The 55741-nt window shown below is 70.9% G+C and carries 57 protein-coding genes and 4 pseudogenes (2 of these 61 only partly in view); 38 read left to right on the top strand and 23 right to left on the bottom strand.

Translation table 11 applies throughout. The annotated features are described in order from the left end of the window. From ACIRJP_RS11925 to ACIRJP_RS11945, 5 genes and pseudogenes are all read left to right on the top strand, one after another. Window positions 1-133: the final stretch of a Gfo/Idh/MocA family protein gene (locus ACIRJP_RS11925; RefSeq protein WP_404171553.1), read on the top strand. Its footprint begins 728 nt before the window's first position; only the last 133 of its 861 coding nucleotides appear in the window; the start codon falls outside the window, past its left edge; it ends in the stop codon at window positions 131-133. 69 nt (window positions 134-202) lie between these two features. Then, window positions 203-665, top strand: a pseudogene (locus tag ACIRJP_RS11930) (MFS transporter); the annotation flags it as partial. Window positions 666-792: 127 nt separating this feature from the next. Beyond that, complete coding sequence (locus ACIRJP_RS11935) at window positions 793-1473, top strand: 4'-phosphopantetheinyl transferase (protein WP_404171556.1); 681 nt, start codon at window positions 793-795, stop codon at window positions 1471-1473. An 11-nt stretch (window positions 1474-1484) separates the two neighbouring features. Next, window positions 1485-2627 (top strand): P1 family peptidase, encoded by a 1143-nt coding sequence (locus tag ACIRJP_RS11940; RefSeq protein ID WP_404171559.1) that lies wholly within the window; start codon window positions 1485-1487, stop codon window positions 2625-2627. Window positions 2628-2706: 79 nt separating this feature from the next. Next, the gene (locus ACIRJP_RS11945; protein WP_404171562.1) at window positions 2707-3258 is read left to right on the top strand and encodes a hypothetical protein; all 552 of its coding nucleotides are present in this window, start codon (window positions 2707-2709) and stop codon (window positions 3256-3258) included. A gap of 61 nt (window positions 3259-3319) precedes the next feature. Here the strand turns inward: ACIRJP_RS11945 and ACIRJP_RS11950 are convergent, their stop codons facing one another. Then, window positions 3320-4114 (bottom strand): acyl-CoA thioester hydrolase/BAAT C-terminal domain-containing protein, encoded by a 795-nt coding sequence (locus tag ACIRJP_RS11950; protein ID WP_404171565.1) that lies wholly within the window; start codon window positions 4112-4114, stop codon window positions 3320-3322. 196 nt (window positions 4115-4310) lie between these two features. Further along, window positions 4311-5195 (bottom strand): SIS domain-containing protein, encoded by an 885-nt coding sequence (locus ACIRJP_RS11955; protein WP_266729173.1) that lies wholly within the window; start codon window positions 5193-5195, stop codon window positions 4311-4313. Window positions 5196-5379: 184 nt separating this feature from the next. On the opposite strand from ACIRJP_RS11955, the gene ACIRJP_RS11960 reads away from it, so the two are divergent. From ACIRJP_RS11960 to ACIRJP_RS12005, 10 genes are all read left to right on the top strand, one after another. Then, window positions 5380-6180 (top strand): DeoR/GlpR family DNA-binding transcription regulator, encoded by an 801-nt coding sequence (locus ACIRJP_RS11960; RefSeq protein WP_404171569.1) that lies wholly within the window; start codon window positions 5380-5382, stop codon window positions 6178-6180. A 255-nt stretch (window positions 6181-6435) separates the two neighbouring features. Beyond that, window positions 6436-7608 (top strand): Gfo/Idh/MocA family protein, encoded by a 1173-nt coding sequence (locus ACIRJP_RS11965; protein ID WP_404171572.1) that lies wholly within the window; start codon window positions 6436-6438, stop codon window positions 7606-7608. Between the two features lie 371 nt (window positions 7609-7979). Then, complete coding sequence (locus ACIRJP_RS11970; protein WP_404171575.1) at window positions 7980-8981, top strand: MBL fold metallo-hydrolase; 1002 nt, start codon at window positions 7980-7982, stop codon at window positions 8979-8981. 71 nt (window positions 8982-9052) lie between these two features. Further along, on the top strand, window positions 9053-10423 hold the full coding sequence (locus tag ACIRJP_RS11975; protein ID WP_404171578.1) for an ATP-binding protein: 1371 nt from the start codon (window positions 9053-9055) through the stop codon (window positions 10421-10423). Continuing rightward, window positions 10420-10845, top strand: coding sequence for a roadblock/LC7 domain-containing protein (locus ACIRJP_RS11980; protein ID WP_266729168.1), 426 nt, complete (start codon window positions 10420-10422; stop codon window positions 10843-10845). Before ACIRJP_RS11975 ends, ACIRJP_RS11980 begins: the two co-directional genes overlap by 4 nt. Further along, on the top strand, window positions 10842-11195 hold the full coding sequence (locus ACIRJP_RS11985) for a DUF742 domain-containing protein (protein ID WP_404171581.1): 354 nt from the start codon (window positions 10842-10844) through the stop codon (window positions 11193-11195). The genes ACIRJP_RS11980 and ACIRJP_RS11985 overlap by 4 nt, the downstream gene beginning before the upstream one ends. Continuing rightward, complete coding sequence (locus ACIRJP_RS11990; protein ID WP_404171584.1) at window positions 11173-11787, top strand: GTP-binding protein; 615 nt, start codon at window positions 11173-11175, stop codon at window positions 11785-11787. The genes ACIRJP_RS11985 and ACIRJP_RS11990 overlap by 23 nt, the downstream gene beginning before the upstream one ends. After that, window positions 11784-13058, top strand: a complete 1275-nt coding sequence (locus tag ACIRJP_RS11995; protein WP_404171587.1) for a cytochrome P450 — start codon at window positions 11784-11786, stop codon at window positions 13056-13058. Before ACIRJP_RS11990 ends, ACIRJP_RS11995 begins: the two co-directional genes overlap by 4 nt. 104 nt (window positions 13059-13162) lie before the next feature. After that, window positions 13163-13561 carry a cell division protein SepF gene (locus tag ACIRJP_RS12000; protein WP_266729164.1) on the top strand — a complete coding sequence of 133 codons (399 nt, stop codon included), beginning with the start codon at window positions 13163-13165 and terminating at the stop codon, window positions 13559-13561. Window positions 13562-13750: 189 nt separating this feature from the next. After that, on the top strand, window positions 13751-14962 hold the full coding sequence (locus ACIRJP_RS12005; protein WP_404171590.1) for an ATP-binding protein: 1212 nt from the start codon (window positions 13751-13753) through the stop codon (window positions 14960-14962). Window positions 14963-16311: 1349 nt separating this feature from the next. Here the strand turns inward: ACIRJP_RS12005 and ACIRJP_RS12010 are convergent. Further along, on the bottom strand, window positions 16312-16614 hold the full coding sequence (locus ACIRJP_RS12010; protein WP_404171593.1) for a hypothetical protein: 303 nt from the start codon (window positions 16612-16614) through the stop codon (window positions 16312-16314). A 419-nt stretch (window positions 16615-17033) separates the two neighbouring features. Here ACIRJP_RS12010 and ACIRJP_RS12015 point away from each other — a divergent pair, with 419 nt between their 5' ends. The 9 genes from ACIRJP_RS12015 (at window position 17034) to ACIRJP_RS12055 (ending at window position 28455) form a co-directional block, all read left to right on the top strand. Then, the gene (locus ACIRJP_RS12015; protein ID WP_404171596.1) at window positions 17034-17423 is read left to right on the top strand and encodes a nucleotide pyrophosphohydrolase; all 390 of its coding nucleotides are present in this window, start codon (window positions 17034-17036) and stop codon (window positions 17421-17423) included. A gap of 122 nt (window positions 17424-17545) precedes the next feature. Beyond that, a complete protein-coding gene (locus tag ACIRJP_RS12020) occupies window positions 17546-18166 on the top strand; it encodes a DUF6099 family protein (RefSeq protein ID WP_404171599.1) in 621 nt (206 codons plus the stop codon). A 58-nt stretch (window positions 18167-18224) separates the two neighbouring features. Then, window positions 18225-19148, top strand: coding sequence for an LLM class F420-dependent oxidoreductase (locus tag ACIRJP_RS12025; RefSeq protein ID WP_404171602.1), 924 nt, complete (start codon window positions 18225-18227; stop codon window positions 19146-19148). 23 nt (window positions 19149-19171) lie between these two features. Further along, window positions 19172-20098, top strand: a complete 927-nt coding sequence (gene mmuM, locus ACIRJP_RS12030; protein WP_404171605.1) for a homocysteine S-methyltransferase — start codon at window positions 19172-19174, stop codon at window positions 20096-20098. A gap of 133 nt (window positions 20099-20231) precedes the next feature. Continuing rightward, window positions 20232-21731, top strand: a complete 1500-nt coding sequence (locus ACIRJP_RS12035; protein ID WP_404171608.1) for a 3' terminal RNA ribose 2'-O-methyltransferase Hen1 — start codon at window positions 20232-20234, stop codon at window positions 21729-21731. Next, window positions 21728-24292: a polynucleotide kinase-phosphatase gene (locus ACIRJP_RS12040; RefSeq protein ID WP_404171611.1), complete on the top strand. Its 2565-nt coding sequence runs from the start codon at window positions 21728-21730 to the stop codon at window positions 24290-24292. Before ACIRJP_RS12035 ends, ACIRJP_RS12040 begins: the two co-directional genes overlap by 4 nt. Before the next feature lie 158 nt (window positions 24293-24450). Next, on the top strand, window positions 24451-25683 hold the full coding sequence (locus ACIRJP_RS12045; RefSeq protein ID WP_404171614.1) for an arginine deiminase: 1233 nt from the start codon (window positions 24451-24453) through the stop codon (window positions 25681-25683). A gap of 113 nt (window positions 25684-25796) precedes the next feature. Next, the gene (gene argF / locus ACIRJP_RS12050; protein WP_404171617.1) at window positions 25797-26813 is read left to right on the top strand and encodes an ornithine carbamoyltransferase; all 1017 of its coding nucleotides are present in this window, start codon (window positions 25797-25799) and stop codon (window positions 26811-26813) included. A 199-nt stretch (window positions 26814-27012) separates the two neighbouring features. After that, entirely contained in the window at window positions 27013-28455 is a 1443-nt protein-coding gene (locus tag ACIRJP_RS12055) for an amino acid permease (protein WP_376307770.1), read from the top strand. A gap of 10 nt (window positions 28456-28465) precedes the next feature. Here the strand turns inward: ACIRJP_RS12055 and ACIRJP_RS12060 are convergent, their stop codons facing one another. After that, window positions 28466-28897 (bottom strand): ATP-binding protein, encoded by a 432-nt coding sequence (locus tag ACIRJP_RS12060; protein WP_404171620.1) that lies wholly within the window; start codon window positions 28895-28897, stop codon window positions 28466-28468. Window positions 28898-29141: 244 nt separating this feature from the next. On the opposite strand from ACIRJP_RS12060, the gene ACIRJP_RS12065 reads away from it, so the two are divergent. Both ACIRJP_RS12065 and ACIRJP_RS12070 read left to right on the top strand, forming a co-directional pair. Next, complete coding sequence (locus tag ACIRJP_RS12065; protein ID WP_404171623.1) at window positions 29142-29969, top strand: enoyl-CoA hydratase family protein; 828 nt, start codon at window positions 29142-29144, stop codon at window positions 29967-29969. Between the two features lie 4 nt (window positions 29970-29973). Continuing rightward, complete coding sequence (locus ACIRJP_RS12070; protein WP_404171626.1) at window positions 29974-32286, top strand: bifunctional salicylyl-CoA 5-hydroxylase/oxidoreductase; 2313 nt, start codon at window positions 29974-29976, stop codon at window positions 32284-32286. Here ACIRJP_RS12070 and ACIRJP_RS12075 read toward each other — a convergent pair. The 3 genes and pseudogenes from ACIRJP_RS12075 to ACIRJP_RS12085 form a co-directional block, all read right to left on the bottom strand. Then, window positions 32273-32705, bottom strand: a pseudogene (locus ACIRJP_RS12075) (hypothetical protein). The gene ACIRJP_RS12070 and the pseudogene ACIRJP_RS12075 sit on opposite strands and share 14 nt — an antisense overlap. Continuing rightward, on the bottom strand, window positions 32702-33523 hold the full coding sequence (locus tag ACIRJP_RS12080) for a GNAT family N-acetyltransferase (RefSeq protein WP_404171629.1): 822 nt from the start codon (window positions 33521-33523) through the stop codon (window positions 32702-32704). Before ACIRJP_RS12080 ends, ACIRJP_RS12075 begins: the two are co-directional and overlap by 4 nt. A 72-nt stretch (window positions 33524-33595) precedes the next feature. After that, window positions 33596-35197: an AMP-binding protein gene (locus tag ACIRJP_RS12085; RefSeq protein ID WP_404171632.1), complete on the bottom strand. Its 1602-nt coding sequence runs from the start codon at window positions 35195-35197 to the stop codon at window positions 33596-33598. 220 nt (window positions 35198-35417) lie between these two features. Here ACIRJP_RS12085 and ACIRJP_RS12090 point away from each other — a divergent pair, with 220 nt between their 5' ends. Together ACIRJP_RS12090 and ACIRJP_RS12095 are read left to right on the top strand one after the other, a co-directional pair. After that, window positions 35418-36545: an acyl-CoA dehydrogenase family protein gene (locus ACIRJP_RS12090; protein WP_404171635.1), complete on the top strand. Its 1128-nt coding sequence runs from the start codon at window positions 35418-35420 to the stop codon at window positions 36543-36545. Further along, a complete protein-coding gene (locus ACIRJP_RS12095) occupies window positions 36542-36943 on the top strand; it encodes a RidA family protein (RefSeq protein WP_404171638.1) in 402 nt (133 codons plus the stop codon). The genes ACIRJP_RS12090 and ACIRJP_RS12095 overlap by 4 nt, the downstream gene beginning before the upstream one ends. Window positions 36944-37007: 64 nt before the next feature. Here the strand turns inward: ACIRJP_RS12095 and ACIRJP_RS12100 are convergent, their stop codons facing one another. From ACIRJP_RS12100 to ACIRJP_RS12120, 5 genes are all read right to left on the bottom strand, one after another. Beyond that, entirely contained in the window at window positions 37008-38141 is a 1134-nt protein-coding gene (locus ACIRJP_RS12100; RefSeq protein ID WP_404171641.1) for an FAD-dependent monooxygenase, read from the bottom strand. A 104-nt stretch (window positions 38142-38245) separates the two neighbouring features. Then, window positions 38246-38815 (bottom strand): GTP-binding protein, encoded by a 570-nt coding sequence (locus tag ACIRJP_RS12105; protein WP_404171644.1) that lies wholly within the window; start codon window positions 38813-38815, stop codon window positions 38246-38248. A 6-nt stretch (window positions 38816-38821) separates the two neighbouring features. Further along, entirely contained in the window at window positions 38822-39226 is a 405-nt protein-coding gene (locus tag ACIRJP_RS12110; RefSeq protein WP_404171648.1) for a DUF742 domain-containing protein, read from the bottom strand. Continuing rightward, the gene (locus tag ACIRJP_RS12115; protein WP_404171651.1) at window positions 39223-39660 is read right to left on the bottom strand and encodes a roadblock/LC7 domain-containing protein; all 438 of its coding nucleotides are present in this window, start codon (window positions 39658-39660) and stop codon (window positions 39223-39225) included. The genes ACIRJP_RS12110 and ACIRJP_RS12115 overlap by 4 nt, the downstream gene beginning before the upstream one ends. Continuing rightward, window positions 39657-42590 (bottom strand): nitrate- and nitrite sensing domain-containing protein, encoded by a 2934-nt coding sequence (locus tag ACIRJP_RS12120; protein WP_404171654.1) that lies wholly within the window; start codon window positions 42588-42590, stop codon window positions 39657-39659. The genes ACIRJP_RS12115 and ACIRJP_RS12120 overlap by 4 nt, the downstream gene beginning before the upstream one ends. Before the next feature lie 237 nt (window positions 42591-42827). Between ACIRJP_RS12120 and ACIRJP_RS12125 the strand changes: the two genes are divergently transcribed. The 4 genes and pseudogenes from ACIRJP_RS12125 to mnhG all read left to right on the top strand — a co-directional run bounded on the left by ACIRJP_RS12125 (window position 42828) and on the right by mnhG (window position 45013). After that, window positions 42828-42983 (top strand): CDGSH iron-sulfur domain-containing protein, encoded by a 156-nt coding sequence (locus tag ACIRJP_RS12125; RefSeq protein ID WP_404171730.1) that lies wholly within the window; start codon window positions 42828-42830, stop codon window positions 42981-42983. Window positions 42984-43127: 144 nt separating this feature from the next. Further along, a pseudogene (locus tag ACIRJP_RS12130) lies at window positions 43128-44228 on the top strand (proton-conducting transporter membrane subunit); the annotation flags it as partial. A gap of 96 nt (window positions 44229-44324) precedes the next feature. After that, complete coding sequence (locus ACIRJP_RS12135; RefSeq protein ID WP_404171733.1) at window positions 44325-44663, top strand: monovalent cation/H+ antiporter complex subunit F; 339 nt, start codon at window positions 44325-44327, stop codon at window positions 44661-44663. Next, window positions 44660-45013: a monovalent cation/H(+) antiporter subunit G gene (gene mnhG / locus ACIRJP_RS12140; RefSeq protein ID WP_404171657.1), complete on the top strand. Its 354-nt coding sequence runs from the start codon at window positions 44660-44662 to the stop codon at window positions 45011-45013. Before ACIRJP_RS12135 ends, mnhG begins: the two co-directional genes overlap by 4 nt. A gap of 93 nt (window positions 45014-45106) precedes the next feature. Here mnhG and ACIRJP_RS12145 read toward each other — a convergent pair whose 3' ends face one another. Continuing rightward, the gene (locus ACIRJP_RS12145; RefSeq protein ID WP_404171660.1) at window positions 45107-45454 is read right to left on the bottom strand and encodes a hypothetical protein; all 348 of its coding nucleotides are present in this window, start codon (window positions 45452-45454) and stop codon (window positions 45107-45109) included. 113 nt (window positions 45455-45567) lie between these two features. Here ACIRJP_RS12145 and ACIRJP_RS12150 point away from each other — a divergent pair, with 113 nt between their 5' ends. Further along, complete coding sequence (locus ACIRJP_RS12150; RefSeq protein ID WP_404171663.1) at window positions 45568-46392, top strand: hypothetical protein; 825 nt, start codon at window positions 45568-45570, stop codon at window positions 46390-46392. A gap of 47 nt (window positions 46393-46439) precedes the next feature. Here ACIRJP_RS12150 and ACIRJP_RS12155 read toward each other — a convergent pair whose 3' ends face one another. Then, window positions 46440-47210, bottom strand: coding sequence for an AraC family transcriptional regulator (locus ACIRJP_RS12155; RefSeq protein ID WP_404171666.1), 771 nt, complete (start codon window positions 47208-47210; stop codon window positions 46440-46442). Between the two features lie 101 nt (window positions 47211-47311). Between ACIRJP_RS12155 and ACIRJP_RS12160 the strand changes: the two genes are divergently transcribed. After that, the gene (locus ACIRJP_RS12160; protein WP_404171669.1) at window positions 47312-48124 is read left to right on the top strand and encodes a sulfite exporter TauE/SafE family protein; all 813 of its coding nucleotides are present in this window, start codon (window positions 47312-47314) and stop codon (window positions 48122-48124) included. A gap of 307 nt (window positions 48125-48431) precedes the next feature. Here the strand turns inward: ACIRJP_RS12160 and ACIRJP_RS12165 are convergent, their stop codons facing one another. Beyond that, window positions 48432-49007: an NADPH-dependent FMN reductase gene (locus ACIRJP_RS12165; RefSeq protein WP_404171672.1), complete on the bottom strand. Its 576-nt coding sequence runs from the start codon at window positions 49005-49007 to the stop codon at window positions 48432-48434. 392 nt (window positions 49008-49399) lie between these two features. Next, window positions 49400-49741 (bottom strand): hypothetical protein, encoded by a 342-nt coding sequence (locus ACIRJP_RS12170; protein WP_404171675.1) that lies wholly within the window; start codon window positions 49739-49741, stop codon window positions 49400-49402. A gap of 93 nt (window positions 49742-49834) precedes the next feature. Between ACIRJP_RS12170 and ACIRJP_RS12175 the strand changes: the two genes are divergently transcribed. Then, window positions 49835-50134 (top strand): hypothetical protein, encoded by a 300-nt coding sequence (locus ACIRJP_RS12175; RefSeq protein WP_404171678.1) that lies wholly within the window; start codon window positions 49835-49837, stop codon window positions 50132-50134. Window positions 50135-50316: 182 nt separating this feature from the next. Here the strand turns inward: ACIRJP_RS12175 and ACIRJP_RS12180 are convergent, their stop codons facing one another. The 5 genes from ACIRJP_RS12180 to ACIRJP_RS12200 all read right to left on the bottom strand — a co-directional run bounded on the left by ACIRJP_RS12180 (window position 50317) and on the right by ACIRJP_RS12200 (window position 53425). Then, a complete protein-coding gene (locus ACIRJP_RS12180; RefSeq protein ID WP_404171681.1) occupies window positions 50317-50550 on the bottom strand; it encodes a hypothetical protein in 234 nt (77 codons plus the stop codon). Beyond that, window positions 50534-50791: a hypothetical protein gene (locus ACIRJP_RS12185; protein ID WP_404171683.1), complete on the bottom strand. Its 258-nt coding sequence runs from the start codon at window positions 50789-50791 to the stop codon at window positions 50534-50536. The genes ACIRJP_RS12180 and ACIRJP_RS12185 overlap by 17 nt, the downstream gene beginning before the upstream one ends. Further along, on the bottom strand, window positions 50779-51063 hold the full coding sequence (locus ACIRJP_RS12190; protein WP_404171686.1) for a hypothetical protein: 285 nt from the start codon (window positions 51061-51063) through the stop codon (window positions 50779-50781). The genes ACIRJP_RS12185 and ACIRJP_RS12190 overlap by 13 nt, the downstream gene beginning before the upstream one ends. 8 nt (window positions 51064-51071) lie before the next feature. Then, window positions 51072-51353 carry a methyltransferase gene (locus ACIRJP_RS12195; RefSeq protein ID WP_404171689.1) on the bottom strand — a complete coding sequence of 94 codons (282 nt, stop codon included), beginning with the start codon at window positions 51351-51353 and terminating at the stop codon, window positions 51072-51074. Window positions 51354-51769: 416 nt separating this feature from the next. Then, window positions 51770-53425, bottom strand: a complete 1656-nt coding sequence (locus ACIRJP_RS12200) for an MFS transporter (RefSeq protein ID WP_404171692.1) — start codon at window positions 53423-53425, stop codon at window positions 51770-51772. A gap of 161 nt (window positions 53426-53586) precedes the next feature. Between ACIRJP_RS12200 and ACIRJP_RS12205 the strand changes: the two genes are divergently transcribed. Next, window positions 53587-54606, top strand: coding sequence for a helix-turn-helix transcriptional regulator (locus tag ACIRJP_RS12205; protein WP_404171695.1), 1020 nt, complete (start codon window positions 53587-53589; stop codon window positions 54604-54606). Here ACIRJP_RS12205 and ACIRJP_RS12210 read toward each other — a convergent pair. Then, a complete protein-coding gene (locus ACIRJP_RS12210) occupies window positions 54581-54853 on the bottom strand; it encodes a hypothetical protein (protein ID WP_404171736.1) in 273 nt (90 codons plus the stop codon). The genes ACIRJP_RS12205 and ACIRJP_RS12210 overlap by 26 nt on opposite strands. Window positions 54854-54885: 32 nt before the next feature. Then, window positions 54886-55125 (bottom strand): annotated as a pseudogene (locus tag ACIRJP_RS12215) (NAD-dependent epimerase/dehydratase family protein); the annotation flags it as partial. Between the two features lie 20 nt (window positions 55126-55145). Here ACIRJP_RS12215 and ACIRJP_RS12220 point away from each other — a divergent pair. Next, on the top strand, window positions 55146-55331 hold the full coding sequence (locus ACIRJP_RS12220) for a hypothetical protein (RefSeq protein WP_404171697.1): 186 nt from the start codon (window positions 55146-55148) through the stop codon (window positions 55329-55331). 336 nt (window positions 55332-55667) lie between these two features. Continuing rightward, a protein-coding gene (locus ACIRJP_RS12225; protein ID WP_404171700.1) for a hypothetical protein crosses the window boundary here: on the top strand, window positions 55668-55741 show its 5' portion. 427 nt of this gene lie beyond the right edge of the window; only the first 74 of its 501 coding nucleotides appear in the window; it begins with the start codon at window positions 55668-55670; its stop codon lies beyond the right edge, outside the window.

Consider the following 55741-nt stretch of genomic DNA (forward strand, 5'->3'; position numbering starts at 1 on the left):
CGGCCTTCACGTGTTCCTGGAGATGGCGCGCACCGGCACGCCGCCGATCGCCTACGGGGACCTGCTGCGCCCCATCGAGGTCCTGGAGCCGGTCGCAACCGCCGTGCGCGAGGCGTCCGCCACCGCCCGCTGAGCCGCGCGCGCCATGGCGCCCGGCCCCGGGGGCGCTGCGCCGCGATGCCCGCCGGGTTACCGGCAGGGGAAGCGGCGTCGCAGGCTGAGCATGCCGGCTCGCGTGACGGTATGGATGGGCTGCGCGATGGTGTTCGGCACGGTCACCGAAGGCGCCATGAACGACTGGTCCGCGCTCTACATGAAGGACGTGGTCGACGCTGCGTCGGAACTGGCGCCCATGGGCATCGCGGTGGTCTCGGTCATGATGGTGCTGGCCCGCGTCTTCGCCGACGGCTGGCGCAGCCGCTGGGGCGACGGGCGCATCGTCCGCGTCGGCGGCGTGGTGGCCGGTGCCGGGCTGGCACTCGCCCTGCTGGCCGGCGGTGTCGTGCCGACGCTGACCGGCTTCGCCTGCGTCGCCCTGGGTGTCGCGGCCGTGAGGGGGCATGGGCGCCGTCGCCGCCTCGGCGATCCTGGTGTCCCTGTGTGCCACACAGATCCGCTGGCCGAAGCTCGCCGACTCCCGGGCCGTCCCGGCTCCCGAGTCCTGAGTCCTGAGTTCCGGGCCATGAGTTCCGGGCCATGAGGTCATGTGCCCAGGGCTCCGTGGCCACCGGGCGGTTGGGCGAGCTCCGCGCACCAGGCAGGATGGTGCTGTCCAGCCGGTAAGAGGAGATCATGATCGAGAAAATTCTGCCGTCCCGGGTAGCCGTGGCAGAGGCGTTCTCCGACCTGCCCGATGCCGCACTCCTGCCCGGAGAGGAGCAGCTGACCCGCGGATTCGTGGCGAAGCGCCTCGGGGAGTTCGTCACGACGCGTCACTGCGCCCGCCGCGCCCTCGGATCGCTGGGCATCGCCCCCGTCCCCATCCTCAAGGGCGAGCGCGGTGCACCGCTCTGGCCGCAGAACACGGTCGGGAGCCTGACCCACTGCACCGGCTACCGGGCTGCCGCCGTGGCCCACCGGACGGACCTGCTCACCGTCGGCATCGATGCCGAGGGCGACGCGCCGCTGCCCGGCGACGTGCACAGCAGCATCGCGCTGGTGACGGAGCAGCGGCGCGAGCGCGAACTGCGCCTGGAGCAACCGGGGATCAACTGGGACCGTCTGCTGTTCAGCGCGAAGGAGGCCGTGTACAAGGCCTGGTTCCCGCTCACCCACCGCTGGCTGGGCTTCGAGGAGGCCGACATCGAGCTCCGCCTCGACGGCAGCTTCACGGCCGAACTGCTGGTCTCCGACCTGGAACCGGCGGCCGGGACGGGAGTGAGGGCGGTCCCCGACCGTTTCAGCGGCCGCTGGCTGGCCGAGGGCGGGCTACTGCTCACCGCGATCGTTGTCGGGAACCACCCCGCACCGTAACCTCTGTCCGCATGAGCGGAGATCACCCGGGTGAAGAGCGCAGGCGCGCACGTGGGTTGGGCATTCCCCTGACCGGTGAGCCCGGGAGGTGGAACGCGATCACGGATGTGCCGGGCGTCGAGGTCGGATACGTCACCCTCGTCGACGGCGACGACGTACGCACCGGAGTGACCGCGCTGCTGCCGCGCGGCCGGGAGGGTGTGGGCACCCCCTGCGCGGCCGGCTGGCACTCGTTCAACGGCAATGGTGAGATGACCGGCACCGCGTGGATCGAGGAGACCGGCTCGCTGGCCGTTCCGGTGGTCATCACCAATACGTACGCGGTCGGCCCGGTGCACCGGGGAGTGGTCGAGTGGGTGCGCGCCAACTGTGTGGGCATGGCGCCGGAGTGGCTGCTGCCGGTCGTCACGGAGACCTGGGACGGCCACCTCAACGACATCCACGGCTCGGCCGTGGAGTCCCGTCACGCGGGGGAGGCGATCGGGGCGGCGGCGTCGGGCCCGGTCGAGGAAGGATGCGTCGGCGGCGGCACGGGCATGCGCTGCTACGGCTTCAAAGGCGGCTCGGGGACCGCGTCACGTGTGGTGGAGTACGGCGAGGACCGGTACACCGTCGGAGCCTTCGTCCAGGCCAACTTCGGCGCCCGGCGCGAACTGGTGGTGGCCGGTGTGCCGGTGGGGCGCGAGCTGACCGACCCTGTCGGGGCGACGGCCCCCGAGGCGGCGCCCGACGGGGAGCGCCCGGTGCCGCCCGGCGCGGGCTCGGTGATCGTGGTCGTGGCGACCGACGCCCCGCTGCTGCCGGGTCAGTGCAAGGCGCTGGCCCGCCGGGTGACGCTCGGCCTGGCCCGTACCGGCACTACCGGCAGTCACTTCTCCGGGGACCTGTTCCTGGCTTTCTCCACGGCCAACCCGTCCGCGTTGACCAGTACGTTTCCCGAGGACGACGGCAGCGCGCCGTACGAGTCGATGCGGTTCGTGCCCTGGGGCCGGATGGACCCCTTCTACTGCGCGGTGGTCGAGTCGGTGGAGGAGGCGGTGCTCAATGTGCTCACCGGCGCGCACCCGATGACCGGCCGGGCCGGCCACCACGTCCCGGCCCTCCCGCTGGACCGGGTGAGCGGACTCCTGGCGGCGCGAGGAGCGGTTCCGTAGCCCGTCACCGGGGCGGTTCACAGGTGTTTCGGGGCGGGTTCGTTGGCCCGGTACAGGTTCGTCGGCCATACTGCCCGCCGTGGAGCAGCGCATAGATCCGAACACTCAGCCCGGATACGCCGCAGGGACAGACCCGGCGTTCATCCCCGGTCTCACGGCCCCCGTCAAGGCCGGCAAACCGGACACGAGCCTGGAGCAGCCAGACTTGGAGCAGACAGAACCGGAACAGGCGGAGCAGGAACAGCCGGAGCGGGAAGCGGCGCAGGAGGGAGCGGCCGACGCCGCCGCCCCCGACGACGGCGACGAGGCGGAGGCCGTGTCCGATGCGGCCGACGACAAGGAGGCGGCGGACGGCCCCTCCTTCGAGGTGAGCGACCGTCGCGGCTCGATCACCGCGGACCGTGCGGGAGTCCGGTTCCGGCTGGATGACCAGGAAGCCGATTTCCGGTGGGACGAGATCGGCGCCGTCGAGGTGAAGCTGCCCCGGTTCGGCCGCCGGTTCACCGTCACGGTCCACATGTCGACCCGCCGGTGGTTCAACGCCGAGGTCGAGGCGCCGGCCAGGAGCAGCCTCAAGGAGTGGGCGGCGGAACTCGACGAGGTTCTGGACGCCTACTTCGAGGAGTCCTGACCCGAGGGCCGTGTGGGCGAGGCCGGCGGCCCCGTCCCGCCCGCCGGCCTCCGCACGGTCCTCAGGCCGGGCCGTGCGTGCCGCGCAGCGCGTCGAGGATGTGCGGCCAGGCGGCCGACCCGAGCGCCGCGTCCGCCGCGGCCGATCCTCCGTACCGGAACTGCGCGGAGGCGGGCGCCGGGCCCTCGCCGGGCAGCCGCGGACGGTGTCCCGCGTCGGGGCTGCCGACGACCCGTACGGGCAGGCCGGCCGCTCTGCGGCGGTCGGCCAGCTCCTCGGCGCAGGGCAGCGAGGGCCACATCTCGTCGTCGCCGCCCGCGACCAGGACGAGCTCGGCGCCGGACCTCTCCACCGGGATCCTCGCCGCGTCGACCCGGTCGGCGAACGTGCGCCGGCTCTGCTCGTACCAGCCGCGAACGGCGACCGGACCGCCCTCGGGCCGTGCGGGCGCGGGTGCCCAGGAGTCGTCGTAGGGGACGAACGGCAGCGGCTCACCGCGCCAGGTCCAGGAGGACCGGCACGGCCGGTCCTGTCCATCGGTTCCGGGCCCGACGTTCGCCCAGGTGAGGGACGTCGGCGAGAGCGCCACCACGGCGTCCACGCCGGGCAGGAGCACCGACAGGTGCAGAGCGGCCTCCGCGCCCTTGGACGTACCGAGGACGCCTGTCCGCCGCGCGCCGCCCGCGCGCAGTACCTCGATCGCGGGCTCGAACGTCTCCAACGGGACCTCGCAGATGCCCGGAGGCTGTCCACAGCCGCCGAACCAGCGGATCGACAGGGCGGCCATGCCCTCCCGGGCCAGGAGCCGGCACCGCTCTTCCTCGATCCGCCCGCTGGACCCGGAGAGCACGAGCACCCCGACCTCCGGGTCGCCGTCCGGTCCGTGCTGCGGCCTGGCGAGGAACCCCTCGCGAACACCCCGGTGAAGGGCTTCGCGAGGGGTCCCGGTTCCGTGAGCAGCCCCGGGAGCAGCTCCGCGAGCGCCTTCGGCGGGATCGCCTTCGCAGGGACAGGGATCGCCGAAGGTGTGCTCGATGATGCGCACCGGCCGGTCAGGCGTCCGTGAGTACGACGGAGCGGGTCAGGTGGCGGGGGCTGTCCGGGTCCAGACCACGGGCGGTGGCACGGGCGATCGCCAGACGCTGCACGCGCACCAGGTCGGCCAGCGGGTCCAGGCCGCTCTCCACCCAGCGGGCGCCGGTCGCCAGCACCTGCTCCGCGAGCCCCTCGGGGGCGGTGCCGAACATCCAGGTCGCGGTGCCGGCGGTGGCGATGCTGATCGGGCCGTGGCGGTACTCCATCGCGGGGTACGACTCGGTCCAGGACAGCGACGCCTCCTTCATCTTCAGCGCCGCCTCGTTGGCGAGCCCCGCCGTCCAGCCGCGGCCGAGGAAGGTGAACTGGGTGCACTCCACCAGACCCTCGGGCAGCGGCTCGGCCAGCGCGGTCTCCGCGTCGCGCACCGCTTCCTCGGTGTGCAGACCGAGGTGGGCGCGGAGCAGGGTGAACGCGGTGGTCGCGAACCGGGTCTGCACGACGGACTGCTCGTCGGCGAATTCGAGCACGACGACATCGTCGGCCGCCGTCATGACCGGGGTGTTCGGGTCGGCGGTGATGGCCACGGTACGGGTGACACCACGGAGCCGGTCGAGCAGTTCCAGTACCTCGGTCGTGGTTCCCGAGCGGGTGAGGGCGACGACCCGGTCGTAGCCGCGGCCGAACGGGAACTCCGAGGCGGCGAAGGCGTCGGACTCGCCCTGACCGGACCCCTCACGGAGCGCGGCGTACGCCTGAGCCATGTAGAACGAGGTGCCGCAGCCGACGACCGCGATGCGCTCGCCGGTGGCGGGCAGTGCGGCCGACTGCGTCTCGGCCAGCTCGGCGGCGCGACGCCAGCATTCCGGCTGACTGGCTGTCTCGATCTCGACAAATGACACTTCTGCACTCCGTACTCGTAGTGGGATGCTCGTTTACGCACGTTATACGGGTTGTGCGAGCATTATCAAGCATCCTGCGTGCAGGAAGCTTGACTGGGCGGAGCCTTGTGCGACGCTTGCGCGTGTCCGGTGACCGTACCCAAGGGGATGGGTGCCCGAAGCCCGGCCTGTGAGGAGAGGTGCCTTGTCCAGGGATGCCCGGTGGAACGCGCTGCTGGAACTCGTCGGTAAGAACGGCCGGGTGGACGTCGAGGACGCCGCCACGACGCTGGACGTCTCGGCCGCGACCATCCGCCGCGACCTGGACCAGCTCGCCGAGCAGCAGCTGCTCACCCGTACCCGCGGCGGCGCGGTGGCGCACGGCGTCAGTTACGAACTGGCCCTGCGCTACAAGACCGGACGCCACGCCCCGGAAAAGCAGGCCATCGGCCGCGCGGTCTCCGAACTGGTGGCGGTGGGCGAGGTGGTGGGACTGACCGGCGGTACGACGCTGACCGAGGTCGCCCGTTCGTTGGCGGTGCGCTCCGACGTCGTCGGTGACGGCGCGTCGGCGATGGGCGGGCAGCCGACCCTGACCGTGGTCACCAACGCCCTCAACATCGCCAACGAGCTGGTGATCCGGCCGCAGATCAAGATCGTGGTGACCGGCGGAGTGGCCAGGCCTCAGTCGTACGAGCTGACGGGCCCGCTGGCCAGCGGGGTCCTGGGCGAGATCACGCTGGACGTCGCCGTGCTCGGCGTCAACGCGATCGACACCGAGCGCGGCGCGTACGTCCACCACGAAGGCGAGGCCAGTATCAACCGCCTGCTCGCCCAGCAGGCCCAGCGCGTGGTCGTGGCCGCCGACTCCTCGAAGATCGGCAAGCGGGCCTTCGCCCGGGTCTGCGGCCTGTCCCAGATCGACTTCCTGGTCACCGACGAGGGGATCACCCCCGAGGCGACCGCCCGCTTCACGGAGGCCGGGGTCACGGTCGTCGCGGTGTGAGCACCGGCCGCCCGACGGCGGGGAGTCGTCCCGGACGAGGGGCGGCGCCCCGCCGTTTCTGTGTGCCCGGTGGTTCTTTGCTTGTACCGAGGCGGATCGATGCCAAATGATGCTCGTTAAGTCGATGAAACGAGCAACTCTTGCCACTTGCGTGCGCTGTCGTGAACTATGTGTGTGTCGCCGTGCAGGAGCATCGGCCGCACCCATTCCCGTACGAACCCGCCCGCACCACCAGCACAACCAGAAGGGACCCCCGTGTCAGACCTGCGACTCGGCGTCATCGGGCTCGGCCTGCGCCGTTCCATCGCGACCTCCGCCCACCACCCCGGACAGGGCTCGGCGATCACCGCCGTCTGCGACCTCGACCCCGAGGTGCGGCGGCGCGAGGCCGAGCAGTTCGGTGCCGATGTCGCGGTCGAGGATTACAAGCAGCTCCTCGGCCGGGACGACCTCGACGCGATCATCGTCGCCACTCCCGACGACACCCACGAGACGATCGCCATCGACGCGCTGCGGGCCGGCAAGGCAGTCTTCGTCGAGAAGCCGCTCGGGATCACGGTCGAGAGCTGCGACAACATCCTGCGCGCCGCGTACGAGACCGGGACCCGGCTGTACGTCGGACACAACATGCGCCACATGGGCGTCGTGCGGCTGATGCGCGACATCATCGCCCGCGGCGACATCGGCGAGCCCAAGGCCGTCTGGGTGCGGCACTTCGTCGGGTACGGCGGTGACTACTACTTCAAGGACTGGCACGCCGACCGGGCCCGCACCACCGGACTGCTGCTCCAGAAGGCCGCGCACGACATCGACGTGCTGCACTGGCTGGCCGGCGGCTACACCCGCCGTGTCAACGCGCTCGGCGACCTCCTCGTCTATGGCGACCTGCCGCGCCGGGAGCCGGACACCCCGCGCCCGGCGAACTGGCTGCGCGAGTTCGACTGGCCGCCGACGGCCCGCAAGGACCTGCACCACATCGTGGACGTCGAGGACGTCTCGGTGATGAACATGCAGCTCGACAACGGCGTCGTGGCCGCCTATCAGCAGTGCCACTTCACCCCCGACTACTGGCGGAACTACACCGTCATCGGCACCGAGGGGCGCCTGGAGAACTTCGGTGACGGCCCCGGCGACGAGGTCAAGGTCTGGAACACCGGCCCCAGCGGATACCGGGCCGAGGCCGACATCACCTACCGGGTGCCGGAGGCCAACGGCTCCCACGGTGGCGGGGACAGCCGGATCATGGAGGAGTTCTGCCGGTTCGTGCGCGACGGGGGCGTCACCGACACCTCGCCGGTCGCCGCCCGGATGAGCGTCGCCGCCGGTGTGCTCGCGACCCGGTCCCTGCGCGAGGGCGGCACGCCGTTCGAGGTGCCGGCCCTCGACCCGGAGCTGATCGCCTACTTCGAGGGCGGACAGGTCAGGTAACGCACGATCGGTGCGACCGGTTCGCAGTCGCGGAGACCTTCGGGGACGGTGCCTTCCGGTGCCGTCCCCGAAGGTCTCGGTGAAGGTCTTGGTGAAGGTCGCCATGCGATTGTTTTCGGCCATGCTCGGTGGGTAATCGGCGCATTCCCGTTTGGTGGCCGCCCGGTGGGTGTTCGGCGGGACGCGTGGCATCGTGGGGTGAATTGGCGGCAATCGCCTGGAAGGTGACGGGTGGGGGCGGGGTGTGTCGGTCTCGCAGGGTTACCGCGGCTGCGTCATCCGGGATTGCGAGCGTCGATTTTGCGCCAATGGAACCCCGCGGTGGCCGAGTTCGAACGCGTGGCCGGATCTCGGTCGGCATAATCGCGTCCATGTCGATCACGGGTGGAGACGTCGTTGACCTGGGCAGGGGCCTGTACGCATGGCTCCCGCCGAAACGGGGCTGGGGGCTGGCCAACTGCGGTCTGCTCGTCTCGCCCCGGGGCGCGCTCTGGATCGACACCCCCTACGACGTCGTGCTCGCCGGTCAGTTCCTGGCCGAGTCCACGAAGCGGCTGCCGGCCGGAGTCCAGGTCGACCGGGTGATCGTCACCCACGCCAACGGGGACCACTTCTGGGGCGCGGGCGTACTCCCGGACGCGGAGATCATCGCGACCCGCGAGGCCCGCGAGCACATCCACTACGAACCCACGCCGCAGCAGCAGCACGCACTCGTCGCGGCCGGCGACCGGGCCACCCCGCTCGGCGGGTATCTCGCCCGTCACTTCGGCACCTTCGACTGGTCGCGGACCGAGCCGGTGGTTCCGACCACCTATTTCACCGGCGAGCTCGAACTGACGCTGGGGGAGTACCCGGTCCAGATCTCGGCGCTGCCGTCCGCGCACACCACCGGCGACCTGATGGTCCATCTGCCCGCGCAGGGTGCCGTGTTCACCGGGGACATCATCTTCTCCTCCACTCCGGAGCAGCCGGGCGACCACCCGGTGCACTGGGCGGGCCCGCTGAGCAATCTGATCTCGGCCTGCGAACGGGTGCTGGCCACCGGCGCCGAGACCGTCGTCCCGGGACACGGCCCGCTCCTCGACCGGGCCGGGGTACGCGATCACATCGTGTACCTGGAGTACGTGCGCGAGCGCGCCCACGCCTTCCACGCGGCCGGTATCCCCGCCGTCGAGGCCGCTCGCCGGGTCATCGCCGAGGCGCGCTACCCGGAGCTGGGGCTTCCCGAGCGGCTGGTGGTGACCCTCGGCAGCGAGTACCGGCAGCTCGACGGCTCCGAACTGCCCGGAGTGCTCCAGGTGATGACCGAGGTCGCCGTGGTCGCTCAGGAACTGGAGCAGCCGCATGCGCCGGCCGGGCCCGCGGAGCTGTAGAGGCGTTCCTGCCAGGAGGGCTACCCCTTTTCCCCGGACGACCTGTCCGACAACAGAAACGCGGTGACGGCATGGGATGGATAGTGGCGGTGATCGCCGTCGCCGCCGCCGTGGCGGCGATGGTCCACGCGGAGAACATGGCGCGGGCCCAACGCATCGCCGCGGCCCGCGCCGAGCTGGCCGAACGGCAGATGAAGGCCGCCGAGGCCCGTACCGCGGCCCTCACCGACGAGATCGGCCAGTTGGCCCGGGAACGGATACCCGTCGCCGCGCTCGCCCTCTCCCACCCCACCGCCCAGGTCCCCGGACTGCGGGAGGCGGCCGAGATCGACGGCGATGCCGCGCGGCTGCTCACCGAGGCGGTGCAGGCCGCGCGCACGGCCGTCCTGGAGGAGCGGGGCCGCGTCGACGCGGCCGCCCGCGCGGCGATGCGCGGCACCTCCGCCAAGATCCAGTCCCTGCTCAACCAGTCCCAGCAGCTGCTGCACGAGCTCCAGCACGAGTACGACGACCCGCGCATCCTGCAACTGGACTTCCGCAACGAACTTGCGCTGCGACGCACCCAGGCCACCGCGGTGCTCTGCGACGCCTGGCCCGGCCTCGCCCGCCAGAACTCTCCGCTCGTCGAGATCGTGCTCGGCGCCCAGTCCCGGGTGGCCGGTTACGAACGCGTCAAGGTCGCCAACCACCTGCGCGACGAACGGCTCGGCCTCGTCGCCCGTGCCGCCGAACCCCTCGCCATCGCCCTGGCCGAACTGCTGGCCAACGCCACCGCCTACTCGCACCCCGACACCGATGTCCAGGTCACCCTCCAGCAGAGCGGCGGCCGGGGCGCGTTCCTGATGGTCGACGACGCGGGCATCGGCATGGACGACGACGCGCTCGACCGGGCACGGGCCCTGGTGGCGGGCCCGCCGGAGATCCTGCTGACCGAGCTGGGCGATCCGCCGCAGACCGGCTTCGCCGTCGTCGGCCGGCTGGTGCTCCAGTACGGCTTCAACTGCCACATCGAGGAATCGCCGTTCGGCGGCATGCGCGCGATCCTGCGCGTCCCCGCCCATCTGCTGACCGTGCTGGAGGACGACCGCAGCCTCTCCGCCCTCGCCCCGAAGCCGGTGCGGACACCCGCCTCGCCCACCGTTCCCGAGCCGACCGAGCAGGAGACCGCACCCGTGCCGCAACCCGCCGGCGGACAGGCCCCCGCGCTGCCCAGCCGACGTCGTCGCGCACCACGCCCGGCCCCGGCCCCCCGGGCGCCCGCAGGCGCCGCCCCGGAGTGCGAACAGGTGCCCCGTACACCCGAGCAGGCCGGGGCTTCCTGGGCGGCACTCCAGCAGGGCACCCTCAACGGCAGGAGCGTCGCCGGGCCGCCATCCGCCCCGGCACCGGAAGACCACGACCACCCGGACGACCGGGACGAGCAAGGAGACGACCAGACGTGAGCGCCCCCACTTCCACCACCGGTGACCTCGCATGGGTACTGACCCCGCTGCTGGAGCTCCCCGGAGTCCAGCACGCCGTGGTCGCCACCGGAGACGGACTCGTCGAGGGCGCCTCACCCGGCCTGGACCGGGCCTCCGGCGAACGGGTCGCCGCCATGACCGCCACGCTGCACGCCGCGGCACGCGCCTTCACCACGGCCTTCACCGACGTCGAGGCACCGCGCCTGGCCCAGACGGTCGTCGAGTCCGACCAGGGCTTCGCCATTGTCGTACCGGCCGGGAACAACACCACACTCGCCCTGTTCGCGGAACCCGGAGCCAAGCTCGGCGACATCGCGTACCAGATGCAGGTGCAGGTCACCGCCCTGACCCGGGCGATGAACGCACCCGCCCGCCTGCCGGACACCGCCGCCCGGCCATGACCTCCGGCCCGGGGCGCCGTCTGATACCCGCCTATCTGGTCACCGGCGGCCGGACCCGGCCCGCCGGTCCCGCGCTCGACCGGCTCGACATACTCGTGCGCGCCGACACCGAGCTGCCCCCGGACACCGGCTCGGACCAGCGCCGACTCTGCGAGCTGCTCGAACCGGGGGCGCTCACCGTCGTCGAGTGCGCTGCCCACCTGGACCTGCCGGTCAGCGCCACCGTCTTCCTGGCCACGGACCTCGCGGCCGCCGGACAACTGCACACCCGACCGCCCGTCCCCAGCGCCGGGGAGATCGACCGGTCGCTCGTCGAGAGGCTGCTCGTTGGACTCCGCTCCCTCCACTGACCGCACCGGCATCGGCTATCTGCCGCCCGCCGCCCGGAACCTGATGAAGATCGTCGTCACGGGTCCGTTCGGCGTCGGCAAGACCACCCTGATCCGTACGCTGTCGGAGATCGCCACGCTCCACACCGAAGAGGCGATGACCCAGTCCAGCACCCGGCTCGACGACACCGCCGGGCTGCCGGACAAGACCACGACCACCGTCGCCGTCGACTTCGGCCGGCTGACCGTCCTGGACGACCTGGTGCTCTACATGTTCGGCACCCCCGGCCAGCAGCGGTTCCTGCCGCTCTGGGAGGACATCGCCCGCGGTGCGCTCGGCGCGGTCGTCCTGGTCGACACCCGCAGGCTCGCCGACTCCTTCGCGGTCATGGACATGGTCGAGGAGCAGGGCCTGCCGTACACGGTCGCGGTCAACCGTTTCCCCGATGCCCCCGCCCACACCGACGAGGTCCTGCGCAAACACCTCGACCTCGCCCCCGAGACCCCGCTGGTGCAGTGCGACGCCCGCGAACGCCGCGGCAGCATCGATGCCCTGATCGCGCTGGCCGAGCACGTACTCACCAAGATGCCCAGGCCCGAGGACCCGTCATGACAGCGTTCGCACAGCCGCCGGATCCGCTCGCCCTGTACGGTCCGGAATTCGCCGCCGACCCGCAGAGCCACTACCGGCGCCTGCGCGAACACGGCCCCCTCGCGCCCGTCCGGCTCGCCCCCGGCATCGATGCCCTGCTGGTCACCGACTACCAGGCCGCTGTCGATCTGCTCCGCGACACCCACACCTTCACCAAGGATCCGCGCGCCTGGCAGGCCACCGTCCCCGAGGACTCGCCGGTCCTGCCCGTGCTCGGCTACCGCCGCACTGCGCTGTTCAGCGACGGCGACGTGCACGCCCGCTACCGCGGCGCCATCAACGACAGCCTCGCGCTGATCGAGCCCCACGCCCTGCGGGCCGAGGTCACCCGGGTCGCGGGGCGCCTGATCGGCGAGTTCGCCGCCACCGGAAGCGCCGACCTCATCGCCCAGTACGCCCGACGGCTCCCGCTGCACGTCCTGGCGATCTGTTTCGGGGTGGAGCCGGGCGACGGCGAACGCATCGTCAACGGCGTCGTCGGCATGTTCAACTCCGCCGAGAACGCCGCCGCCGCGTACGCGGACCTCGTCGAGGTCGTCACCGCACTGGTCGCCGACCGCCGTGCCGGCCCGCGCCGCGACCTCACCTCGTACCTGCTGGGCCACCCGGCCAATCTCGACGACGACGAGACTGTGCGTCAGATCACCCTGATCATGAGCGCGGGCCACGATCCGACGACCAATCTGATCGGCAACGCGCTGCTGCACATGCTCACCGACGCCCGCTACGCCGGCTCGCTGCACGGCGGCGCGATGACGGCGCACGAGGCGGTCAACGAGGTCCTCTGGCAGAACCCGCCGCTGGCCAACCTCGCCGCCCACTACCCGCGCCACGACACGGAGTTCCACGGCGTGCGGCTGCGCGCGGGACAACTTCTCCTGGTCTCCTATGCCGCGGCCAACACCCGCTCGACGCCCGGTCCTTCCGGCTCCGCGGTCCGCTCCGGGGCCGGCGCCCACCTGGCCTGGTCCGCGGGCCCGCACCGCTGCCCGGCGAAGCAGCCGGCGCTGCTCATCGCCATGACCGCGATCGAGCAGCTCACCAGTCAGCTCTGCGACGCGGAACTGGCCGTCGAGCCCAGTGCCCTGAAGTGGCGTCCGGGCCCCTTCCACCGCGCGCTGTCCCGGCTTCCGGTACGGTTCACCCCCGTCGACATGAGTGCGGAGACCCACCAGCACAGGACCGCCGGGGAAGCGGCGGACGGGTCACCGGCGGTGTCGATCGGCCCATGAACCGTGTCGGTGGTACGCCGAACGGGTGAGTGGCGAGAGAATTGCCCGATGAACAGCGAGCGCAGCCGGCGCAACGCCAACCGAAGCACAGACGGGGTGGTCCGGTGAGCAGGTACGACAGGTACGACGTCACGGACGAGCAGTGGGAGGGGCTTGCCCAGGTCGTACCTCTGCGCAGCCGCAACGAGTGGCCGTCCAGGGTGGATCACCGCACGGTTCCTGACGAGACCGAAACGGCCGAACAGCGGCGACTCGTCGTGCTGCGGGTCCAGGTCTTCGCGGACGCACGGGAGGTGGCCGAATACCTGGTCGCCCAGATTCCGGTGCTGCTCGACCTGACCAGCGCCGAGACGGATGTGGCCAAGCGCATCCTGGACTTCACCAGCGGGGTGGTCTTCGGCCTCGGCAGCGGAATGCACCGTGTCGACCGGAATGTCTTCCTGCTGTCGCCGGTCGGCATGGAGGTCGAGGGAGTCACGGCGGCGGGCCTTCCCGGTTCGTAGGAGGGCTGCCGGGGCGGGCGGTGGCAGGGAGTGTGCGAGGTGGGGCATACGAGGTGGGGTGTACGAGGTGGGGTGTACGAGGTGGGGCGTACGAGGTGGGGCGTACGAGGTGGGTGGACGTCCCCCGATCGTAGGAAGGTCGTTCAGGCGTAACGGTTCTTCTGTTGACGGCCTGCATACCGTCCGCCCATGACCGCACTCCGCCCCGAAACCTTCCCGCTGCCGCCCACCGGTTCGACCACGCCGGACGGCACATCCCCCGACGCACGCACGCGGGTCCACCCCGCCGGGCCCGTCGTCACCGAACTGCGGCTGTCCGCCTTCGCCTCGCACCGGGGCGCCGCCTTCCCCGTCGGTCCGGTCACGCTCTTCGGCGGGCCGGGCGGCAGCGGCAAGTCGAGCGCGTTACGGGCGTACGAGGCACTGGCGCGGCTGGGCGGCGGAGACCCGCTGGACGAGGTCTTCCCCGATCCGGCGGCCTGCGTGCCCGAGGGGGCCGCGGCCGACGCGCAGGGCCGCCGCGGCTTCCGGATCGGCTGCACGGCGGACGGCCCGGCAGGACCGGTGCGGCTCGATGTCGCCGTCCAGGCGGAGCCCACCCTCCGCATCGTCGGTGAACGGCTGACCGGCGGCGGCGAGACCCTGCTCACCACCGCGCTGCGCGACCCGGGACGCGCCACGGTCCAGGCGGCCTGGCACACCGCGGGCGCGGTCCCGGTGACGCGGGCGCCACTGCCGGACGACCGTCTCGGCACGGCCCTGCTGCCGCTGCGGGTCGCGGGCCGTACCGAGGGACAGTTACGGGTCCTGGCCGCCGCCGAGCAGATGGTGGTGGCCCTCAGGTCGGTCTTCCCCTGCGAACCGCAACCGCAGCGGATGCGGGCCCCCGTGCCGGCCGGTGACGGCAGGCTGCGGCGCGGCTGCGACAACCTGGCGGCGGTGCTGGAGCGTACGCACACGCAGTGCGCGCAGCGCCATGCCCGGCTGGTCGCCGCGGCGCACGCCGGATGCGCGGGGACGGTGACCGCACTGGGCGTCGAACGGCTCCCGGACGGTTTGCTGCGGGCGGTTCTCGGCAGGGGCGGGGGACGGGCCACCCCGGCCGGGCGGCTCGGCGACGGCGAGCTGAGGTATCTCGCCCTCGCCCTGGTGCTGCTCACCGGTCCCGGAGTGCTGGCGGTGGACACCGCGGGAGAGGTGCCGTCGGCCATGCAGACCCTCACCGTGCTGGCCGACGGACTCGACCGTGACCTGGACGGAAGGCAGTTGGGCGAGTTGCTCTCGCTGGCCCTGTCGATCGGGGCGGCCGGGCACCTCAGGCTGGTCGGCACGGTCACCGAGCCGGGCGCGGTAAGGGCCCGGGAGATGCCCGGGGTGAGGGTGGTGGCCCTGGCGCCGTGACCGCACTCGATGTGTGGTGAGTCCGTCACCGAGCTGCCGGCGGTCACGAGGGAACGGGAATGCCTGCCCCAAGTCCGTGACCGCCGCAGCAGTTCACTACCGGGAGGCGCGTATCGGTCCTTGCGGCACTCCCTCCAACCAGGCGGCCGGAGCACAGGCCCTCCTGGTACCACGCGGACTCATGAGCGTCACCCCAGGCGTCTGTTCCGGGGGAGGCCTCCCGACTGGGTTATATCTCTGCAAAGCCGGTGAACTTTCTGCACCATGGCCGGGCTCGTTGCCGGCTCGGTTACGGAATGCTGCTGCGGCGATACAGCAAATGCCCTGGAAGGGAGCGATGCGGATCCGACGACCAGGGCGGTCGCGGCTGCTAGCGTCACGAATTGTCGCTCGGGATGCACGATATGCGGAAATCGTGCTCTCCTGAGGTCTCGCACCCGGCCCGGCATTCATTTTGAGGCGGGCCGGCGTGCAGATGGTCTCGCTGGGGCAGAGCGCGTTCCATTGCTCCCCCGCGGGCGCGGGGAGCTTTTCTATAATGGCATGAGAGAGTGGGGATGCGCGACAGGCCCGTGAACTGGGCTTGCAGTTTGAGTAAGTTGCGCAGTTGCGACTGGATTGGGGCAGTGGCACGGTGGTTGCACGCCCTGAACTGATCTCTATCTGCGGTGATTTCATCGGTCGGCATGCATCTGGATGCCTCGCACGTGCCTGAAACCCGGAAAGTGTCCAGAAGTCTGCATCTCGTGTGCGGCATCTATGGCATGTGTGGCAGCGAGCGAAAGGCGAGGTCTTGCGATGAGGCCAGTAACGAACGTTCGTCAACGGCCAAGAATATCGGGGTTTACCTCGATCGCAGCGCTGGCAATAGTTTCCGTGATCGCCTCGCTGCTGCTCGGCTCGGCGGGGACGGTGCAAGCGAGAGAATCAATGCAAGCATCGTCGTCTCACTCCCCGAATATCCCCTGGATTGAACCCGGATGCGACACCGGGGAACTTGAGGGAGAGTACGTGGTTTGCTGCTGGGATGAAGACGGTTTCTTGGATTGCACGGGAATTGTCTGAACCCATCGCTGTACACCATCTTGCGGCTCTTTCGTAGCGGTCGCGTGCAGAGAACGTTCGGTGCCCCTCGGCTGAGTCCTCAGTCGAGGGCCACCGTGTGTTCAGGCCCGCCACCGCAGGTGCGGCGGTTCGTCATGTCGCTTCGTACCCGGGCCGGACGGTCCTGAAGGCCACGCTTGATCATTCGAGCGGCGGCTGCCCCCTGTCAGTGGCCGCCGCCACCGCTCTCGTGGTCGCCGCCACCGCTGCCGTGGCCGTGGTGGCCGTCATGGCCGTGGTGCCCGTCATGGTCGACGATCGTCCACGGGCGCATCAAGGACGAATTGCCGACGGGGCGTTTCCGGCGTTTGCCGGATCCGCGTGACCGGCGGCAGCGCGAGTGTCGCGGGTGGTGTGGTCCGGTCCGTGTCGGACAGTTTTTCGGTCACCCGGAACTGCATGACTTCCGGGATCTCCGCGCCGTTGCCGTTGGGGAAGTAGACAGGGGCGTCGAAGTTCTCCAGCGTGGGCGCCTTGGCACCGGCGATCTGTTCGCCGCGCTGAACACCGCGACGGGCGAGGTGATCACCAAGCTGCCCGCCCAGCACCCTGCCGTGGGACTTCCGTGACTTCCTCGACGGGATCGACCCCGCCAGGCCGATCCTGGCCCGGCCTGGCGTTCCACGTGATCCGCGACAACCTCTCCGCCCGCGAGGCACCGTTCGTGCACAGGTGGCCGCTCGCACACCCCCGGTTCCAGCTGCACTCCACCCTGACCCGCTCGTCGTGGATCAACCATGTCGGGCATACCGAGAAGTCCGTGCTGCTGAACGCGGGGAGAGCACCGAGGTTCTGTTGGAGTGCCTGCGGGGCGCCACGATCCCGGCTTCGCGCTGACGGACCTACACTCACCTGATGCCGAGCGGTGAGAAGCGCACGCGGGAGGCCGGCAACAGCGCGTTCGAGGACGACCCGAAGAGCGATCACGGCCCCACGGCGGCCCAGGGGCATGAGGAGAGGGGAAAGTATGCAGGGCGAGCCGCGAGCTGTGTCGGAACTCGATGTACGGGACCTTCAGCGACGGCTCGCCGTATTCGCGGCAGCGCGGGGCTGGGAGCAGTACCACACCCCGAAGAACCTGGCGTCGGCGCTGAGCGTCGAGGCGGCCGAACTGGTCGAGATCTTCCAGTGGCTGACGCCGGAGGAGTCCGCGCGGGTGATGGAGCGGCCCGCGACCGCGCACCGGGTGGCGGACGAGGTCGCGGATGTCCTCGCCTATCTGCTGCAGTTCTGCGACGTGCTGGGGATCGACGCGCTCACGGCCCTGTCGGAGAAGATCGACCGGAACGAGACCCGATTCCCGGCGCCGGAGCGCCAGGAGTCCACAGAATCCGGCGATCGTCACTCTTCGGAGTGATCAACTTGTCCACAATCGATTTTGTGTCCACAGATTTCCGAATCCTCTGGCTTTTCGGTACCGGTGACCTCACTGTGGGTAATGGATGAGGTGAGCGGCTTTTCGTACGGACGGGGGAACGCATGGAAGCGGAACGGCTTGTGGGAGTCAGCCGGCGTGCTCTGGCTCAGAGCAGGGGAACGCCGGACATCATCGCGGAGGCATGGCAGGCGCAGGCGCTGGCCCAGGCCATCGGCAGCCGCCTGGCTGCCGACGGGCCCAAGGAGTTACGGGGCGAGGCGCGCGGGCTGAGCGAGATCGGGGGGCGGAGCAGCGGATCGCTGGACCATCCGGCGGCGCGGGCCGGGGTGGCGCGGGCCGCGCAGCTCTCCGAGCTCGCCGAACCCCGGGCGACGCTGACGGGGCTGGGCGCATTGCTCGGGGAGGTGGGAATGGCCCTGGTCGGGGTCGCCTGCGAGACCGATGAGCAGGGGCTGTACTGGCAGTGCATGGAAGCGATCGACGCGGCCGACGAGTCGATGGACCGGGTGCACGGAATGCTCCGGCGCCTCGACGAGCACGACAGGGAACGGCAGCAGGACCTGGAGCGCGGCCGGGGGCGGGACGGCCCGTACGGAGCGTATGGCGCGTACGGTGCGCATGGCCCGTGCGGTGCGGACGGCTCGTACGGCGCGGTCGGCGGCGTCGGTGGACCGGCAGGTACGGGCGCGGCCTGCCGCGGTCGCGCGGGGCTCCGGGAGTGACCGGGCGGTCAGGCCGCGGGAGGCGGGCGAGGGGTGTCCGGAGGTGCAGGATGGATGCATGGATCTTCGAATCTTCACCGAGCCCCAGCAAGGGGCGAGCTACGACACCCTGCTCACCGTCGCCAAAGCGACCGAGGACCTCGGCTTCGACGCCTTCTACCGCTCCGACCACTACCTCCGCATGGGCCCGGGGGACGGGCTGCCCGGCCCGACCGACGCGTGGATCACCCTGGCCGGGCTGGCGCGTGAGACCAAGCGGATCCGGCTCGGCACGCTGATGACAGCGGGGACCTTCCGGCTCCCCGGCGTGCTCGCCATCCAGGTCGCGCAGGTCGACCAGATGTCCGGCGGGCGCGTCGAACTCGGCCTCGGCGCGGGCTGGTTCGAGGAAGAGCACAAGGCCTACGGGATTCCGTTCCCCAAGGAGAAGTTCGGCAGGCTGGAGGAGCAGCTGGAGATTGTCACCGGGCTGTGGGCGACGGAGACCGGCAAGACGTTCAGCTTCGACGGCACCTACTACCAGCTCACCGATTCGCCCGCGCTGCCCAAGCCGGCGCAGACCAAGGTGCCGGTGCTGATCGGCGGTCACGGTGCGACGCGTACACCGCGACTGGCCGCCCGCTACGCGGACGAGTTCAATATCCCCTTCGCGTCGCTGGAGGACAGCGAGAAGCAGTTCGGCCGGGTCAGGGAGGCGGCCAGGACGGCCGGCCGCGAACCGGACGACCTGGTGTACTCCAACGCTCTGGTGGTCTGCGTCGGCAGGAACGACGCCGAGGTGGCGCGCCGCGCCTCCGTCATCGGGCGTGAGGTGGCGGAGCTGAAGGCGAACGGGCTCGCCGGCTCGCCCGCCGAGGTGGTCGACAAGATCGGCCGGTACGGTGCGATCGGCTCGTCCCGGATCTACCTCCAGGTCCTGGACCTGGACGACCTGGATCACCTGGAGCTGATCTCCGACCGGGTCCAGTCCCAGCTCGGCTGAGGACCAACGAGGAAGGAGTCACTGTGCACCCCCCCACCCGTACGCTCGGCAGGGCCCTCGCGGCAGGGCCGGTCCTGCTCGACGGGGGGCTGTCCAACCAACTGGAGGCGCAGGGCTGCGATCTGTCCGACGCCCTGTGGTCGGCCCGGCTGCTGACCGACGGGCCCGACCAGATCCAGGCGGCCCACACCGCCTATGTGCGGGCGGGGGCGCAGGTGCTCATCACGGCCGGATACCAGGCGAGCTTCGAGGGGTTCGCGCGGCGGGGGATCGGACGGGCGGAGGCGGCGGAGCTGTTCGCCCTGAGCGTCCGGCTGGCGCGGCGGGCCGCCGATGCGGTGGAGCGGGATGTCTGGGTCGCCGCTTCGGTCGGCCCGTACGGGGCGATGCTGGCGGACGGCAGCGAGTACCGGGGCCGGTACGGGCTCACCGGCCGGGAGCTGGAGCGCTTCCACCGGCCCCGGATCGAGGCGCTGGCCGCCGCCGGCCCCGATGCGCTGGCGCTGGAGACGGTGCCGGACGTCGACGAGGCCGAGGCGTTGCTGCGGGCGGTCGAGGGGTGCGGGCTGCCGGTCTGGCTCTCGTACAGCGTGGCGGGTGACCGGACCAGGGCGGGCCAGTCGCTGGAGACGGCCTTCGGTCTGGTCCGGGGGCACGACGAGGTGATGGCCGTGGGGGTGAACTGCTGCGATCCGGCTGATGCGGACCGGGCGGTGCGGGTGGCCGCCGAGGTGACCGGTAAGCCGGTCGTCGTCTACCCGAACAGCGGTGAGGGGTGGGACGCGGGGGCCCGGGAATGGGCCGGCGCCGCCACGTTCGACCCGGGCGGAGCAAGGGCCTGGCAGGACGACGGAGCCCGGCTGATCGGCGGCTGCTGTCGGGTCGGCCCGGACACCATCGCGGAACTGGCCGGGCTGCTCGGCGCCGCAGGGGCCGACGGGCCGACGTGAGCGGGCGCGGGAGTGGAAGCGGACCGGCAGGGCGCCGCGCCGCGCGGTCGGCCCGGAACGCCGGCCGGGCAGATGCCCGGGACACGCGAAAATACTTGGTGGGGGGCAAGTGGAGCGGACCATAATCGGACGTGTGTTCCTGACAATCAGTACGACCGGCAACCCGGAACGTCCAGCGACCGACCTCGGCTTTCTGCTGCACAAGCATCCCGAGAAGGCACAGACGTTCTCCACCTCCCACGGCACCGCGCATGTCTTCTACCCCGAGGCATCCGCCGAACGCTGCACCGCGGCGCTCCTGCTGGAAGTGGATCCCGTGGCGCTGGTGCGCCGCGGCAAGGGCAAGGGCCGGGGCGGCGCCCCCGACGCGGCGCTCGCGCAGTACGTCAACGACCGCCCGTACGCGGCGTCCTCGCTGCTGTCCGTCGCCATGAGCGCGGTCTTCAAGTCCGCGCTGAACGGTGTGTGCCGCGCACTGCCCGAGCGCGCGCAGGCGCCGATGCCGCTGCGGATCGAGGTGCCCGCACTGCCGGCCCGCGGTGGTGCGGAGCTGGTGCGCAAGCTCTTCGGACCCCTCGGCTGGACGAGCGTGGAAGCCGTGGCCGTACCGCTGGACGAGCAGTTCCCGGAGTGGGGGGACTCCCGGTACGTTCGCCTGGTGCTCGAAGGCGAGCTGCGGCTGGCGGACGCCTTGCGTCAGCTGTACGTGCTGCTGCCGGTGCTGGACGACGCCAAGCACTACTGGGTCGCACCGGACGAGGTGGACAAGCTGCTGCGGGCGGGCGAGGGCTGGCTCGCCGCCCACCCCGAGCAGAAGCTGATCACCAGCCGCTATCTGTCCCGGCGCTGGGGGCTGACCCGGCAGGCGATGCAGCAGCTGGAACTGGTGCGGCTCGCGGAGTCGGACGACCTCGAAGTCGAGAGCATCGACAACGCGGTGGACGAGACGACCGACACCGAGGAGAAGCCGGTCCCGCTCGCCGAGCAGCGGCGCGCCGCCGTCCTCGAAGCGTTGCGGACCGCCGGCGCGAGCCGGGTCCTCGACCTGGGCTGCGGCCAGGGCCAGTTGGTGCAGGCACTCCTCAAGGACGTGGCCTTCACCGAGATCGTCGGCGTCGATGTCTCCATGCGTGCTCTCACCATCGCGTCACGACGGCTGAAGCTGGACCGAATGGGAGAGCGGCAGGCAGCCAGGGTCACACTCCGGCAGGGCTCGCTCACCTACACCGACAAGCGGCTCAAGGGGTACGACGCGGCGGTGCTCAGCGAGGTGATCGAACACCTCGACCTGCCGCGGCTGCCCGCCCTGGAGTACGCCGTGTTCGGTTCGGCCCGTCCGCGGACCGTCCTCGTGACGACGCCGAACGTCGAGTACAACGTCCGCTGGGAGACCCTGCCCGCCGGGCAGGCGCGCCACGGCGACCACCGGTTCGAATGGACCAGGGCCGAATTTCGCGGCTGGGCCCGGGAAGTGGCCGAGCGACACGGATACGGAGTGGACTTCGTCCCCGTGGGGACGGACGACCCCGAGGTGGGACCGCCCACACAGATGGCCGTGTTCACGATGACCGCGGTCGACGGAACCGCGCAGCGGCGCGGGACCCGGACCGAGAAGGAGGCGAACGCCGCATGACCAGTACCGCACGCACCCTGCCGGTGACCGACCTCTCCCTCGTGGTCCTCATCGGGGCCAGCGGCTCCGGCAAGTCCACCTTCGCCCGCAGGCACTTCAAGCCCACTCAGATCGTCTCCTCGGACTTCTGCCGCGGCCTGGTCGCCGACGACGAGAACGACCAGAGCGCCAGCCGGGACGCCTTCGACGTACTTCATTACATCGTCGGCAAGCGGCTGGCAGCCGGGCGGCTGACCGTCGTGGACGCCACCAGCGTCCAGTCCGAGAGCCGCAAGCAGCTGGTCCAGCTGGCCAGGAGCCATGACGTGCTGCCCATCGCGATCGTCCTCGACCTGCCCGAAGAGGTCTGCATCGCGCGCAACGCGGCCCGCCCCGACCGCGCCGACATGCCGCGCCACGTCATCCAGCGCCACCGCCGCGAACTGCGCCGTTCGCTGCGGGGCCTGGAGCGCGAGGGCTTCCGCAAGGTGCACATCCTGCGCACCGAGGAAGAGGCCGAGCTCGCCGAAGTGGTGCTGGAGCGCCGCTACAACGATCTGCGCCACCTCACCGGCCCCTTCGACATCATCGGCGACATCCACGGTTGCAGCTCCGAGCTGGAGTCCCTGCTCGGCAAGCTCGGCTACGTCGACGGCGCGCACCCCGACGGGCGTACGGCGGTCTTCGTCGGCGACCTCGTGGACCGCGGCCCCGACAGCCCCGGAGTGCTGCGCCGCGTCATGGCCATGGTGTCGGCGGGCAACGCCCTGTGCGTACCGGGCAACCACGAGAACAAGCTCGGCCGTTACCTCAAGGGCCGCAACGTCCAGCACACCCATGGACTCGCCGAGACCATCGAGCAGTTGGAGAAGGAGGACGAGAAGGACCCGGCCTTCCGCGAGCAGGTGCGGGAGTTCATCGACGGGCTCGTCAGCCACTACGTGCTCGACGACGGCAAGCTCGTGGTCTGCCACGCCGGTCTGCCCGAGAAGTACCACGGCCGTACCTCCGGACGGGTCCGCTCGCACGCCCTGTACGGGGACACCACCGGCGAGACCGACGAGTTCGGCCTGCCCGTGCGCTACCCCTGGGCGGAGGAGTACCGCGGCAGTGCCGCCGTGGTCTACGGCCACACCCCGGTGCCCAACACCTCCTGGATCAACAACACCATCTGCCTGGACACGGGGGCGGTCTTCGGCGGGAAGATGACCGCGCTGCGCTGGCCGGAGCGCGAACTCGTCGACGTACCGGCCGAGCGGGTCTGGTACGAGCCGGCCAAGCCGCTGGCCACGGAGGCGCCCGGTGGCCGGGAGGGACGGCCGCTCGACCTGGCCGATGTGCAGGGCCGGCGGATCGTCGAGACCCGGCACATGGGCCGCATCGCGGTCCGTGAGGAGAACGCCGCCGCCGCGCTCGAAGTCATGAGCCGGTTCGCCGTCGACCCTCAGCTGCTCGGTTACCTCCCGCCGACCATGGCACCCACCGCCACCTCGCGCGAGGACGGCTATCTGGAGCACCCGGCCGAGGCCTTCGAGCAGTACCGGGCGGACGGCGTGGCCAAGGTCGTGTGCGAGGAGAAGCACATGGGATCGCGTGCGGTGGCCCTGGTCTGCCGGGACGCGGCCGCCGCCCGTGAGCGGTTCGGCGCCGGGGGCACCTCCGGTGGAGCGAGCGGTCCGACCGGAGCGCTGTACACCCGTACCGGACGCCCGTTCCTCGACGACGCCGCACTCACCGAGGTGATCCTCGGCAGGCTGCGCACCGCCGTCACCGCCGCCGGGCTCTGGGAGGAGTGGGGCACCGACTGGGTGCTCCTCGACGCCGAGCTGATGCCCTGGTCCCTCAAGGCGGCCGGGCTGCTGCGCTCGCAGTACGCCGCCGTCGGAGCCGCGTCCGGCGCCGTCCTCCCGGAGGCCAACGCGGCCCTCGCGGCGGCGGCCGCCCGAGGGGTGGACGTCGGTCCGCTCGCGGAACGTCAGCAGGGGCGGGCCGAGGACGCCGCCGCGTTCACCGAGGCGTACCGCCGGTACTGCTGGTCCACCCAGGGCTTGGACGGGGTACGGCTCGCGCCGTTCCAGATCCTCGCCGTGCAGGGCCGCTCGCTGGCGGCCGTACCGCACGACGAGCAGCTGGCCTGGCTGGACCGGCTGGTCGAGCACGACCCGACCGGGCTCCTCCAGGTCACCCGCCGGCTCGTCGTCGACACCGGGGACGAGGCATCGGTGCGCGCCGGTGTCGACTGGTGGCTGGAGATGACCGGGCGCGGCGGCGAGGGCATGGTCGTCAAGCCGCTCGCCGCGCTGGTCCGGGACGGCAAGGGCAGGCTGGTCCAGCCGGGCATCAAGGTGCGCGGGCGGGAGTACCTGCGGATCATCTACGGCCCCGAGTACACCCGCCCGGAGAATCTGGAGCGGCTGCGCGGACGGTTCCTCGGGCACAAGCGGTCGCTGGCGCTGAGGGAGTACGCGCTGGGACTCGAAGCGCTGGACCGGCTGGCCGACGGGGAGCCGCTGTGGCGGGTCCACGAGGCGGTGTTCGCGGTGCTGGCCCTGGAGTCGGAGCCGGTCGACCCACGGCTCTGAGGCGAGGCGCGAAGCCGGCAGGGGTTCGCCGGGAGCCCCCGGAGCGATCGTCGGGGGGTTCCGCGGAGCGATCGCCGGTGGGTTGTGCGGAGCGATCAACGCAGAACCCACTGGCGATTCGCAGGGTTCACCGGCCCGCACACGGTGAGGATGGAGGCATGGGATTCCATGTCGACTCCGAGGCCGGGCGGCTGCGCCGCGTCATCCTGCACCGCCCCGATCTGGAACTGAAGAGGCTCACCCCCAGCAACAAGGACGCGCTCCTCTTCGACGACGTGCTCTGGGTGCGCCGGGCCCGCCAGGAGCACGACGGCTTCGCGGACGTGCTGCGCGACCGCGGTGTGGAGGTGCACCTCTTCGGTGATCTGCTCCGCGAGTCGCTGGACATCCCGGTGGCCAGGCGGCTCGTGCTGGACCGGGTCTTCGAGGAGAAGGAGTACGGACCGCTCGCCACCGAGCATCTGAGGGCCGTCTTCGAGGAGTTGCCCAGTGCGGAGCTGGCCGACGCACTCGTCGGCGGCATGACCAAGCGGGAGTTCCTGGCGGGGAACGGCGAGCCGGTCTCCGTCCGCTTCCACGTCATGGACCTGGACGACTTCCTGCTGGACCCGCTGCCGAACCACCTCTTCACCCGGGACACCTCGGCCTGGATATACGACGGGGTGTCCATCAACGCGATGCGCTGGCCCGCCCGGCAGCGCGAGACGGTCCACTTCGAGGCGATCTACCGCCACCACCCCCTGTTCACCGGGCCCGAAGCGGGCGCCTTCCACCACTGGTCCCAGGGGCAGGACGACTACCCGTCCACCATCGAGGGCGGCGACGTCCTGGTCATCGGCCACGGCGCCGTCCTCATCGGGATGAGCGAACGCACCACCCCGCAGGCGGTGGAGATGTTGGCCCGCGGCCTGTTCGACGCCGGCTCGGCCCACACGATCGTGGCGCTCGACATGCCCAAGCGCCGCGCGTTCATGCACCTCGACACCGTGATGACGATGGTCGACGGCGACACCTTCACCAAGTACGCCGGCCTGGGCATGCTCCGCTCGTACACCATCGAGCCCGGCGCGGGGCCCCGGGACCTGAAGGTCACCGACCATCCGCCCGAGCACATGCACCGGGCGATCGCGCACGCCCTGGGGCTGGAGTCGATCCGGGTCCTCACCGCCACCCAGGACGTGCACGCCGCCGAGCGTGAGCAGTGGGACGACGGCTGCAATGTGCTGGCCGTCGAGCCGGGTGTCGTCGTCGCGTACGAGCGCAACGCCACCACCAACACCTTTCTGCGCAAGGAGGGCATCGAGGTCATCGAGATCCGGGGCAGCGAACTCGGCCGGGGCCGGGGCGGCCCCCGCTGCATGAGCTGTCCGGTGGTGCGCGACCCGGTGTAGGGGTGCGGACGGGCGCAGGTGCGAACCGACCGCACCGTATAGCGATGCATGGTGTCGTATAGACTTCCAGAGTCACTGTACGTGCGATCCTCGCCCGACCCAGGAGCTGTCCCATGGCCATAGACCTCACAGGCCGCCACTTCCTCAAGGAACTGGACTTCACGGCCGAGGAGTTCCGCGGCCTGATCGAGCTCGCGGCCGAGCTCAAGAGTGCCAAGAAGTCGGGGACCGAGGAGCAGCGGCTGCGCGGCAAGAACATCGCGCTGATTTTCGAGAAGACCTCGACCCGCACCCGCTGCGCCTTCGAGGTGGCCGCCGCCGACCAGGGCGCGTCCACGACCTGTCTGGACCCCTCCGGCTCCCAGCTGGGGCACAAGGAGTCGGTGAAGGACACGGCCCGCGTCCTCGGCCGGATGTTCGACGGCATCGAGTACCGCGGTGACAGCCAGGCGGCCGTGGAGGAACTGGCCGCCCACGGCGGCGTGCCGGTCTTCAACGGGCTCACCGACGACTGGCACCCCACCCAGATGCTCGCCGACGTCCTCACCATGACCGAGCACAGTGACAAGCCGCTGGATCAGATCGCCTTCGCCTACCTCGGCGACGCCCGGTTCAACATGGGCAACTCCTACCTGATCACCGGCGCCCTGCTGGGCATGGACGTCAGGATCGTCGCGCCGAAGGCGTACTGGCCCGCCGAACGGATCGTCGCCGAGGCCCACCGGCTGGCCGCCGCGAGCGGTGCGACCGTCACCCTCACCGAGGACATCGCCGAGGGCGTCAAGGGTGCCGACTTCGTCGCCACCGACGTCTGGGTCTCCATGGGTGAGCCCAAGGAGGTGTGGGCCGAGCGCATCGAGGCCCTGGCGCCGTACAGCGTGACCATGGACGTGCTCCGCGCCACCGGCAACGCCGACGTGAAGTTCCTGCACTGCCTCCCGGCCTACCACGACCTGGGCACCGGGATCGGGCGGCAGATCGAGGCCGACTACGGAATGACGGAGCTGGAGGTCACCGACGAGGTCTTCGAGTCGGCGCACTCGGTCGTCTTCGACGAGGCGGAGAACCGGATGCACACGATCAAGGCCGTGCTGGTGGCGACCATGGCGCCGCCGACGGTCCAGGGCTGATCGCCGCGCTGGGCACAAGCCCGATTCGCTGCATGGACATGCGCCCGATTGGGTGAACATGCGTGAGGGCGACTAATATGTCGCTCCTTGGTGGGGTTCGAGCTCGCACGCTCGAACCCCATTTCTTCTGTGCGTCACCGGAGCCCCCACAGTCCCGGGCGCATCCCCCACATGCTCCACCAGAGAAGAGACCATCCCCGTGAGTCCGCTGCGCCCACCGAGGCCCCCGCACCCGTCCGGGCCGCGCATCAAGAGCCCCCACCAGCTGATCGCCGAGTCCGGCGCCGACCTGGAGGGGCACGGCCTCAAGCGCACCATGGGGCTCTTCCAGCTGGTGTGCTTCGGTGTCGGCGCCGTCGTCGGGACCGGTATCTTCGTCGGCCTCTCCGACTCAGTCGCCGAGGCGGGCCCCGCCGTCGTGCTCTCCTTCGTGCTGGCCGCGATCACCTGCATCTTCACCGCGTTCTCCTTCGCCGAGCTTGGCAGCGCCATCCCGGTCTCCGGCAGCTCCTACTCCTTCGCCTACGCGACCCTCGGCGAACGCGTCGCGTTCCTCGTCGGCTGGTGCCTGCTGCTGGAGTACGGCGTCTCGCTCTCCGCGGTCGCCGTCGGCTGGAGCCAGTACGTCAACGAGCTGCTGGACAGCCTGTTCGGCGTGCAGCTCCCGGCCGCCCTCTCGGCCGGACCCGGTGACGGCGGAGTGATCAATCTGCCCGCCGTCCTGGTGGTCATGATGGCCGCGACCCTGCTGGCGCGCGGCGTCCGGGAGAGCGCCGGGGCCACCGCCGCGATGGCGGTCCTCAAGATCACCATCCTGGTCGCGTTCTGCGTCATCGCCTTCACGGCCTTCGAGCACGGCAACCTCACGCCGTTCTTCGCCCAGGGCGCGGGCGGGGTCACGGCCGGTGCGTCGCTGGCGTTCTTCTCCTACATCGGCTTCGACGCCATCACCACGGCGGGCGAAGAGGTCAGGAACCCGCGGCGGAACATCCCGATCGCGATCATGGTCTGCATCGGGCTCGTCACCCTGCTCTACTGCGCGGTCGCGCTCGCCGCCATCGGCGCGCTGGGGCCGAAGGCCGTGGCCGACCAGCCGGCGGCGCTCTCGATCGTCGTCGACCAGGTCACCGACTCGACCGTGGGCGGCGGGATCATCGCCTTCGGCGCGGTCGTCGCGATCGCGTCCGTCGTGCTCGCGGTGATGTACGGGCAGACCCGCATCCTGATGTCGATGTCGCGGGACGGACTGATCCCGAGGGTCTTCGAACGGGTCTCCCCGCGTACGGCGACGCCGGTCGCCAACACCTGGATCGTGGCGTCGGTCTTCGCGGTCCCGGCGGCCTTCTCGTCGCTGGACGTGGTGGTGAACCTGACGACCATCGGCGCACTGGCCACCATGGTCGCGGTGAACCTCGCGGTGATCGTGCTGCGCCGCCGCAACCCGGAGGTGAAGGGCTCGTTCCGGGTGCCGCTCTATCCGCTGAGCCCGCTGCTGGGCGTCGGCTTCTGCCTCTATCTGATGTACGGGACGGGCTGGGCGACCTGGGTCCAGTTCGCGGTCTTCCTGGCCGTCGGCTGGGCGGTGTACGCCTTCTACGGCCGCAGCCGCTCCCGGCTGGCCGGCGCCGGAGCGACCGGCTGAGGGGGGCGCTTCAGTTCTGAGGCGCGAGGGACGGCAGGGTGAACCAGACCGCCTTGCCGCGCTCCGTCGTGCGGTGTCCGCAGGACGAGCTGAGCGTACGGAGCAGCAGCAGGCCCCGGCCGTGCTCCTGCCAGGGGTCCGGTTCGCCGCCGGGCGGAGGGAAGGACAGGCCGGTCGGCGGTGCGGGGTCGCGGTCGTGGACCTCGACCTGGCAGCCGGTCGGCAGGAGTTCCACCACCAGCTCGATGGGCTCGTCGCTCCGGGTGTGCTCGACCGCGTTGGCGACCAGCTCCGCGGTGAGGAGCTCGGCGGTGTCGCTGTCGGCCGGTGCGTCGATGTCCGCGAGCGCGGTACGGATCAGGGCGCGGGCGATCGGCACGGCCGCCGTCGAGTGCGGCAGGGCGATCCGCCAGGAGGCGGGAAGGGGGACATCGGGGGGCACGGCACGGTTTCCGTTCCGGGGTGGGGGCGGGTTCACGGATGCGGGACTCTCTGGCGGTCAAGACTTCTCCGTTTCAACCTTACGAACCGCAACGACACAGACAAGGGCCTGCCGACCGGTATGAAAGGGACGTTGGCCACTGCGTTCTCACGCTCCACGTATTGCGTACTCGTGACGGAAGTCACGTACGAGTGATAAGTTCGAGGGCAGATAGCGGCCCGACGGCTGAAGGGGAGCCCCCTCCATGAGCCCGTTTCCCAGCTCCGCCCGGCACACGGACGACTGGCGCCATCTGCGGCTGACGACGGACGACGGGGTCGCCACCGTCACGCTCGCCCGGCCCGAGAAACTCAACGCGCTCACCTTCGGTGCCTACGCCGACCTGCGCGATCTGCTCGCCGAACTGTCCCGCGAACGCAGCGTGCGTGCCCTGGTGCTCGCGGGGGAGGGACGGGGGTTCTGCTCCGGCGGAGATGTCGACGACATCATCGGCGCGACACTCGCCATGGACACCGCCCAGCTCCTCGATTTCAACCGCATGACCGGGCAGGTGGTGCGGGCCCTCCGTGAGACCCCCTTCCCCGTCATCGCCGCCGTACACGGGGTGGCGGCGGGCGCGGGGGCCGTCCTCGCGCTGGCCGCCGACTTCCGGGTCGCCGATCCGTCGGCCCGTTTCGCCTTCCTGTTCACCAGGGTCGGCCTCTCCGGCGGCGACATGGGCGCCGCCTACCTGCTGCCACGCGTCGTCGGCCTCGGCCACGCCACCCGGCTGCTGATGCTCGGCGAACCGGTCCGGGCACCCGAAGCGGAACGGATCGGACTGATCAGCGAGGTGACCGACGAGGGCCAGGCGGACGTACGCGCGGCGGCGCTCGCCCGCCGCCTCGCCGACGGACCCGCCCTCGCCCTCGCCCAGACCAAGGCCCTGCTCACCGCCGAACTCGACATGCCGCTCGCCGCCGCGGTCGAGATGGACGCCGCTACCCAGGCCCTGCTGATGCACGGCGAGGACTACGCCGAATTCCATGCCGCCTTCACCGAGAAGCGGCCCCCGAAGTGGCGGGGCAGGTAGCGCGATGCCGCCCGAGGCGAATCCGGCCGAAACGGCCCGAACCGGCGTACGGCGCATCGCGGTCATCGGCGGCGGGCCCGGCGGGCTCTACGCCGCCGCCCTGCTCAAGCGGCTCGACCCGGAACGCGACATCACCGTCTGGGAGCGCAACGCCCCCGAGGACACCTTCGGCTTCGGCGTCGTCCTCTCCGACGAGACCCTCGGCGGCATCGAACACGCCGACCCCGTCGTGTACCGGGCCCTCCAGAGCGAATTCGTACGGTGGGACGACATCGACATCGTCCACCGCGGCGTAACCCAGACGTCCGGCGGCCACGGCTTCGCAGCGCTGGGCAGACGCAGGCTGCTGCGGATCCTGCACGAGCGTTGCGACTCCCTCGGCGTACGCCTCCGCTTCCGCACCGGGGCACCGCCGGCCGCCGAGCTGGCCGCCACCCACGACCTGGTGATCGCCGCCGACGGGGTCCACAGCGTCACCCGCGCCGCCCACGCCGACACCTTCGGCCCCCGCCTCACCACCCACCGCTGCCGCTACATCTGGCTCGCCGCCGACTTCGCCCTCGACGCCTTCCGCTTCGAGACGGCCGAGACCGCCTACGGGGTGATGCAGCTCCACGGCTACCCCTTCTCGGCCGACGCGTCCACCGTCATCGTCGAGATGCGCGAGGAGGTCTGGCGGGCCGCCGGATTCGACACCTGCGAGGTCGAGCACTCCACGCTGCGCTGCGCCAAGATCTTCACCGAGGCGCTCGGCGGCCGCCCGCTGCGCTCCAACAACTCCTCCTGGCTCACCTTCCGCACCGTCGTCAACGCCCACTGGTCGCACGGCAACACGGTCCTCATCGGCGACGCCGCCCACACCGCGCACTTCTCCATCGGCTCCGGCACCAAACTCGCCGTCGAGGACGCCCTCGCCCTCGCCGCCTGCATCGAGGAACAGCCCGACCTGCCGCGTGCACTGTCCGCGTACGAGGCCGAGCGCCGTCCGGTCGTCGAGTCGACCCAGCGGGCCGCCGCCGCCAGCCTGCGCTGGTTCGAGGAGCTCGGTACCTACGTCGACCAGCCGCCCCGCCAGTTCGCCTTCAACCTCCTCACCCGCAGCCGCCGCGTCACCCACGACAACCTGCGGCTGCGCGACGCCACCTTCACCGCCGCCGTCGAGGAGGAATTCGGCTGCGCCCCGGGCGTTCCGCCCATGTTCACCCCGCTGCGGCTGCGCGGCCTCGAACTGCGCAACCGCGTCGTCGTCTCGCCCATGGACATGTACTCGGCCATCGACGGCGTCCCCGGCGACTTCCACCTCGTCCACCTGGGCGCCCGCGCGCTCGGCGGCGCCGGACTCGTCATGACGGAGATGGTGTGCGTCAGCGCCGAGGGCCGCATCACCCCCGGCTGCACCGGCCTCTACACCTGCGAACAGGCCGCCGCCTGGACCCGGATCACCGAATTCGTCCACGCGAGCGCGCCCGGCACGGCCATCGGCGTGCAGCTCGGCCACTCCGGACGCAAGGGCTCCACCAAGCTGATGTGGGAAGGCATCGACCAGCCCCTCGACCACGGCAACTGGCCGCTCACCGCCGCCTCCCCGATCCCGTACGCACCCGGCGTCAACCAGGTCCCGCACGCCCTGGACCGGGCCGGGCTCGACACCGTGCGCGAGCAGTTCGCGGCGGCGGCCCGGCGCGCCGCCCACTGCGGCTTCGACCTGCTCGAACTGCACTGCGCCCACGGCTACCTGCTCTCCGGCTTCCTCTCGCCGCTCACCAACCACCGCACCGACGAGTACGGCGGTTCCCTGCATGGCCGGCTCCGCTTCCCCCTGGAAGTCTTCGACGCGATCCGCGCCGACTGGCCCGACGGCCGGCCCATGACCGTCCGGATCTCCGCCACCGACTGGGCCGAGGGCGGCACCACCGCCGAGGACGCCGTCGAGATCGCCCGCGCCTTCGTCGCCCACGGAGCCGATGCCATCGACGTCTCCACCGGCCAGGTCGTCCCCGACGAGCACCCCGAGTACGGCCGCTCCTACCAGACGCCGTACGCCGACCGGATCCGCAACACCCTGTGCGTGCCCGTCATCGCGGTCGGCGCGATCTCCTCCTGGGACGACGTCAACTCCCTGCTGCTCGCGGGCCGGGCCGACCTCTGCGCGCTGGCCCGCCCCCATCTCTACGACCCGCAGTGGACCCTGCACGCGGCGGCCGAGCAGGGGTACGAAGGACCGGGCGCGCCCTGGCCGCTCCCGTACCGCGCGGGCAGCCGCACCCCGCCGACGGGCCGCACGGACGCGCCGAAGCCCCGGCTCACCCTGGAGTGACGCGCAGGCACTCGTGACACAGGCACCGGTCCGGGTGCGGGGCCGCGTGGTGGGCATGCCGCTCCTCGCGGGCGATCCGCTCCAGCAGCGCGGCCAGCTCCTCGGCCTCCTGCCGGGTACCGGCCCCCCGGCCGTCGCACCGTTTCAGCACGGCCGGTGCGTACACCAACTGGGCCCGGAAGGTGTGCAGATGGCGGGTCCCCGTGTCGATGGTGATCCAGTGACCGGTGTGCCGCCCGTGCCCCACCGTGGTCAGCTGCTGGTTTCCCATTCCCCGCGTAGGTGTCGATGACATACACCTTTGCCCCGCCCCGGTACGCCTTCGTGCCCGGACGCAGCTCCTGGCCGAGATCCCCGTACCGCCGCCACAGCACCACGTTCGCGGCGACCAGCCAGACCGGCTCGGGCGCCGCGCTCACCGCTCCACCACGCTGATCAGCAGCCGGTCCGAGACCGCCCGGTAGCCGATGCGCCGGTACACGCCGTTGCTGGTGGGGTTCGCCAGGTCGGTGAAGAGCAGCACCTCCCGCGCGCCGGCCTCCCTCGCCGCCCGGCTGATCTCAGCCGTCACCGCGGCCGCGTAACCACGGCCGCGGTGCTCCGGCGGGGTGTAGACCGCGGCGACGCGGACCGTGCCCGCGATCCGTGGCGAGGTCCCCGCCATCGACACCGGGACGCCGTCGTCCTCCCAGAGCATCAGCCCGCCGCTCGCCGTCCGCTCGTCCACCACCCGCTCGGCATGGGTACCGGGCTGGCCGACCTGCTCGGCGAACGCGAGATGCCAGCGGACCAGCAGCTCCCGGTCGGCGGCGGCCGCGGCCCTGGGCCGTCCCCGCGGGGCCGGGGAGGGCGGGATCAGCGTCGCCAGCCGGTAGAGCCGCTGCTCCTGGTCGACCCGGTGACCGGGCCAGGTCGCGGCGAGCGCCTCGGCGGTGGCCCGGTCCGCGTTGATCCGGGTCAGCGGGAGTGCGGCGGCCAGCGGACCGACCGCCGCCGGGTCGACGGACCCCAGCAGGGGCGGGTACGGCGGCGTCTGCACCAGTGTCCCCGCGACCTCGCCGTCCCCCCCGCGCCACCAGCCGAGAAGCGGGGCGGCGTCGCCGTAGGCGTACGGGCCGTGGCGCCGCAGGGTCTCGGTGACGGTCAGGACCAGGGTGTTCTCGGCGGGGCGGGCGGCCAGCGAGGAGCCGGCCGCGTCGAGGAAGACGTCGACTTCATCGGTGAAGGTCCAGGGCATGGTTCATCCTGCCGGGTGCGCGGGGAGCGCGGCACCCGGATATCCGGTTCAGTCGTCCCACAGCGGGAACGTTCAGCCGGCCCGCAGCCGGAAGCGCTGGAGCTTGCCGGTGGCGGTGCGAGGGAGGGCGGGCAGGAACTCGATGACGCGCGGGCACTTGTGCGGGGCCAGCTCGCCCTTCATGTACGCGCGCAGCTCGTCGGCCGCCATTTCCGCGCCGTCGCGCAGCACCACGTACGCCACCACGATCTGGCCGCGCAGTTCGTCCGCCCGGCCCACCACCGCGGCCTCGGCCACCGAGGGGTGGTGCAGCAGGGCGTCCTCGACCTCGGGGCCCGCGATGTTGTAGCCGGAGGAGATGATCATGTCGTCGGCGCGGGCCACGTAACGGAAGTAGCCGTCCGGGTCCCGCACATAGGTGTCCCCGGTGATGTTCCAGCCGTGCGCCACGTAGTCCCGCTGGCGCTCGTCGGCGAGATAGCGGCAGCCGACCGGGCCGCGTACCGCGAGCAGTCCGGGCTCCCCGTCCGGCACCGGGCGGCCCTCGCGGTCCAGCACCCGGGCCTGCCAGCCGGGGACGGGGACCCCGGTGGTGCCGGGGCGGATCGCCTCGTCGGCGGCGGAGATGAAGATGTGCAGCAGCTCGGTGGCGCCGATGCCGTTGATGATGCGCAGCCCGGTCCGCTCGTGCCACGCACGCCAGGTGGCGACGGGGAGGTTCTCCCCGGCCGAGACGCAGCGCCGCAGCGCGCTCAGATCGTGGTGGTCCATGTGGTCGAGCATCACGCGGTAGGCGGTCGGCGCGGTGAACAGTACCGAGACGCGGTGGGCGGCCAGCGCGGGCAGCAGCTGTGCCGGGCCGGCCTGTTCGAGCAGCAGGGTGCTGGCACCGGCCCGCAGCGGGAAGACCACCAGACCGCCGAGACCGAAGGTGAAGCCGAGCGGCGGGCTGCCCGCGAACACGTCGTCGGGGGTGGGCCGCAGGACATGGGCCGAGAAGGTGTCGGCGATGGCGAGCACATCCCGGTGGAAATGCATGCACCCCTTCGGGCGTCCGGTGGTGCCCGAGGTGAACGCGATCAGCGCGACATCCTCCGCCGCCGTCCGCACGGCCTCGTACGGCCCGCTCCTGGCCTCGGCCAGGCGCAGCAGATCGTCCGGGGCGTCGCCCCCGTACGCCGTGATGCGCAGCCCCGGCACCTCGGCCTTCACCAGGTCGTCGACCGCGCGGGCGTCGCACAGCGCGTGGCTCACCCGGGCGATGGAGCACATGGTGGACAGCTCCGCGGGCCGCTGCCGGTCCAGCACCGTGACGGCGATCGCGCCGGCCTTCAGCACCGCGAGCCAGCAGGCGGCCAGATGGGGGGTGGTGGCGCCGCGCAGCAGGACGCGGTTGCCGGGTACGACCCCCAGATCGGAGGTGAGGACATGGGCGATCCGGTCCACCCGCTCCCGCAGCTCCCGGTAGCTCCACACCGTGCCGTCCGAGGTGCGGAAGGCGGGGCGGTCGGGGCCGAAACGGTCGGCCGTACGGTCCAGCAGTTCCGCCGCGCAGTTGAGGTGGTCCGGATAGTGCAGTTCGGAAAGGCCGAAGAGCAGTTGCGGCCACTGGTCCTGCGGTGGCAGGTGCTCCCTGGCGAAGGTGTCGACGTGCGCTGAGGTCTTCGGGTCCATGACGGCTCGCCCCCTTGTCGCCTCTGGAGCGTATCGTTTGGGTGACGGTAGTCAACGGTCCGCGATAGACCAGGTGGACGGGAAACGGGCGGACGGAAAACGGGATATCGAACGGATCGGAAGCACGGGCAGGAACACGGACGGGAAATAAGGGAACGAGAGACCGGAAAAGCGGGAACGAGAGACCAGGAAGACGAGACGCGACCAGAAGGGCGCCCGTATGACGGCATTCTCACTCGATCCGGCACAGACCGCCTGGTGTGAAGAGTTAAGAACCCTGGCCGAGCAGCAACTGCGCCCCCTCGCCGCGAAGGGCGACCCCGGCCACGTCAACCGTCCGCTGATCGCCGCACTCGGCGAGTCGGGCCTGCTGGACCGGATGCTGAGCTCGGGAGCCCTCGATCTCTGCCTGCTCCGCGAGTCGCTGGCCCGCGGTTGCACCGAGGCCGAGACCGCGCTGGCCCTCCAGGGTCTCGGCACCCACCCCTTGCTCCGCTCGGGCACCCCGGCCCACCGCGAACGCTGGCTCCCCGAGGTGCGTGCGGGCCGCGCCGTCGCCGCCTTCGCGCTCAGCGAACCGGGCGCGGGATCCGACGCGGCGGCCCTCGCCCTGAGCGCCGAACCCGCTGCCGGCGGCTGGCGGCTGACCGGCGAGAAATGCTGGATCTCCAACGCACCGGAGGCCGACTTCTACACCGTGTTCGCCCGCACGACCCAGGGCGCCGGCTCCCGCGGCATCACCGCGTTCCTGGTCCCCGCCGACCGCCCCGGACTGACCGGCACCGCCCTCGACATGCTCTCGCCGCACCCCATCGGCGCCCTGGCCTTCGACGGCGTCCCGGTCACCCCCGACGACGTCCTGGGCGAACCGGACCGGGGCTTCCAGGTTGCCATGGGCACCCTCAACCTCTTCCGCCCCAGCGTCGGCGCGTTCGCCGTCGGCATGGCCCGCGCCGCCCTCGACGCCGCCGTGGAGCACACCGCGCACCGCACCGCGTTCGGCGGCCCGCTGAAGGACCTGCAGGCCGTCTCCCACCAGGTCGCCGAGATGGCCACCCGGACCGAGGCCGCCCGGCTCCTGGTGTTCGCGGCGGCCGCCGCGTACGACGCGGGGGAGTCCGGGGTGCCGGGCCGGGCCGCCATGGCGAAGCTGTACGCCACCGAGACCGCGCAGTACGTCGTCGACACCGCCGTCCAGCTGCACGGCGCCCGCGCCCTGCGCCGCGGCCACCTCCTGGAACACCTCTACCGGGAGGTCCGCGCCCCACGGATCTACGAGGGCGCCAGCGAGGTCCAGCGCACGATCATCGCCAAGGAGCTGTACGCGACCCGGGAGGCTTCCGCATGAGTCCGGTCCACCGGATCAACCCCGTCGAGCTGTCCCCGCCCACGGGCTTCTCGCACGCCGTCATGGCCACCGGCAGCCAACTGGTCTTCCTGGCCGGGCAGACCGCCCTCGACGAGGGCGGCAGGATCGTCGGTGACGGCCTGCCCGCGCAGTTCGCCACCGCGCTCACCAATCTGCTCACCGCGCTGCGCGCGGCGGGTGGCGCCCCGGCGGACCTCGCCCGGGTCACCGTGTACGCCACCGATGTGGCCGACTACCGCGAGAACTCCGCCGAACTGGGCCGGATCTGGCGGCGGCTGGCGGGCCGCGACTTTCCGGCCATGGCCGTCATCGGTGTGGCCAGGCTCTGGGACGAGCAGGCCCTGGTGGAGATCGACGGGGTGGCGGTACTGCCGTGAACGCACCGTACGGGCCCGGCGGTGCGGGCCCGTACGCGTGCGGCGGCCGGCGCTCCGGCGAGGGTCAGTACGGCTTCACCAGCACGTGGGCGGCGCCCGGAATGCCGACCTTCAGCAGCTCGTCCTCCTCGGGCGTCGTCTCGTTGCCCGTCTCCTGCTTGAGCACCGCACGTGACATGGCCTGCACCCACATGGCCCGGGGGCGGCGGCGCGCCTCCCACGCTTGGAGCGCCTCGGCCACGCCGGAGCCGGCGTCCAGCGACTCGGCCAGCACCAGCGCGTCCTCGACGGCCATCGCGGCACCCTGGGCGATGTGCGGGGTGGAGGCGTGCGCGGCGTCACCGGCCAGGACGACCCGGCCGACGTGCCACGGCTCCTCGACCGTCACCTGGGAGATCCGCGAGTACACCACCGAGGCCGGGTCGGTGACGGTGGCGAGCGCCTCGGCGACCGGTCCGGAGAACATCGCCAGCCGCTCGGTGAGCTGCTCGTGGGCCCGCTCCGGGTCCGGCCGGAAGTCCTCGGACTCCGCGAACACCGCGCCCAGGTACATCAGTTCCTCGGTGATCGGGGTGAGCAGCGCCTTGGCTTCCTTGCCCGCGGTGCCCATCACCACGCCCCGCACCCGCGGCTGCCGGGGGACCGTCACCCGCCAGTTGGCGAAGCCGGTGTACTCGGGGGTGCAGCGGTTCCCGTAGAGCCGGGTGCGCAGCGGCGAGCCGATGCCGTCGAAGCCGGCCACCAGGTCCCAGCGGCCCGAGGAGCCGTCGGACAGGGTGACGTCCACGCCGGAGCCGTCGTCGGTCAGCTCGGTGATGGTGGTCCCGAAGCGGATCTTCGCGCCCGCGGCGACGGCGGCGGAGTTCAGCACCCGGGCCAGGGCGGGGCGCGGGATGCCGTTGTTGGAGGGGGCGTCGCCCATCCGTGGCTGGGGTATCTCGGCGAGCGTGTTGCCGGCCGGGTCGGCGATGGTCAGGATCTCCCACTCGAAGCCCGCCTCCAGGCATTCGTCGAGGACCCCGATCTCCCGCATGACGTGCAGGGCGTTGGACGGCTGGATGATGCCGACGCCGAGCGCGTCGAGCTCGACGCGGAGCTCGGCGACCTCGACGGTGTGGCCGCGCCGGGCCAGCGCGGTGGCGAGCGTGAGCCCGCCGATGCCGCCGCCGTGGATCAGGACGCGCAGGGGTGTTGCCATCTCAGGTGCCTCCAACGAGGAAGAGCGGAACACGGAGGAGTGAGGGAGGGGAAAGGGTGAGGACAGGCGGGCCGGAACCCGGGGGAGTACGGCCGTGCCGGGCGTCAGCCGACCGCTGCGGGCAGGCTCATCAGATGGTCCACCAGCGCCAGCAGTACGTCCCGGGAGAACGGCCGTTCGCGGACATCACCGACCATCAGCGGCACCTGCGGATCGAGGTCGAGCGCGGCCCTGATCTCGTCCGGTGTACGGGTGTTGTGGCCGTGGAAGCAGTTGATCGCCACGACGAACGGGATGTTCCGGCTCTCGAAGAAGTCGATCGAGGCGAAACTCGTCTCCAGCCTGCGGGTGTCGGCGATCACCACACCTCCCAGCGCCCCGTTGACCAGGTCGTTCCACATGAACCAGAAGCGTTCCTGGCCGGGGGTGCCGAAGAGGTAGACCACCAGCTCCTCACTGACCGTGATCCGCCCGAAGTCCAGGGCCACGGTGGTGGTGTCCTTCTGGTCGACGCCGGCCAGGTCGTCGACGCCGACGCTGGCCTGGGTCAGGTACTCCTCCGTTCTCAGCGGGGTGACCTCGCTGACGGAACCGACCATCGTGGTCTTGCCGACGCCGAAGCCTCCGGCGATGAGGATCTTGACGGCGGCGGGAGCCGCCTGACTGCGTGTCATGTTGGTTCAGAGTCTCCGGAGTCCGTCACGAACGGCGGCCAGCAGGCCCATGTCGGCGCCGCCGGCCGCCTGCGCCACCGAGAGCGGCGCGCGGGCCGTCAGCAGGCCCTGGGCGACGAGGTCGGCCAGCAGGATCTTGGTCACCGACACCGGGAGGCCGAGGTCGGACGAGAGCTCGGCGACCGCGGACGGCCGGCGGCAGCGCTCCAGGATCAGCCGGTGTTCCGGCTGGAGCCGCCCCGGCAGGATCGGCGCACCGCTCTCGTCCCGCGGGTCCTGTGCGGTCGTCAGCACGGTGATGAGGCTGAAGTCGTCCCGCTCGGGAGCGGTCCGGCCCCGGGTGATCGTGTACGGGCGCACCATCGTGCTCGCCCCGTCCTCCCCGGCGTCCTCATCCCAGTAGTCGGTCACGGGCGCTGCCCGTCCCCGGGACCGAAGGCGTCGAACTCGCCGCGGGCCGGGGTGGAGAGTTTCTGCCCGACCTGCTGGACGAGATTGTGCATGGCGAGGGACATGATCTCGGCGTCCACCTCCTGGGAGGCGACCACGGCCAGATGGGTGCCCTGGCCGGCCGAGATGATGAACAGCCACAGGTCCGCGAGTTCCACGATCACCTGGTGGACGACGCCGCCGTCGAAGAGCTGGCCGACGCCGCGGGCCAGGCTTTGCTGACCGGTGCAGATGGCGGCCAGCCGTTCGGCATCTGCACGCTCGACGCTGCGCGAATGGCTCACCACGAGACCGTCGTCGGAGAGCAGGACGGCGTTGCGGGTTTCGGCCACCGAATCCACCAGGCCGTCGAGCAGCCAGTCGAGGTCCTGGTGTGTGGCGGTTGTGCGTGTCATGACCGTTCTTCTCTCGTGGGATGCGGGGTGGCGGGCGGCGCGGGCCGCGGTGTCGTCTCCGAGGCCGCGCGGGCCGCGCGCGACCGGCGCTGGAAGGCGCCGATCGCCGCTCCGGCCCGGTGCGGGACCGGTCGTGCCTGGGGGTTCTCTTCCGGGCCCGGCGGTCGGGGCACGGTGTTGCGGGTGGCCGGGGTGACCCGCAGCTCGTCCACCAGGCTGGCCTGCCGGACGCGGCGCGGCAGCGGTGGTTCGGCACCGGGCGCGGGCGGGGTGCCCGGCGCGGGCCGGCCGGAGCCGTTCTCCGCACGGACGGACTCCGGGTCCGGCGGTGCCGGGTGGTCCGGCTCGGACACCGGCAGCCGCGCCGGGCGGTTGTCGCCCTGCCCGGACGGGTGGGGGCCGGATACCGCGAGGCCGGCGGTGTCCGCGGGGCCCATGGGACCTGCGGGCCCGGCGAGCGGCGGATGACCGGACTCGGCACCTGCGGAGTACGGAGCGGGGTAGGGCTGTTCCGGTCCCGGGTACGCCCCTGCGGGAGTGGGGTAGGACGGCGGCGGGTCCACCGGGTACTGCCCGGCGGCCGTCATGTAGGGCTGTTCGTCCGTGCCGTAGGGGGACGGAGCCGGGTGCGAGGTGAACGGCCCGACAGGCGCGGTGGTGTAGGCGTCGCCGGTGGGCATGGGCGCCCCGTACCGCTCCTGCGGCCCCGGGTGCTGCGGGGCGGGCCCGGCGTTCTCCGGGCCGGCGTAAGGCTGTTCGTGCTCCGGGGCCGCGTAGGGGTGCTCCTGAGCGGCGGGGTACGTGGTCCCGGACGGCTGCTGGGCCGGTTCGGCGGTCTGGTGCGGCTGCTGGGCGTAGGGGGTGCTCGCCGCGTTGATCGCGGTGACGTCGGCCAGGGCGCGGCCCTGGACGCGGGTGGGCAGCGGCCGCCCGTCGGCCCTCTCCGGCACCGGAGACGCGGCCGACGCGGACGCGGGTGCCGGCGCGGCGGCCGGGGGCGCCACAACCACCGGGCCGGAGTTCGGTCCGGGGACGATGAGTTCGTCGGGGACGAGCAGGACCACGCGGGTGCCGCCGTACGCCGAGGAGCGGAACTCCACCCGCAGTCCATGCTGGTTCGCGAGCCGTGCGATCACGTACAGGCCGAGCCGGATGTCCTCGGAGTGGGCCAGCACGTCCATCCGGGGCGGCCGGGCCATCAGCTCGTTGGCCGCTGCCAGCTGCTTCTCGTCCATCCCCAGGCCGCGGTCCTCGACCTCGATGGCCAGACCGCGGCTCACCTTGGCCGCACGGACCTCGACCGGGTTCGGCGGCCGGGAGAAGCTGAGCGCGTTCTCGATGAGCTCGGCCAGCACGTGCGTGACCGGGCCGACGGCCCGTTCCGACAGCCAGGTGCTGTCGTTCAGGTCCAGCGCCACACGTCGGTAGTCCTGCACCTCGCCCTGCGCGGAACGCATCACATCCAGCAGCGGAACCGGCTTGCGCCAGCGCCGGTGCGGGGTGCCGCCCGCGAGGATCACGAGATTCTCCTCGTACCGGCGCAGACGCGCGGTGAGGTGGTCGAGGTCGAAGAGACCCTCCAGGATCTCCGGGTCCTCGTGCTTGCGCTCCAGGTCGTCCAGCTTCCTCAGCTGCTGGCCGATCAGCTGCTGGGTGCGGCGGGCGATCCGCTGGAGGAGCCGCTCGAACCCGCGGTGCTGTTCGGCCTGCTTGACGGCCGCAGCCAGCGCGCTGCTGCGCGCCAGGTTGAGCGCGACGCCGAGCCGGGTCAGCTCGTCGCCGTCGCCGTTCTTGGCATCGTGCTCGATGGCGCGGGCCTCGGTCTCGACATCGATGCGCTCGCCCAGGGCCAGCCGGTCGACCAGGTCGGGCAGTGCTTTCTCCAGCTCCTCGGCCCGTTCCTGGAGGCCGCTGATCCGGCGTCGGAGGTTGCGGGTCAGACGCCAGGTGGTCCAGATGACCGTGATCACGGCGAGCAGCCCGACCACCGTGGTCAGCGCCACTGTGAGCAGCAGGGACCGCACACTGTTGTTGCCCGCCTCGCCCACGGAGGCGGTGCGCTTCTCCAGCAGGGCCTTGAGCTGGGTGTTCACGCCGTCCATCGCGCCCCGCCAGGTCTTCCGGTCGGCGTCGAGGTCGATGAAGCCGGAGCTGTCGGCCTGCGAGGGACGCAGTATCCGGTTCTCCAGCCGTGTCTTGGTCTTCCAGGCCGGGCTGTGGACGAGCTTCTCCCACGCGGCCTTCTCGTCCGTCGACAGATACGGGACGACCTGAGTGGTGTACAGGAGCGGCTGGCCCACGATGGCCTCCTCGACGTCGGCGAACTCCTCGACGCCGAGCTTCCCGTCGGACCAGCCGCGCGTCAGCAGGGCGTCCGAGCGGGAGACCATCTCCTTGACCCAGAAGAGGTCGACGAGCGGCTGGGAGAGCGTGCTGATCCGGCCGTCGTCGACGTGGCTGAGCGCCCCGAAGAGCTCGAGGTCCGCCGCGATCAGGCCCGAGTAGTAGGCGTACACGGCCTGCTGCTGCTCGGCCCCGCCCTTGTCGACCAGGGCGCGCTGGACAGGGAGTTGGCCGATCTCGGTGTGTGCCGTACGAACGGCGTCCCGGACCTCGGACCGGTCGTCGTCGGCCACCACGTCGGAGAGCTCCTGGAAGCTCTTGATGGCGTCGTCGGTCAGCACCCGCTGCCGTCGCAACGAGTCCTCGGCGCCCTTGTGCCCGTCCAGTACGTCGGCGCTGAGCCGACGCTCCTCCTGGAGGCTGTAGTACACGATGGTGGACGGCTGACCGGCCATCTCGGCCGACTTGTCCTGGGCAGCCTGGCGCTGGAAGTCCGCCAGGGTCTGACCACTGGTGACGGCCCAGAGTGCGGCCAGAGCGACTCCCGGAACGACGGCCAGTACGAGAAGGGCTGTCCGCAGCGACATGGTGGTCGATTTGGTCCGCCGTGAGACGCGCGTGCGCAGGGCGTGCTCCTAGACGATGGTGCCAGTTTCAGGACTGGCCAAATCCGTTGGAACTTTGATGGATAGATATTAGTCACATGACGAAAAATGAAAAGAAACTGGTCTCTCATGTGCATCACCGATCACACACAGTTCCACCATCATGCTGCGGAAGTGCCGCTTCCGGCCCGCTCCGAGTAGCGGGCCGGAAGGCTCTCGCTGCACGACGACGGTGCCCTCCACCTGCGCGGGGTCCTCGAAGTGGCCACCGCCGAGGGGCCGCGCCAGGAGACCCGGGTGATGTTCTGCGGCTGCGGACGCACCGCGAACCGGCCGTACTGCGACCACAGCGGGGTCTGCGGCGAGCGCGGGTGAACCCACCGCGCGGTGGGGGCGCGGCGCGCCGTACGGGTGAAGCAAGATCGGCGATATATCTGTATTGAGTGCTGTTCGCCCGTTACGTATCGCTCGAACCCAGGACGCCAGTCCGCGCAGGGCGCGGAACGCCCCCGGGGCCGTATGACCGCGCTCATCGTCTGCCACTTCGTTCTGGCCGCCTTGGCGCGCCCGCTGGTACGGCGGCTGGGCAGACGCGCCTTCGTCGTCCTCGCGCTGCCGCCGGCCGCCGCCACCGTGTGGGCGGCCACGCAGTGGAACACCGCGGCGTCCGGCTCCGCGGTCACCTGGTCGTGGCGGTGGATGCCCGCGTACGGCGTCACCGTCGCGCTGCGGTTCGACGCGCTCGCCGAACTGATGGTGCTGCTCGCGGCCGGGATCGGCACGCTCGTCCTGCTCTACTGCGCCTCGTACTTCACCGACGAAACCCCGCAACTGGCCGGATTCGCCGGGAATCTCCTGGCGTTCGCGGGCGCCATGCTCGCCCTCGTCCTCGCCGACGACCTGATCTCGCTCTATGTGTTCTGGGAACTGACCACGGTCTTCTCGTTCCTGCTGATCGGATACGAAAGCGAGCGGAAGCACAGCCGCCGCTCCGCGTTCCAGGCGCTCACCGTGACCACCCTCGGCGGTCTCGCTATGTTCGTCGGCTTCCTGATCCTTGGTCAGTCGGCGGGCACGTACCGCATCTCAGCCATCCTCGCCGACCCGCCCCGCGCCACCCTCGCGGTCTCCGTCGCGGTGGTGCTGATCCTGTGCGGGGGCCTGTCGAAGTCGGCGTTCTGGCCTTTCAGCCTCTGGCTGCCCAACGCCATGGCCGCGCCCACGCCCGTCAGCGCCTATCTGCACGCCGCCGCGATGGTGAAGGCCGGGGTCTACCTGGTCGCGCGGCTCGCGCCCGGCTTCGCGGACGTTCCCGTCTGGCGGCCCGTCGTGATCGTCCTCGGCGCCGCGACCATACTGCTCGGCGGCTGGCGCTGCGCCTGAAACGACCTCAAACTCGTCCTCGCCTACGGCACCGTCAGCCAGCTCGGCTTCCTCACCCTGCTCGCCGGGGCCGGTAACCGGGACACCGCGCTGGCCGCCGCCGTCATGATCCTGGCCCACGCACTGTTCAAGGCCCCGCTGTTCCTCGTAACCGGCATCGTCGACCACACCGCGGGCACCCGTGATCTGCGCAGGCTCTCCGGCGTCGGCCGGGCGCTGCCGCACGTCTGCGCGGTGGGAACGGCTGACCGTACGGGCCTTCGGCACCGCGGACGAGATCGCCCGAGTCGCCGCACCGCCGCCACCGACCGCGACCGACCGGGAGGGCGACGCGTGAGCGCACCGGAGACCGTCGACCGGGCACTGCTCACCGCGGCCGTCGTGGTGATCGTCGTCGCCGGAGCGGGGCTCCTCGCCCGCATCTGGTTGGGCCCCTCCATGCTGGACCGGGCCATCTCGCTCGATGTGTGCGCGGCCCTCATCATCGCGGGCCTCGGCGCCAAGTCCGCCTTCGCGCGCGACCCGTTCTACTTCCCGATCATGCTGGTACTGGCGTTCCTCGGATTCACGGGGTCGGTCGGCATCGCCCGCTTCATCGCCGTACGCGACAGACCGCCGCGACGCGGCACGAACGGGGACGGCCCCGACACCCCCGAGAGGAAGAAGCGGTGAACGTCTGGTTCCAGATCCTCGACATGGCGGGCGCGGCCCTGGTCTTCGTCGGCGCGGCCATCTGCCTGCTCGGTGTGATCGGGATGCTGCGGCTGCCGGACGTGCTCTCCCGCAGCCATGCCGCGACCAAGCCGCAGACCCTCGGCATGCTCCTGGTCCTCGCCGGGGTCGCCCTGAGACTGCGCAGCGGCATGGACCTGGCGACCCTCGGGCTGATCGGCTTCTTCCAGCTGATGACCGGCCCTGTCGCCGCCCACCTCGTGGCACGATCCGCCTACCGGACCGGCCAGATCGACCACGGCGAGCTGCTCTTCGACGAACTGGACGAGCAGCTGACCGAGGAGAAGTGAGCAGTGAGAAGTGACGGGGCGGGGCCCTCCGGCATCCGTGCGTTAATGCCGGGGGACGGGGGCCCCGCCACTTCATCGCCCGGACGTATCGCGTCAGACGTCCCGGTTCAGCACCGGGTTGTGCCGCCCAAGGATCATGTCCGTGCGCGCCGGAAGCGCCGAGTCCACCATCTCCGGCTGCGGGAACACCCAGTAACGCCCCTCCGCGATCTGCTCGAAGCACCGTCGCGCGTGCTCCAGCGGCGTGATCCCCGCGGAGTCGGCCCGCGCCTGGAGCCGCGCGTTGAACGCGGCGACCTCCGGCTGAGCTCCCTGGCCGGGAGCGTCCACCTTGAAGCTCTCGCTCCGGACGGACTCCGGGAGGACGACCGACACCTGGATGTCCGACTGCTTCACCTGCAACTCGACGGCGACCCGGCCGACCACCGCGGCGCGGTCCACCGGATCATCGACGACCACATGCGCTCGGCCACGGAGCTCCCCGACGACCCCTCCTGAAGCGCGCGAGGCGTGGCAACAGGACCGGCACCCGGGTACGGCCTAGCCTCCGCATCATGCTGCGTATCGCCGACACCCGCACCGGCCACCTCGTGGAAGTCCCCGCCGCCCCACGCCACCTGCTGCGCAGCCGCGTCCAGCTGCCGGACATCGACACCTGCACCGGGCCGGACAACGGCACCGGGCTCGGCCCCGTGCACCTGCGCGTCCCGCTGATCGGCGACGTACTGGCCCGCACCGCCGAGCTGAACGGCCTCCAGGTCATCACGGTCCTCACCACCCCGGAGCTGACGCCCGACCGGGCCCGCGCCCTGGACCGGGTCATGGCGGTGCTCGGCATCCATCCCCCCGCAGTCGTCGGAGCCCACCGCCCGGACGCGGCACTGGGCGGCCCCGCCGACGTCCACGTGGTCTCCGAGGGCACCGACCCGGCCGATGCCGAGGGCGGCGCCCTGATCGAGGTGGGCCGAGTCACCACGGCCGCACCGACCCAGGACCTCCCCGCCCCGGGCACACCCGATCCGACGGACACCGCCGACCCGCTGGCCGTGCGCCTCCTGCTGCTCACCAGCCCCTACGGAACACCGATCACGGTCACCGGCGCCGCGCTCGCCGAGGCCAGGCGGACACTGCGCGACTGGCGCCGGTCGGTCGCCGACTGGGCGCAGGAACCGTCCCGGCCGATCCCCGCCGATCTGCTGCGGCAGTCGTACGCGGCGCTCGCCGAGGATCTCGACGTCGCCGCCGTCCTGGCCCTGCTGGCCGAGCTGGCGGACCGGCCCGATGTACCGCCGGGCGCCAAGTTCGAGACCTTCGCCCACCTCGACCGGGTCCTCGGCCTGGACCTGGCCCGCGACGTCGGCCACCAGCTCCCCTCGTGAAGGCCGGGCACACGAAGACCCAGCGACCCTGGATCAGCGATCAGCGATCAGCCCTCCCGGCCCCGGTACGCCGTCGGTGGCCGGCCCAGGAGCTTCTTGACCGCGGCCGTGTAGGCGGCGGGGTTGTCGTAGCCGAGCAGGCCCGCGATACGTGTGACGGGCGTCCCCGCGGTGAGGTGCTGGAGGGAGTGCAGGACGCAGGCGCGCTGCCGCCACTGCGAGAAGGTCAGGCCGGTGCCGCGCCGGAACATGCGGGCCAGGGTGCGTTCGCTGACGTTGAGGGCCGCGCACCAGCGCGCGGGCGGGTCATGGACGTCCGGCTGCTGCAGGAACGCCTCGCACAGTCCGCGCAGCCCCGGATCGGACGGCAGCGGCACATCGAGGGGCAGCGGGGTGAGGTTCCTGAGCTCGTGGAGGATGAGGGTCGCGACCGCCGCGTCGCGGCTGTGCTCCGGGTAGCGCGGCTCCATCTCGACGGCTTCCAGGATCAGCGCCCGGAGCAGGGCGGACACATCGACGGCCTGGCAGCGGGCCGGAAACCACGGCACGGCGGCGGGCTCGATGTAGAGGCTGCGGGTGGAGACGCCCGTCATCGCGACCTGATGCCTGGTCCTGGGCGGGATCAGTACGGCGCGGGCGGTGGGCACCGTCCAGCTGCCGTCCGCCGTCTCGACCCGCATGACGCCGGTGGCGGCGTACAGGACCTGGGCGCGTCGGTGCTCGTGCCGGGGTAGCAGGTGGTCAGGGGGGTAGTCGGTGCCGATGGCCAGCACGGCACGGTCGAGCCCGTCCACCTCCGCGACCGGAATGTTCCGCATGCAGCGAGGCTACGCGCGACCGAGTGCCGTGTCTGCTGTGCGTAGGAAGTGGGCAATTCATCGATTGCCCGCCAAGCCCGGCGCTTCCTAATGTCGGACCAGTGCTGACCTCCTTCCTCACCCTCCTGTCCCTCGGCTGCCTGACCGGCATCACGACCGTGCTCTTCGGCTTCGGCGGCGGTTTCATCACGGTCCCCGTCGTCTACGGCGTCCTGACCATGACGGCGCGTCCCGGAACCGACGCGGACGCCATGCACATCGCCGTGGCGACCTCGGCGGCCGTCATGGTCGTCAACGCCGCTGCGGCGGCCCTGGCCCAGTGTCGTCAGGGCCGGCTGCGCCGCGAGTACGTCTGGCCGCTGGCGGCCTTCATCGCGGCGGGCGCCGTCGCCGGATCCTTCGCGACCACCTTGATCGGGGGCACGGCGCTGCGCCTTCTGTTCGCCGCCTACCTGCTGGTCACGATCGCCGACAGCCTGCTGAGGAAGGGCTTCCTCTCGGTGGCGGACCGGACCCGCCCACAACCCCTGGAGCGGGGAACCGTCACCTTCGGCGGCCTCGGCATCGGCCTCGTGGCGGCCGGCCTGGGCGTGGGCGGCAGCGTCATGACGGTCCCGCTCCTGCGGCGCAGGGGCCTGGCCATGGCCGAGGCGACCGCCATGGCCAACCCCCTCAGCGTCCCCGTCGCCGTGGCCGGAACCCTGGTCTACGCCCTGGCCCCCACCATCCCCGCCGGCCCGGGACAGCTCGGGTACGTCGACCTCACCGCGGGCGCCGCCCTGCTCATCGGCTCACTCCCCACCATCGCGGTGGCCAGACGTCTCGTCGGCCGCGTCCCGGACCGCGTCCACTCCGTCGCCTATGTCGCGCTGCTCGTGGTCGTACTGATCGTGATGCTGGCCCTGGGCCTCTGACGCCCGCAGCACCCACGCGCGCCGCCGCACGCCTTCCCGGTCCTCACACGTACAGGCCGGGCGGCGGTGAACGTGTGTCAGATGTCCCGGAACTCGCATAGCGCCTTCACCGACGTTGCCGGCCTGACCTCAGTCCTCGGCCCGAGCCTTGACTACCGGCACGGCATCACCAGCCTGTTCGCGGCATTCAACACCGCCGACGGCAGCGTCACATCGGAACTGCACCGCCGCCACCGGGCCATCGAAGTCCGGGTTGCGGCGCCGCCCCCAAGGGGATGGGGTGGCCCCGCGCGGCCGATACGGTGCCTCACCCAGCCGGCACCGCATCGCCGTCGGAATCCGCTGCGGCCTTCGCGCGCAGCGGTTCGAGCGCCACCGACCAGGCGACGACCTCGTCCAGCATCGTGTTCATCGCCGCTTCCTGCCGCTCCCCGGGCCGGAACACGCCCGTCGAGGTCGGGTCCGTCATGTCGCAGCCGGTGTAGTCGAAGTCGTCGAACACCGACAGGACGACCTGGCTACGCACACCGGCGACCTTCACCTCGGCCAGCGTCAGCCGCAGATGCTCGACGGCACGAGTGCCGCAGTGCACGGCGTAGCTGACGAACCCGGCCGCCTTGTCGTTCCACTCGCCGAACAGGTGGTCGATCGCGTTCTTCAGGGCCGCGGTCATGGAGTGGTTGTACTTGGGCGTCACGAAGACGAATCCGTCGAACGAACCGATGGCGGCGGCCCACCGCCGCGTGGCCTCGTTGCGGTACTGGCCGAACATCGCGGGCACGGGCTCGTCCAGCAGCGGCAGCGCGTAGTCCGCCAGGTCGACCAGTTCGAAGGTCACCTCGCCCACCATCGCCGCAGGATGCCGCGCGGCGACCCTTGTCACGCAGGTTCGCCATCACCTCCAGCACCCGGTCGACGTCGTCGGCGTGCAGCCCGGTCGTCGGCTCGTCGAAGACGTACGTCAGGTCGGTCAGCGCCGAGCCCAGGTGGCGCACCATCTTCACCCGCTGCGATTCGCCGCCCGACAGCGTGCCCGTACGGCGCTGGAGGTTGAGATAGCCCAGACCGAGCTCGACCATCGCGGCCAGCGCGGTGCGGATGCCGTCGACGACACCGGCCATCGCCGGGTCGGTCCACTTCTCCGTGAGCGCGAGCAGCTCGGCGATCTCCATGCTCGTGCACTCGGCGATGCCTACCCCGTTGACCCGGACCGAGCGGGCCTCGGCCGACAGACGGCTGCCCTCGCACGGCGCATGTCGAGGTGGTGGAGATGAGCTAGACCGCGGCACGCACGTGCGGCTGGAGCGATTGGAGTTCCTTGTTCAGGTACAGACGCCGCAACTTGGGCACGAGACCCTCGTACGTCACCTTCAGCGAGCGGCTGTCGACCTTGGCGTGGTCCAGGTACAGCAGCGTCCTCCACGCCTCGTCGTTGTACTCGCGGAGCGGGAGGTCGGGGTCGAAGAAGCCGGAGTTGACGAAGATCGACCAGAACGCGGAGTCGACCGCGAAGGTGGGGAAGAGCAGCGCGCCCTCGTTGAGGGAGCGGTCGCGGTCCACCAGCCGGTCGATGTCGACATCGGTGACCACCCCGGTGCCCGAACAGGACGGGCACATGCCGGCCGGACGTTGAACGAGAACCGGCTGGTCGAGCCGATGTGCGGGGTGCCGTGGCGGGAGAAGAGCTGGCGCAGCAGACCATAGGTGTCGGTGGCGGTCCCGATGGTGGACCGGGGGTCCGCGCCCAACCGCTTCTGGTCCACCGTCACGACGGCCGAGAGGTTGCGCATACTGTCGACGTCCGGGCGCACCGTTTGCGGCAGCAGCCCCTGGACGAAGGTCGGCTGGGTCTCGTTGAGCAGGCGCTGGGACTCGGCCGCGATGGTGCCGAGCACCAGCGAGTTCTTGCCCGAACCCGAAACCCCGGTGAAGACGGTGAGCGCGCCCTTGCGCACGTCGATCGAGACATCGCGCAGGTTGTTGGTCCGCGCCCCGCGCACCTCGATGTAGCCGCTGTCGTGGGACAGCCGACCTGCTCGCGGCTGGTCGGCGGCTCGTTCCGTGCTGCCCGCTGTCGATGCCTCGGTCAATGATCGGGCGGGGTTCAAAGATCCTCCTGTGGTTCCTGGGGTGTCAGGCTATGAGGAGTAGAGGTCAGGGGCTGACCTCTACTCCTCATGGCTCCGCACGTCCTACTCGGGCCCCAATACGTCCAGTTCGAGCGCGCCCATCGGGCAGGACCTCATCAGCCGCTCCATCCGGCGGACACCACCGGGCGGGTCGTCCCCCTCCCGCAGGACGACCTGTTGCTCGGGGGACCGGAAGATCGCGTCCGACAGTCCCTCGCACTGCCGGTGCATCTCGCACCTTCGGGCGTCGAGCCCGACCACGGCCAGTACGGCACCGGCGTCAGGACGCTCGTCCATGGAACGTCACATCCATCCTCTCGATCCCGCGGATGGTGTTGTGCAGCCGCCACGTGGGCTTCGAGACCTCGATCCGGCCGACGTGGCGGACGAGCGCCGCCAGCAGGCTCTGCCCTTCGAGGCGCGACAGCGCCTGACCGACGCACGCGTGGATGCCGTGCCCGAAGCCGACGTGCTGGGCTACGCCCTGCCGTCCGACGTCGAAGGACTCCGGGTCCACTTCGGTCTTCAGCAGGTGCACCGACGTGGTGAGAAGTAGGAAACCGTGTTGTGCTTGAAGTTCTCGCCGTCGTACCGCTTCTTGAGATCGTCGATCGACCGCCACTGGATGTAGTTGGCCGCGCAGGGCCGCGCCACTCCGGCGTACAGGGTGGACGACCGCCAGCCCGGGTAGTTCGCGATGGCGATGATGCCCCGCATGGCGTCCAGGAGAGTCTTCTGCTTCTCCGAGTCCGTGGTGTTGAACAGGTTGAACACGGTCAGGGAGCCGTTCTCCGGCTCGATGATCAGCATGCGTCCTCCTATGAGATTCTCTTTCCTTCGATGACGGACTGCAGGCCGGCCCGGGCGACTCCGACCAGCTCGATACCGACCTCGGACATCAGGGACCGGAACTCCTGCACGGTGCGCTGCTTGCCCTCGCAGAGGACGAGCATGTCCATGTCCATGAGGGAGATCGCCCGGTCCGCCGTGTCGTCCAGACCGGCCACGGCCTCGACGACGGCGAGATGCGCCCCTTCGCGCATGGCCGACGCGATGTTCTTGAGAATGTGGCGGGACCGCGCGTCGTAGAGGTGGGGCACCGCTGCAGGGGGAGTCCGTGCTTGTCACACTCTGTTGTCGATGCAGAGGCGGCGCTAGGTATCCCCATGGGATGGTCCTGGGAAGCGGTGCCCGAACGACGCAGAGTGCTGTGGGACAGGGCATGGGCACCCGTCCTGCAGCACTCTGCGGGGGTGTAGCCGGACGGACGGTGCGGCGTGGGCCGAGTACCGCCGTCCTTCGGTTGATTGCCTATGGGCCGTGTCCGGCGGATCACGGCCGGGGTCGCGGCGTCCGGTGCGGCACTTCGCGGCGTTGCCCAAACGTCCCCGTAGCTCCTTCCCCAAGCTCTCAACTCCGTTCGAGCAGGGGAGACTCCACCGAAGACGCTCCGGCGCCTTGCGACGTACCGCACCGGACGCCGCTCCCTGCCCGACCCTGATCCGCCGGAGACGGCCTAGGAGGCGTGGGTCCGACCGGTGTTGATCCCGGCGTCCGGTGCCGCGTCGGCGGCGTTGCCCTCTCCCCACTGCTGGGCGCCCTGCTTGGGCCGGGGGATGAGGAAGGTCGCCAGCATGCCGAGGGCAAGCAGTGCGGCACAGGTGTAGCCGTTGATCTGGATCGCGTGGGACATGGCGTCGCGGGCGGCGTCGGCGGCGGACGCCGTCTGCGGGTTGTCGCCCAGCCCGGAGATCATTGCGCCGGCGCTGTCGGAGACCGTCGAGGACAGCTGGTCGGCGTCGTTCTCGGGCGTTCCCTGCTTGACGAGCCGGTCCGACAGGTCGGAGGCCAGTGCCGTGAAGAACGTCGAGGTCAGGACCGCGATACCGAGTGCGGAGCCGAGCTGGCGGGCGGCGCTCTGGATTCCTGATCCCTGGCCGGCCTGCCGCGGCGGCATGTCCGCCAGGACCACGTTGGTGACCTGGGCGGTGGCAAAGCCGACCCCCATGCCGTACAGGAACAGTGCGATGGCGATGACCCACCACTGGGATTCGCTGTCGGCCAGCAGGCCGAACATCAGCAGGCCGGCGGCCTCCAGGGCCAGACCGATCCGGACCAGGCCGACCGGGCCGGTCTTCTCGGCCATGCCGAAGCTCGCACCGCTCGCGAAGAAGCTGCCGACCGCGACGACGAAGACCAGCAGCCCGGTCTGGACCGGGGAGTAGTCCAGGGCGTACTGGAGCCACAGTGGCAGCACGGCGAGCATGCCGAACTCGGCCAGGGCGATGATGAGTGTCGCGATGTTGCCCGTGCTGAAGGACTTGATGCCGAACAGCGAGGTGTCCATCAGCGGCGTCGTGCCGCTGCCCGGGGTGAGCCGCACCTGGAGGAACAGGAAGAGACACACCACCGCGGTGACCAGGGCGACCGGGATGACCGACAGGCCCGTGCCGTCCCCGAAGGGACCGAAGTCCTTGCGCGGCTCCCACCACCCGTAGTTGCGTCCCTCGATCAGCGCGAACGCGAGAAGTCCGAGGCCCAGCACCGACAGCACCGCGCCGACGGCGTCGATCCGTCCCGGCTGGCGGGGGGAGGGCTGGCGGAACTTCATGACGCCGACGAGGATCAGTGCGACGACCGCGATGTTGATGCCGAAGGCCCACCGCCAGGAGTAGTCGGCGAGCCAGCCGCCCAGCAGCGGTCCGACCGCGGCGGCCGCCCCGATCGTCGAGCCCCATATGGCGAACGCCTTGCCGCGGTCCGGACCCCGGAAGGTCAGATTGAGCAGCGCCAGTGACGTCGGCATGATGATCGCGCCACCGACACCCTGCGCGAACCGGCTGGCGATCAGTAGCTCCCCGGTGGGCGACACCGCCGCGGCGATGCTGGCCAGCCCGAAGATCACGGTCCCGATCATGAACAGCCTGCGCGCTCCCAGGATGTCCGAGAAGCGGCCCATCACCAGCAGCAGGGCGGCCAGGATGATCGCGTAGGACTCCTGGATCCACTGGGCACCGAAGGCCGAGATCTCCAAGTCGTCGATGATCGGCGGCATCACCACATTGACGATGGTGAAGTCCACGACCACCAGCGAGACACCGAGGGAAATGGCGACCAGGCCCAACCAGGCGTCCCGGTTGGTGGGTGAGGGCCGAGCCGGATTCTCGGACACAGCGTTCCTCCGTTCTGTTCGATGGGGGTGCACCCGGTTCGGTCGCCGAGGGCGAGGTACTGGGGGTGTCGGGGAGGCGTCCTGCCTCCGAGCCAGTGGCACCCTGTCAGAAGAAGAGGACGTATTCTGACCTCTACTGACATCAATCCGGAGGGCAATCCGTGATCGCCAACCGAACGCTGGAACTGCTCAGCCTGCTTCAGGCCCAGAAGGAGTGGACCGGCGACGGTCTGGCCGAGCGGCTGGGGGTGTCCCCGCGGACGGTCCGGCGCGATATCAACCGACTGCGCGAACTGGGCTATCCCGTGACGGCGCGCAAGGGCCCCTCCGGTTTCTACCGCTTGTCCCGCGGAGCGCGACTGCCCCCGCTGATAGTCGACGACGAGCAGGCCATCGCCATCGCGCTGGCCCTGCAGACGGCTCCGGCCTCGGTGACCGGCGTGGGGGACGCCACGAAGCGGGCGCTGAACTCCATCAAGGAGCTCCTGCCTCCGCACCTGGCCCGCAGGCTGGCGACCTTCTCGATCGAGCAGATAGAGAACGCCTGGGAGCTGGCCCCGCCGCAGGTCGATCCGGCGCTGCTGGCGCAGCTGAGCGCTGCCGCGCAGCAGCGTGAGCTGGTGCGGTTCGCCTATCGGTCCATCGACCGCGACCCCGAGGAGGACGACGAGGTCCTGGCCGAACCCCATCGGCTCGTCGTCTGGTCCGGGCGCTGGTATCTGGTGGCCTACGACCAACGCAGGAATTCCTGGCGCACCTACCGGCTTGACCGCATCGGGCAACTGACCTCCACCGCTTGGCGGTTCGGTCGGCGGGAAGTGCCGGAGGCGGACATCACCCGCTTCGTCCAGAGCCAGCCCGACCGGGGGGACACCGCGGACACCTGGCCGTGCTGGGGCACCGTCCTGATGGAGTGCCCCGCGACGCTGGTGGCGAAGTGGGCTCCGGGTGCGGCGAGCTTCGAAGCGATCGACGAGCGGATCACCCGGATTCGGATGGGGGCGTGGTCCTGGTCGGCGCTCATCGGCTTCCTCGTCACCTTCAACTGCCGCTTCACCGTCGAAGGCCCGCCCGAACTCACCGAAGCGGCCCGCCAGGTGGTCGGCCGTCTCGACGTCGGGGTGCCCCTGTCCGGCGAGCGCGCGCCGGAGCCGGTCAGTTCAGTCCAAGCCGGTACCTGAGATCGGAACGGACGGCCCGCATTCCTTCCTCGATGTTCAGGAACGGGGACGACGCCAGGTCCGTCCACACCTGTGAGGTGACCGAGAGATCGGCGTTCGGACCCGCCACCACGGGCTCGTGCGCAACGGGCACCGGCCGGTCGAAGAGACGCTCGGCCACCTCCAGGAGCTCGTCGATCCGGAAGGGCCGACCGCTGGCGAAGATCTTGCAGACATACGGGTCTGTCCCCTGGGTACGGGAACGCACTGCCTCCATCGCCGCGACGGCCGGGCGCAGTCCCGTGCGTAGATGTAGTCGCGCTTGGTCTCCAGCGCGGCTCGCAGCGGCAGGGGTTCGCCGCTCAACTGGGCCTTGATGATGGCGCTGACCAGGCCCTGGTTCTTGGCGAGATTCTGTCCGGGGCCGTAGAGATGAGCCGGCCTGAGAAGATCTCCTGCCCGCTCGGTCTCTCCGGTGCCCCCCGCGGGGGCGCTCGGAGTGTCTGCGCGGTCCACTACCAGGAAGCTCCTGGATATCACGCAGACGAGGAGAACACGTCATGACCGACATCAACACCGACATCTGCAGCATCCTCACCCTGGCCGGCGACCCGTGCACGAGCCCGGTCGTGTGGGAGGTGACGCCCGATCGCGACGTCGCCCCGTATGTCGCCTGTGGTCAGCACGTCACCGCGCCCATCATGCGGGCAAGCGAGCTCGTACCGTTCAGCGCCCGGCCGATCTAAATCTCCGGACGTCCGGAAATAATGGGCAGGGCCCCCGCGGAACTACTCCGATGGGGGCTTCCTGCTTTCGGAAGACTTCCCGGACCCGGGAATAATGCAGGTCAGGCCGTTATTGTCAGGGCACTGCCTAAAATGTCGATGTCAGGCGCTGCGCGCCACCCCTGGCTCCAGCAGGAGCAAGCGCTGGGTGGTGGGCTCCAGCGGGACCAGGCTCCGAGACAGGATCCCCAGCTTCACCCCGGCGGCAGCAGGCGCCAGCGACCACACGCTCGTACCTGTAGTAGTGGCGGAGGGAAGCCATTGGCGCCCGCGAAATTTCGACCCGCGGAGTCCCCCGTGCCTGCCCGTGAGTGCTACGTCATGAACCCCGCGTACGTCAACTTCTCCTGCATGGGCGTCAGCACCGCCGT

Origin of the sequence: Streptomyces sp. NPDC102437 (genome assembly GCF_044765565.1) — a bacterium.
GTDB lineage: Bacteria > Actinomycetota > Actinomycetes > Streptomycetales > Streptomycetaceae > Streptomyces.

Excerpts from the sequence above, each read along its gene's own strand:
- ACIRJP_RS11935 (WP_404171556.1), top strand. The coding sequence starts at position 793 with ATGATCGAGAAAATTCTGCCGTCCCGGGTAGCCGTGGCAGAGGCGTTC.
- ACIRJP_RS11940 (WP_404171559.1), top strand. The coding sequence starts at position 1,485 with ATGAGCGGAGATCACCCGGGTGAAGAGCGCAGGCGCGCACGTGGGTTG.
- ACIRJP_RS11970 (WP_404171575.1), top strand. The coding sequence starts at position 7,980 with ATGTCGATCACGGGTGGAGACGTCGTTGACCTGGGCAGGGGCCTGTAC.
- ACIRJP_RS11975 (WP_404171578.1), top strand. The coding sequence starts at position 9,053 with ATGGGATGGATAGTGGCGGTGATCGCCGTCGCCGCCGCCGTGGCGGCG.
- ACIRJP_RS11985 (WP_404171581.1), top strand. The coding sequence starts at position 10,842 with ATGACCTCCGGCCCGGGGCGCCGTCTGATACCCGCCTATCTGGTCACC.
- ACIRJP_RS11995 (WP_404171587.1), top strand. The coding sequence starts at position 11,784 with ATGACAGCGTTCGCACAGCCGCCGGATCCGCTCGCCCTGTACGGTCCG.
- ACIRJP_RS12005 (WP_404171590.1), top strand. The coding sequence starts at position 13,751 with ATGACCGCACTCCGCCCCGAAACCTTCCCGCTGCCGCCCACCGGTTCG.
- ACIRJP_RS12015 (WP_404171596.1), top strand. The coding sequence starts at position 17,034 with ATGCAGGGCGAGCCGCGAGCTGTGTCGGAACTCGATGTACGGGACCTT.
- ACIRJP_RS12020 (WP_404171599.1), top strand. The coding sequence starts at position 17,546 with ATGGAAGCGGAACGGCTTGTGGGAGTCAGCCGGCGTGCTCTGGCTCAG.
- ACIRJP_RS12025 (WP_404171602.1), top strand. The coding sequence starts at position 18,225 with ATGGATCTTCGAATCTTCACCGAGCCCCAGCAAGGGGCGAGCTACGAC.
- ACIRJP_RS12040 (WP_404171611.1), top strand. The coding sequence starts at position 21,728 with ATGACCAGTACCGCACGCACCCTGCCGGTGACCGACCTCTCCCTCGTG.
- ACIRJP_RS12045 (WP_404171614.1), top strand. The coding sequence starts at position 24,451 with ATGGGATTCCATGTCGACTCCGAGGCCGGGCGGCTGCGCCGCGTCATC.
- argF (WP_404171617.1), top strand. The coding sequence starts at position 25,797 with ATGGCCATAGACCTCACAGGCCGCCACTTCCTCAAGGAACTGGACTTC.
- ACIRJP_RS12065 (WP_404171623.1), top strand. The coding sequence starts at position 29,142 with ATGAGCCCGTTTCCCAGCTCCGCCCGGCACACGGACGACTGGCGCCAT.
- ACIRJP_RS12070 (WP_404171626.1), top strand. The coding sequence starts at position 29,974 with ATGCCGCCCGAGGCGAATCCGGCCGAAACGGCCCGAACCGGCGTACGG.
- ACIRJP_RS12080 (WP_404171629.1), bottom strand. The coding sequence starts at position 33,523 with ATGCCCTGGACCTTCACCGATGAAGTCGACGTCTTCCTCGACGCGGCC.
- ACIRJP_RS12085 (WP_404171632.1), bottom strand. The coding sequence starts at position 35,197 with ATGGACCCGAAGACCTCAGCGCACGTCGACACCTTCGCCAGGGAGCAC.
- ACIRJP_RS12090 (WP_404171635.1), top strand. The coding sequence starts at position 35,418 with ATGACGGCATTCTCACTCGATCCGGCACAGACCGCCTGGTGTGAAGAG.
- ACIRJP_RS12095 (WP_404171638.1), top strand. The coding sequence starts at position 36,542 with ATGAGTCCGGTCCACCGGATCAACCCCGTCGAGCTGTCCCCGCCCACG.
- ACIRJP_RS12100 (WP_404171641.1), bottom strand. The coding sequence starts at position 38,141 with ATGGCAACACCCCTGCGCGTCCTGATCCACGGCGGCGGCATCGGCGGG.
- ACIRJP_RS12105 (WP_404171644.1), bottom strand. The coding sequence starts at position 38,815 with ATGACACGCAGTCAGGCGGCTCCCGCCGCCGTCAAGATCCTCATCGCC.
- ACIRJP_RS12115 (WP_404171651.1), bottom strand. The coding sequence starts at position 39,660 with ATGACACGCACAACCGCCACACACCAGGACCTCGACTGGCTGCTCGAC.
- ACIRJP_RS12120 (WP_404171654.1), bottom strand. The coding sequence starts at position 42,590 with ATGTCGCTGCGGACAGCCCTTCTCGTACTGGCCGTCGTTCCGGGAGTC.
- ACIRJP_RS12150 (WP_404171663.1), top strand. The coding sequence starts at position 45,568 with ATGCTGCGTATCGCCGACACCCGCACCGGCCACCTCGTGGAAGTCCCC.
- ACIRJP_RS12155 (WP_404171666.1), bottom strand. The coding sequence starts at position 47,210 with ATGCGGAACATTCCGGTCGCGGAGGTGGACGGGCTCGACCGTGCCGTG.
- ACIRJP_RS12170 (WP_404171675.1), bottom strand. The coding sequence starts at position 49,741 with ATGTGCCCGTCCTGTTCGGGCACCGGGGTGGTCACCGATGTCGACATC.
- ACIRJP_RS12180 (WP_404171681.1), bottom strand. The coding sequence starts at position 50,550 with ATGGACGAGCGTCCTGACGCCGGTGCCGTACTGGCCGTGGTCGGGCTC.
- ACIRJP_RS12190 (WP_404171686.1), bottom strand. The coding sequence starts at position 51,063 with ATGCTGATCATCGAGCCGGAGAACGGCTCCCTGACCGTGTTCAACCTG.
- ACIRJP_RS12220 (WP_404171697.1), top strand. The coding sequence starts at position 55,146 with ATGACCGACATCAACACCGACATCTGCAGCATCCTCACCCTGGCCGGC.